41 protein-coding genes (1 of these 41 only partly in view) are annotated in these 42,133 nt (G+C 62.7%); 19 read left to right on the forward strand and 22 right to left on the reverse strand.

The annotated features are described in order from the left end of the window. From ABD842_RS17950 to ABD842_RS17965, 4 genes are all read right to left on the reverse strand, one after another. On the reverse strand, positions 1-422 hold the 5' portion of the coding sequence (locus ABD842_RS17950) for a tetratricopeptide repeat protein (RefSeq protein WP_345116968.1). It extends 1,099 nt beyond the left edge of the window; 422 of the gene's 1,521 nt are visible here — the first part of the coding sequence; it begins with the start codon at positions 420-422; its stop codon lies off the left edge, out of view. Positions 423-540: 118 nt separating this feature from the next. Beyond that, entirely contained in the window at positions 541-1,293 is a 753-nt protein-coding gene (locus ABD842_RS17955) for a zinc ribbon domain-containing protein (protein ID WP_345116970.1), read from the reverse strand. Beyond that, positions 1,283-2,383: a Nif3-like dinuclear metal center hexameric protein gene (locus tag ABD842_RS17960; RefSeq protein ID WP_345116972.1), complete on the reverse strand. Its 1,101-nt coding sequence runs from the start codon at positions 2,381-2,383 to the stop codon at positions 1,283-1,285. The genes ABD842_RS17955 and ABD842_RS17960 overlap by 11 nt, the downstream gene beginning before the upstream one ends. A gap of 111 nt (positions 2,384-2,494) precedes the next feature. Next, complete coding sequence (locus ABD842_RS17965; RefSeq protein WP_345116974.1) at positions 2,495-3,184, reverse strand: uracil-DNA glycosylase family protein; 690 nt, start codon at positions 3,182-3,184, stop codon at positions 2,495-2,497. A gap of 149 nt (positions 3,185-3,333) precedes the next feature. Here ABD842_RS17965 and lpxK point away from each other — a divergent pair, with 149 nt between their 5' ends. The 4 genes from lpxK to ABD842_RS17985 all read left to right on the forward strand — a co-directional run bounded on the left by lpxK (position 3,334) and on the right by ABD842_RS17985 (position 7,577). Beyond that, positions 3,334-4,392, forward strand: coding sequence for a tetraacyldisaccharide 4'-kinase (gene lpxK / locus ABD842_RS17970; RefSeq protein WP_345116976.1), 1,059 nt, complete (start codon positions 3,334-3,336; stop codon positions 4,390-4,392). After that, positions 4,385-6,355, forward strand: a complete 1,971-nt coding sequence (locus ABD842_RS17975; protein WP_345116978.1) for a putative porin — start codon at positions 4,385-4,387, stop codon at positions 6,353-6,355. The genes lpxK and ABD842_RS17975 overlap by 8 nt, the downstream gene beginning before the upstream one ends. Before the next feature lie 41 nt (positions 6,356-6,396). Beyond that, positions 6,397-7,026 carry a MiaE family protein gene (locus ABD842_RS17980; RefSeq protein WP_345116980.1) on the forward strand — a complete coding sequence of 210 codons (630 nt, stop codon included), beginning with the start codon at positions 6,397-6,399 and terminating at the stop codon, positions 7,024-7,026. 116 nt (positions 7,027-7,142) lie between these two features. Continuing rightward, complete coding sequence (locus ABD842_RS17985; protein ID WP_345116982.1) at positions 7,143-7,577, forward strand: hypothetical protein; 435 nt, start codon at positions 7,143-7,145, stop codon at positions 7,575-7,577. A 91-nt stretch (positions 7,578-7,668) separates the two neighbouring features. Here ABD842_RS17985 and ABD842_RS17990 read toward each other — a convergent pair whose 3' ends face one another. The 3 genes from ABD842_RS17990 to ABD842_RS18000 form a co-directional block, all read right to left on the reverse strand. After that, a complete protein-coding gene (locus tag ABD842_RS17990) occupies positions 7,669-9,525 on the reverse strand; it encodes a glycoside hydrolase family 2 protein (protein WP_345116984.1) in 1,857 nt (618 codons plus the stop codon). Positions 9,526-9,725: 200 nt separating this feature from the next. Further along, positions 9,726-10,499 carry a hypothetical protein gene (locus tag ABD842_RS17995; protein WP_345116986.1) on the reverse strand — a complete coding sequence of 258 codons (774 nt, stop codon included), beginning with the start codon at positions 10,497-10,499 and terminating at the stop codon, positions 9,726-9,728. A 107-nt stretch (positions 10,500-10,606) separates the two neighbouring features. Continuing rightward, positions 10,607-11,884 carry an asparagine synthetase B gene (locus ABD842_RS18000; RefSeq protein WP_345117049.1) on the reverse strand — a complete coding sequence of 426 codons (1,278 nt, stop codon included), beginning with the start codon at positions 11,882-11,884 and terminating at the stop codon, positions 10,607-10,609. A 232-nt stretch (positions 11,885-12,116) separates the two neighbouring features. On the opposite strand from ABD842_RS18000, the gene ABD842_RS18005 reads away from it, so the two are divergent. The 3 genes from ABD842_RS18005 (at position 12,117) to ABD842_RS18015 (ending at position 14,979) form a co-directional block, all read left to right on the forward strand. Next, the gene (locus tag ABD842_RS18005; RefSeq protein ID WP_345116988.1) at positions 12,117-13,355 is read left to right on the forward strand and encodes an ABC transporter permease; all 1,239 of its coding nucleotides are present in this window, start codon (positions 12,117-12,119) and stop codon (positions 13,353-13,355) included. A 189-nt stretch (positions 13,356-13,544) separates the two neighbouring features. Further along, entirely contained in the window at positions 13,545-14,045 is a 501-nt protein-coding gene (locus ABD842_RS18010; RefSeq protein WP_345116990.1) for a hypothetical protein, read from the forward strand. A 694-nt stretch (positions 14,046-14,739) separates the two neighbouring features. Further along, positions 14,740-14,979, forward strand: a complete 240-nt coding sequence (locus ABD842_RS18015; RefSeq protein WP_345116992.1) for a hypothetical protein — start codon at positions 14,740-14,742, stop codon at positions 14,977-14,979. Between the two features lie 72 nt (positions 14,980-15,051). On the opposite strand, the gene mtaB is transcribed toward ABD842_RS18015, so the two are convergent. The 4 genes from mtaB to ABD842_RS18035 form a co-directional block, all read right to left on the reverse strand. Beyond that, positions 15,052-16,392 (reverse strand): tRNA (N(6)-L-threonylcarbamoyladenosine(37)-C(2))-methylthiotransferase MtaB, encoded by a 1,341-nt coding sequence (mtaB, locus tag ABD842_RS18020; RefSeq protein WP_345116994.1) that lies wholly within the window; start codon positions 16,390-16,392, stop codon positions 15,052-15,054. A gap of 429 nt (positions 16,393-16,821) precedes the next feature. After that, a complete protein-coding gene (locus ABD842_RS18025; protein ID WP_345116996.1) occupies positions 16,822-17,091 on the reverse strand; it encodes a hypothetical protein in 270 nt (89 codons plus the stop codon). A gap of 82 nt (positions 17,092-17,173) precedes the next feature. Further along, on the reverse strand, positions 17,174-17,545 hold the full coding sequence (locus ABD842_RS18030) for a hypothetical protein (RefSeq protein ID WP_345116998.1): 372 nt from the start codon (positions 17,543-17,545) through the stop codon (positions 17,174-17,176). Between the two features lie 126 nt (positions 17,546-17,671). Next, positions 17,672-19,510, reverse strand: coding sequence for an LTA synthase family protein (locus tag ABD842_RS18035; RefSeq protein WP_345117000.1), 1,839 nt, complete (start codon positions 19,508-19,510; stop codon positions 17,672-17,674). A 264-nt stretch (positions 19,511-19,774) separates the two neighbouring features. On the opposite strand from ABD842_RS18035, the gene ABD842_RS18040 reads away from it, so the two are divergent. Next, positions 19,775-21,964, forward strand: coding sequence for a glutamine synthetase III family protein (locus ABD842_RS18040; protein WP_345117002.1), 2,190 nt, complete (start codon positions 19,775-19,777; stop codon positions 21,962-21,964). 240 nt (positions 21,965-22,204) lie between these two features. Continuing rightward, positions 22,205-22,918 carry a hypothetical protein gene (locus ABD842_RS18045; protein WP_345117004.1) on the forward strand — a complete coding sequence of 238 codons (714 nt, stop codon included), beginning with the start codon at positions 22,205-22,207 and terminating at the stop codon, positions 22,916-22,918. Between the two features lie 151 nt (positions 22,919-23,069). Here ABD842_RS18045 and ABD842_RS18050 read toward each other — a convergent pair whose 3' ends face one another. Continuing rightward, the gene (locus tag ABD842_RS18050) at positions 23,070-23,213 is read right to left on the reverse strand and encodes a hypothetical protein (RefSeq protein ID WP_345117006.1); all 144 of its coding nucleotides are present in this window, start codon (positions 23,211-23,213) and stop codon (positions 23,070-23,072) included. A gap of 256 nt (positions 23,214-23,469) precedes the next feature. Continuing rightward, positions 23,470-23,967 (reverse strand): hypothetical protein, encoded by a 498-nt coding sequence (locus ABD842_RS18055; protein ID WP_345117008.1) that lies wholly within the window; start codon positions 23,965-23,967, stop codon positions 23,470-23,472. 144 nt (positions 23,968-24,111) lie between these two features. On the opposite strand from ABD842_RS18055, the gene ABD842_RS18060 reads away from it, so the two are divergent. Further along, positions 24,112-25,086, forward strand: coding sequence for an NAD(P)H-quinone oxidoreductase (locus ABD842_RS18060; protein WP_345117010.1), 975 nt, complete (start codon positions 24,112-24,114; stop codon positions 25,084-25,086). Between the two features lie 309 nt (positions 25,087-25,395). Here the strand turns inward: ABD842_RS18060 and ABD842_RS18065 are convergent, their stop codons facing one another. Together ABD842_RS18065 and ABD842_RS18070 are read right to left on the reverse strand one after the other, a co-directional pair. Then, entirely contained in the window at positions 25,396-26,013 is a 618-nt protein-coding gene (locus tag ABD842_RS18065) for a thioredoxin family protein (protein ID WP_345117012.1), read from the reverse strand. 39 nt (positions 26,014-26,052) lie between these two features. Beyond that, positions 26,053-26,535 (reverse strand): TlpA disulfide reductase family protein, encoded by a 483-nt coding sequence (locus ABD842_RS18070; protein ID WP_345117014.1) that lies wholly within the window; start codon positions 26,533-26,535, stop codon positions 26,053-26,055. 237 nt (positions 26,536-26,772) lie between these two features. Between ABD842_RS18070 and ispG the strand changes: the two genes are divergently transcribed. Both ispG and ABD842_RS18080 read left to right on the forward strand, forming a co-directional pair. Further along, entirely contained in the window at positions 26,773-28,866 is a 2,094-nt protein-coding gene (gene ispG / locus ABD842_RS18075) for a (E)-4-hydroxy-3-methylbut-2-enyl-diphosphate synthase (RefSeq protein ID WP_345117016.1), read from the forward strand. A gap of 21 nt (positions 28,867-28,887) precedes the next feature. After that, complete coding sequence (locus ABD842_RS18080) at positions 28,888-29,220, forward strand: hypothetical protein (protein ID WP_345117018.1); 333 nt, start codon at positions 28,888-28,890, stop codon at positions 29,218-29,220. 177 nt (positions 29,221-29,397) lie between these two features. Here ABD842_RS18080 and ABD842_RS18085 read toward each other — a convergent pair whose 3' ends face one another. Both ABD842_RS18085 and ABD842_RS18090 read right to left on the reverse strand, forming a co-directional pair. After that, positions 29,398-29,583 (reverse strand): type II toxin-antitoxin system HicA family toxin, encoded by a 186-nt coding sequence (locus ABD842_RS18085; RefSeq protein ID WP_345117020.1) that lies wholly within the window; start codon positions 29,581-29,583, stop codon positions 29,398-29,400. Next, positions 29,580-29,798 carry a type II toxin-antitoxin system HicB family antitoxin gene (locus tag ABD842_RS18090; RefSeq protein WP_345117021.1) on the reverse strand — a complete coding sequence of 73 codons (219 nt, stop codon included), beginning with the start codon at positions 29,796-29,798 and terminating at the stop codon, positions 29,580-29,582. Before ABD842_RS18090 ends, ABD842_RS18085 begins: the two co-directional genes overlap by 4 nt. Before the next feature lie 116 nt (positions 29,799-29,914). Here ABD842_RS18090 and ABD842_RS18095 point away from each other — a divergent pair, with 116 nt between their 5' ends. The 3 genes from ABD842_RS18095 to ABD842_RS18105 all read left to right on the forward strand — a co-directional run bounded on the left by ABD842_RS18095 (position 29,915) and on the right by ABD842_RS18105 (position 32,007). Further along, a complete protein-coding gene (locus ABD842_RS18095; RefSeq protein ID WP_345117025.1) occupies positions 29,915-30,583 on the forward strand; it encodes a Rossmann-fold NAD(P)-binding domain-containing protein in 669 nt (222 codons plus the stop codon). Positions 30,584-30,767: 184 nt separating this feature from the next. After that, positions 30,768-31,445 carry an HAD family hydrolase gene (locus ABD842_RS18100; RefSeq protein ID WP_345117027.1) on the forward strand — a complete coding sequence of 226 codons (678 nt, stop codon included), beginning with the start codon at positions 30,768-30,770 and terminating at the stop codon, positions 31,443-31,445. 19 nt (positions 31,446-31,464) lie between these two features. Beyond that, positions 31,465-32,007 (forward strand): hypothetical protein, encoded by a 543-nt coding sequence (locus ABD842_RS18105; RefSeq protein WP_345117029.1) that lies wholly within the window; start codon positions 31,465-31,467, stop codon positions 32,005-32,007. 5 nt (positions 32,008-32,012) lie between these two features. On the opposite strand, the gene ABD842_RS18110 is transcribed toward ABD842_RS18105, so the two are convergent. Then, positions 32,013-32,468: a nuclear transport factor 2 family protein gene (locus ABD842_RS18110; RefSeq protein WP_345117031.1), complete on the reverse strand. Its 456-nt coding sequence runs from the start codon at positions 32,466-32,468 to the stop codon at positions 32,013-32,015. 188 nt (positions 32,469-32,656) lie between these two features. Here ABD842_RS18110 and ABD842_RS18115 point away from each other — a divergent pair, with 188 nt between their 5' ends. The 3 genes from ABD842_RS18115 to ABD842_RS18125 all read left to right on the forward strand — a co-directional run bounded on the left by ABD842_RS18115 (position 32,657) and on the right by ABD842_RS18125 (position 35,184). Continuing rightward, on the forward strand, positions 32,657-34,423 hold the full coding sequence (locus ABD842_RS18115; RefSeq protein WP_345117033.1) for an AMP-dependent synthetase/ligase: 1,767 nt from the start codon (positions 32,657-32,659) through the stop codon (positions 34,421-34,423). 91 nt (positions 34,424-34,514) lie between these two features. After that, the gene (locus ABD842_RS18120; protein ID WP_345072959.1) at positions 34,515-34,688 is read left to right on the forward strand and encodes a DUF6728 family protein; all 174 of its coding nucleotides are present in this window, start codon (positions 34,515-34,517) and stop codon (positions 34,686-34,688) included. Between the two features lie 142 nt (positions 34,689-34,830). Then, a complete protein-coding gene (locus tag ABD842_RS18125; RefSeq protein WP_345117035.1) occupies positions 34,831-35,184 on the forward strand; it encodes an MmcQ/YjbR family DNA-binding protein in 354 nt (117 codons plus the stop codon). A 225-nt stretch (positions 35,185-35,409) separates the two neighbouring features. Here ABD842_RS18125 and ABD842_RS18130 read toward each other — a convergent pair whose 3' ends face one another. The 3 genes from ABD842_RS18130 to ABD842_RS18140 form a co-directional block, all read right to left on the reverse strand. Next, complete coding sequence (locus ABD842_RS18130) at positions 35,410-38,367, reverse strand: leucine--tRNA ligase (RefSeq protein ID WP_345117037.1); 2,958 nt, start codon at positions 38,365-38,367, stop codon at positions 35,410-35,412. A gap of 340 nt (positions 38,368-38,707) precedes the next feature. Further along, positions 38,708-39,403 carry a spheroidene monooxygenase gene (locus ABD842_RS18135; RefSeq protein ID WP_345117039.1) on the reverse strand — a complete coding sequence of 232 codons (696 nt, stop codon included), beginning with the start codon at positions 39,401-39,403 and terminating at the stop codon, positions 38,708-38,710. Between the two features lie 186 nt (positions 39,404-39,589). Further along, positions 39,590-40,102 carry a pyridoxamine 5'-phosphate oxidase family protein gene (locus ABD842_RS18140; RefSeq protein ID WP_345117041.1) on the reverse strand — a complete coding sequence of 171 codons (513 nt, stop codon included), beginning with the start codon at positions 40,100-40,102 and terminating at the stop codon, positions 39,590-39,592. A gap of 142 nt (positions 40,103-40,244) precedes the next feature. Between ABD842_RS18140 and ABD842_RS18145 the strand changes: the two genes are divergently transcribed. Then, on the forward strand, positions 40,245-40,847 hold the full coding sequence (locus ABD842_RS18145; protein WP_345117043.1) for an acyl carrier protein phosphodiesterase: 603 nt from the start codon (positions 40,245-40,247) through the stop codon (positions 40,845-40,847). 36 nt (positions 40,848-40,883) lie between these two features. Here the strand turns inward: ABD842_RS18145 and ABD842_RS18150 are convergent, their stop codons facing one another. Then, entirely contained in the window at positions 40,884-41,825 is a 942-nt protein-coding gene (locus ABD842_RS18150; RefSeq protein WP_345117045.1) for a hypothetical protein, read from the reverse strand. Positions 41,826-42,133 lie beyond the last annotated feature (308 nt).

Raw genomic sequence — 42,133 nt, forward strand, 5'->3', positions numbered from 1 at the left:
GCTACCTGCGCAGCGGCCTGGTGCAGGCGGATTTCGGCCCGGGCGTAGTCGCGCAGGGCCCCGCGCTCCGCCGAGGCTTCCAGCGCTTCCAGGCGCCGGCTCTGGGCCGCGGCCACGGCGGCGTAGCGGCGGGCATCCTGCGAAATCATCAGCTCGGTAAAGTCGATGCAGTCGGCGACCAGCAGGGTGCCCGCCGCGTGCGGGGCGCGCTGCAGCTCCGGCTGCAACAGCCGTCGGGCCGATTCAGTGCGCAGCTTAAACAGCTCACCGTAAGCCTGCCGCGCAGCAGCAGATAGAGTGCTGGTTGAAATAACGGGCGGCGCACTGGCGGGTCGCGGCGGACGGGCGGAATCCTGGGGCGGCCGGGCGGAGCGGGCCACGGCCGGGGGCAGGACGCCCGCCAGCAGGCCGGTGAAAATCACCGCCCGGCCCAGTTGTGCCCATGTGCTTGCCCGTCCGTTTTTCACCCTGGATTTTCCATAAAAAAAGGAACGGCGCGGGGCCGTTCCTTCTTCTTATTCAGTTATCACCCGGGGGTGACTAAGCGACTACTTTCACGTCTACGTCGGCCAGCACGCGGCCGCAGTGCTCACACACGATGATTTTCTTGTGCGAGATGATGTCGGCCTGCCGCTGGGGCGGCACGGTGTTGAAGCAGCCGCCGCAGGCATCGCGCTTCACGGTCACCACGGCCAGGCCGTTGCGCACGTTGCCGCGGATGCGGGTGTAGGCCGTCAGCAGCCGGGCTTCGATCGGCTTTACGGCCTTGTCGCGCTCGTCTACCAGCTTCTTCTCATCGGCTTCACTTTCGCCCACGATGGTCTGCAGCTCGGTGTTCTTGTTGGTAAGATCTTTTTTGCGCTCATCCAGTCGCTGCTTGGTACCGGCGATGTCGTTGTTTTTCAACTCAATCTGGTACTGCGCTTCCTTCATTTTCTTTTCCGAAATCTGGATTTCGAGGCGCTGCAGCTCGATTTCCTTGGCAATAGCCTCGTACTCGCGGTTGTTGCGCACGTTCTGCTGCTGCTCCTCATACTTCTTGATGAGGCCGTCGGCGTCCTTGGCGTTCTGCTTGCGCTGCTTGATCTGGTCGTTGAGCGACTGAATTTCTTCGTCAAACTTGCTCACGCGCACCTCGTAGCCCGCAATTTCGTCCTCCAGGTCACGAACCTCTTCGGGCAAGTCACCGCGCACGCGCCGGATTTCGTCGAGCTGCGAATCGATGCGCTGCAGGTTCAGAAGAGCTTCCAGCTTGCTGGCAACGGGGGTTTCCGCGGAGGGGTTAGAAATCATATCGGACAGGGTTGGTGAAAGTCTGAGCAATTAAGACCGCAAAAGTACTCCCAAAGTTGGCGCCAAGCAAATCCTGGAACAGCTCGCCGGTGAATTGCTCACTTTCAAAGTGGCCCACGTCGCAGAGCATCAGCCGGCCCTCGGCCCCGAAGTATTCGTGGTATTTCAGGTCGCCGGTCACGAAGGCATCGGCCCCGGCGGCGCGGGCGTGGCCCAGCAGAAAGCTGCCCGCCCCGCCGCAGATGGCCACGGTGCGGATGGGCTGATCGAACTCGGTATGCTTGACGACCGGCACCAGCAGGGCCGTGCGCAGCCGCCGGCGGAACTCGGCGGGGCTCAGCGCCTCCGCCAGCTCGCCCACCATGCCGGAGCCCACGCCCTGGTGCACGTTTTCCAGCCGGATCAGCTCGTAGGCTACTTCCTCGTAAGGGTGCGCCTGCCGAAGCGCGCTCAGTGCCTTGCTCTGCAAATGCAACGGTAGCAGCACTTCCAGGCGCTGCTCGGCAGTGGTTTCGGGCCGGCCCACCGCGCCCTGAAACGGGGTGGTGCCCGCGCCCGGGGTAAAGGTGCCCACGCCGTCGGAGCGGAAGCTGCAGTCGGAATAGTCGCCGATCTGGCCGGCGCCGGCGGCGTACAGCGCCTGCAGCACGGCCTGGGTATGGGCGGCGGGCACGTAGGTGATGAGCTTGGCCAGCAGACCGGGTTTGGGGTCCAGCGTGCGCAGGTTGCGCAGGCCCAGCTTGTCGGCCAGCTTGCGGTTTACGCCGTGGCGCACGTTGTCGAGGTTGGTGTGGGCGGCGTAGATGGCCACGTCGTTTTTGATGGCCTTGATCAGGGTCTGCTCCACCTCGTTGGCCCCGGTGAGGCGCTTGAGCGGCTTGAACACCACCGGATGGTGGGCCACCACCACGTTGCAGCCGCGCCGGATGGCCTCGTCGACGACGGCCGGGGTGCAGTCCAGGGCAATGAGGACGCCGGTGATTTCGGCTTGCGGGTCGCCGCACTGCAGGCCGGCATTGTCGTAGGATTCCTGGTAGGCGAGGGGGGCGGCCTGTTCGAGGACGCGGGCAAGGTCAGCAACGGTAGGCATGCGGCAGAAGAGTAGGTAGTCGGCCAAAAGTAACGATGCCGGCGTGCCCGCCGGCCCAAAAGCTCCCGCTCCGCCGGCGAGTAGCGCCGGGGCATAGCGGGTCACAGCGCGCTACGCCGCCGTCCGGGCCGCCTGCAATACCGCCGCGTAGCGCGCCACGTGGGCGGGCAGGTCGCGGCGTCGGTACTGCATCAGGTAGCGGGGGTGGTCGAGGATGTGGATCTGGTCGAAGAGCTGCAGCTCTTTATTAAAGCGGGTCAGGAACTCCCCGTTGCGGCGGCCCAGGCACACGGCCACGTGCCGGTGCAGCCCGACTTCGAGCACCTGCTTTTGCAGCGAGAGGTGAATAGCGGGCGTCAGGGCTTTGGTCAGGGCCGGGGCGTCGTAGTAGTTGTAGTTGCGCTCCTGGCGCAGCAGCACCAGCGGGTAGAGGGAGCCGAGAAAGAAATCCTGGTAGAACGCGGCCGGCCCGCCCAGGGCGGCAATGACCTCATAGATGAACTGGCTGGAAATTTCCCGGTGCCGGGGCAGCCCGCTGGCAATGCCGCAGCTGTCGGCCAGCGCGACGGGGTCGGTAAAGGCCACGCCGGTGCGGCCGTTGCCCAGGCGGCCGGGGTTGATGCCCAGCAGCGCCACCCGGGGCTGGGGGCCGGAGTAGTAGCGGTGGGCAAACTCGGTGAGCAAGGCCCGCGGTCCGGGTTCCCGGTACGGACTCCGGGCCACCACCGCGTCGGGCAGGGGCGCGGCCGGCAAGGGGAATTCGGTGAGGAAGCGCAGCAGACGGTCGGCAAAAGGAGACATGGCAGGGCAGTAGGGGCTCCGGACATACGCAGCCCGGGCGCGGGAGGCCGGCCGGGCCCCCGCGCCGAATCGGGTTTCGGGCCGCGGCCGATTGTTCGCCACTGCCGTAAGGCGTACTTTTGCGGGGGCGCGTTTTGCGCCGCCGTTTCATGCCCCAGCCCCTTGCCTTTCTGCTGCTGCCCTTTGCCTGGCTCTACGCCGCGGTGCTGCGCGTGCGCAACTGGCTCTACGACAGCGGGTTGCGGGAGTCGACGGCGTACCCGGTGCCGGTTATCAGCGTGGGCAACCTGCGGGTCGGGGGCACGGGCAAAACGCCCCACGTGGCCTGGCTGGTACGGCAGCTGCAGCTAGCCGGCGAAAAGCCGGCCGTGCTGAGCCGGGGCTACGGCCGCCGCACCCGCGGCTACCGGCTGGCCGATGCTGCTGCCACCGCCGCCACCATCGGCGACGAGCCCCTGCAGCACTACCAGGACTTTGGCGGCCGGGTGCCGGTGGCCGTGTGCGAAGACCGGCGCACGGGTATTGCTACGCTGCTGCACACCCAGCCGACGCTGACGGCCATCGTGCTCGACGACGCCTACCAGCACCGGCGGGTGCGGCCCGCGCTTACTGTCTTGCTCACCGAGCAGCAGCGCCCGTTTTATCAGGACTGCGTGCTGCCCGCCGGCCGCCTGCGTGAAAGCCGTAGCGGGGCGCGGCGCGCCGACGTGGTTATCGTGACCAAGTGCGCCGCCGACCTCTCGGCGCAGCAGCAGGCGCAGCTGGCCGCCCAGGTCCGGCGCTACGCCCGGCCGGGGGTGCCGGTGCTGTTTTCGACCTATGACTACGGCGCGCCCGTAGCCGTGGGCGCCGCTGCCGCTGCTCCGGTCGGCCCGGATATTCTGCTGCTGACCGGCATTGCCCAGCCCGGCCCCCTGCGCGAGTACCTGGCCGGCGCCGGCTACCGAATCGGCTACCACGCCGCCTTTGCCGACCACCACGCCTTCACCGCGGCCGACATTGCGGCGGTAGCGGGGCAATTAGAGCCCGGGCAAAGCGTTTTTACGACTCAAAAGGACGCGGTACGCCTGCTGGAACCCGCCTTGCGGGAAGCCCTGGCCGGCCTGCCCGTTTTCTACATTCCCATTGAAGTCCGGTTTCTGGCCGACGGCGCCGCTCGTCTGCACTGCCTGCTCCCGCCTTTATTTCAGCCCCAAGCTGTTGTCTGATCTGCCGTTGTTTGTGAATCTGCGCCGTTTTCTGCCCGTCCGTCCGTGCCTGCTGGTGCTGGCGCTGCTGGGGCTGCTGCCCCTGCGCCTGCGGGCCCAGATTATCGACGACTCCACCCGGGTGCTCTACGGGGCCAAAACCACCCGGGTGCTCTACGAGGCCGATATCCTGCGCGAGCAGTACGAGGGCCGCGTTATCGACACCACGCTGACCAACATCCAGCAGCAGCGCACCTGGTTTCACGACTCCACCTACCAGCAGGACCTGGGCAACGTGGGCACGGCCTCGCGCCGCCTGCTGTGGCACACCAACACCGAGCTCGGCGCCCGCCTGGGCCGCACCGTGTTCGACAAGTACACCCGCCCGGCCGCTGCCCTTCCCTTTTACGATACCAAGTCGCCCTACACCTTCTTCCGCTACAACCAAAGCAGCGCCGGGGAGCAGGTATTTGAGCTGTCCTACAGCCGCAGCATCGGCAAGCGCATCAATCTGGGCGCCGTGTTCGAGCGGTTCGGGTCCAACAAGATTCTCAATACCAACGGCCGCGAGGGGCTGGTGGAGCACAACAACGTACGGGTTTTTCTGCGCTACCAAAGCCAGGACGACCGGTACCACGCCCTGGCCAGCTTCGGTACCAGCCGGCACCGGGCCGCTGAGCAGGGCGGCATTCTGCCCAATGCCCTGCTCGACAGCCTGCCGAAAGACCTCTTTGGCTACGATCGGGAGAATGTCCGCCTCACCCTGGCCATCAACCGCGACGACCGCGACCAGGGCCGGCTGGTGCACACCTACCGCCTGCTGGGCCGGGGCCTGACGGTGTACCACGTGTTGGACTACAGCCGGCAGCTCAACAAATTCACCGACACCTTCGCCAACGGCACCGGCGACGCGCTGTTTTATCCGCCGTTTCCGCTGCAGAGCACGACCGGCACCGACGACCGGGCCGAGCTGCGCCAGCTGGAGAATACGGCCGGCCTGCTGGGCCGCACCGACGCGGTGGAGTACCGCCTTTACGCCCGCTACCGCCAGTCGACGCTGGCCACCCGCACCCGCGTGGGCGACCCGGGCGTGCTGCGCTCGGCCTTCCGGCGCAGCCAGTTCACCACCCTGCCCGACAGCACGTTCGGGCAGCTGTTCGTGGGCGGCACGGCGTCCTTCCGCTACCGCAGCCTGCTGGACGTGCAGACGGCGGGGGAGCTGAAGCCCTCGGCCAGCCTGAGCCAGACCGAGTACTGGCTGCGGGCCACCGCCCGCCTGGGTCCGCTCACGGGGGAGCTGCTCAACTCCTCGTACGCGCCCACGCTCACCCAGCAGCAGTTCAGCGGCAACCACTACCAGTGGCCCACGTCGGCCTACCGCACGGATTTCAACAATACCAACGTCCAGCAGCTCACCGCCCGCCTCGACCAGAAGCTTGGTGCCCAGCGCTTCGGGCTCTCGGGCAGCGTGGTCAACATCGTGAACCTGGTGTACTTCGACCAGACGGCCCGCCCCGCCCAGCTCCCGGATGCCAAGCAGCTGCTCATCGGCACGCTGCGGCACCGCTTCCAGCTCGGCCACCTCTTCACCGACAACGAGGCCACCTACACCTACAGCGCCGACGAGCGGGGCGTGCGGCTTCCCCGCCTGGTCACCAACAGCAAGGTGTACTACCAAAGCTACATCTTCAAAAAAGCCTTGTTCAGCCAAGTGGGCGTGGAGCTCTACTACCAGTCGCAGTTCCGGGGCTACGCCTACAGCCCCAGCACCCAGCAGTTTTACCTGCAGGATGCCTTCACCATCCGCAGCTATCCGCTGGCCGACGTGTACCTGAACACGGACATCAAAACCGTGTCGCTGTTTCTGAAAATGGCCTACGTCAACCAGTTTCTGGGCGGGCAGGACGGCTATTTTGCCTCACCCTATTACACCGGCCTGCCGCGCCGCTTCCAGTTCGGCATCCGGTGGCAGTTTTTCGATTAACGCCCCGCCGCCCCCCCGTGCGGTCCGCCTACGCTTCGCCTATGGAACCCCAGCCCGCTTTCAACTCCTCCGAGCCCAAGGAGAAGACCATCCTCAAGCTCAAGCTCAACACCGACCCGCGATGGGTGGATATTGCCAGCAAAAACATCGAGGACATCCTCGTCGACCACGCCTACTGCGAGCAGAAGGCGGCCAGCACCGGCATTTCCCTCATCGTGAAGTACCCCGACAAAACCCGCCTCGTGGATGAGCTGACGGCGTTGGTCGCCGAGGAGTGGGCCCACTTCGAGCGGGTGCTGCTCGAGCTGCGCAAGCGCGGCTACGAGCTGGGCCCCCAGCGCCGCGACGAGTACGTGGTGCAGCTGCTGACCCACGTGCGCCGCGGCGACCACCGCGACCGGCAGCTGATGGATATGCTGCTGGTATCGGCCCTGATTGAGGCGCGCAGCTGCGAGCGGTTCAAGCTGCTCTGGCAGCACATTCCCGACCCCGACCTGAGCAAGTTCTACTACGAGCTGATGGTGTCGGAAGCCGCGCATTTCGTGGCCTACGTAGACCTGGCCAAGGAGTACCGCGCCCCCCAGGAAGTGGAGGCCCGCCTGCAGGAGCTGCTCAAGATTGAGGGTGAAATCATTACCAGCCTACCCGTGCGCGACGACCGGATGCACTAAAAACGCACTTCCTATATATAGATTAACCAAGAATGAATTGGCTGCCTGGTATGGTAGCTCAACTAAATCATAGTACTTTTCCGATTATGAAAGCAGTATACCTATTCCTGGTTGGTATGTCGCTGGCCTCACTGGCCTGCGGGCAGAGCCCGGCCCCGGCCGCAAAGGTTGATTTTTGCGGGCAGCAGTTCGAGGTGCCGGCCGGGGCCGCGCTGGTTTCCCCCTATGAGGTGAAGGGCAGCGACTTCGACATCCTGCTGGTGTACCTCAACTACAATGCCCTGCGTACCGGGCCGGCCGAGTACGCCCAGAATCGCCGCAAAAAGCTGAAAGGCGAGCCGCTGCAGGAAATAAATTGCTTTATTCAGGATGCGCCGGCCAAGGCCTACAAGTTTGGCTACCGCACCGAATCCGGCATGGCCTACGAGCTCATTGCCTACGGCGTCACCAAAGGCCAGCCGGTTATGATCCAGCTCACTACCGACATTGACCCCTACAAAAGCGCCGAAATCCCGGCCTTTGCCCGGCAGTTCGTGCATCTGGAGAAGTAAGCAAGACGGCCGCTAAGCGCTGCAGTTAGTGAATAAAAGAAGCCCGTCTGATACGTCAGGCGGGCTTCTTTTAAGTACGGTCAACTAACCTTTACCTGGCGGGTTCGCCGGGCGGCGCCGTGCGCGAGTTCAGCACGCCGGCCGGTACCGACAGCTCGCCGGTGTACGGGTCGATGATGCCGTTGCGCTCATCCTCGATGTTGGTGGCCTGGGTGTACACGTCGCCGGCAATGGGGCGGCTGCGCAGCTCCCGCTTGAACTGGCGGATGCTCTCGTTGCGCTCTTCCCCGGCCTGGGGGCCGCCGTAGTCGGCAAAGCCGAAGCCGCCCCACTCGCTGACAATCAAGGGTTTCTGCCGGCGGTAGAAAAAGGCGTCGCCCACGATGAGGGGAAAGGCAGCGGTACCGATCATCTCGCCCCGCACGAGGCGGTCGAGCAGCTCCTGCCAGCGGGGCAGGTCGGGCGTGTAGAGGTGGGCCGTGAGCAGATCCGACTTCAGCCGTCCCTCCTGCGAGATGTGGTGCCAGCCGTCGTTGTCGACCACCAGAAACTGCGGGTGCTCGATGAGCATGTAGTGGTAGGTGTCGGTGATGTAGCGGCGGGTGTCGGGGTTGGTGGCAATGTCTTGGCAGCCCCAGTCCTCGTTGTAGAGGCTCCAGATAACCACCGAGGGGTGCGACTCAATCAGGGTCAGCATGCGCAGCAGCTCCTCGCGGTGGTTCTGGCGGCTGCGGGCGCTGGAGGTGTGGGGGCTGGGCACTTCCACCCACAGCATAAGGCCCAGCTCGTCGGCCAGGTTGTAGATGCGCGGGTCGATGCCGGCAATGTGGACGCGCACCAGGTTGCAGCCCAGCTTCAGCATGGCGTGCATGTGGCGCTGCATTTCCTCGTAGGTGGCCGTGCCGGGCTGGTAGAGAATGCCGTCGAGGTAGGTGGGCTCGTTGTTCAGGTACACGTGCCGGCCCCGGGACTCGATCTTACGCAGGCCGAAGTGGGTTTCGATCTGGGCCGCGTAGCCGTCGGAGTCGATAAGCTCGGCCACCAGCTGGTAGAGGTTGGGCGCTTCCGGCGACCAGAGCCGGGCCCCGGGCATCTCCAGCACCACGCGCTGCTGCTTCTGGCCGGCTTCGAGCCGCAGCGGGAAGTCGGAGGTGAACAGGGGCGCGCGGTTTTTGGCCCCGTTGCGCTCAAACACGCGCAGGCGCAGGGTGTAGTGGCCGGGGTCGTGCACGCGGGCGGTCAGGTTGAAGCGCACGAGCTGGTCTTCCACCACGCTGTCGACGGCCAGGCGGGAGCGGAGGCGGTTGCGCTCCACCATCTCGAGCCACACGCTGCGCACGGCCCCGGTGTAGGTCTGGTACCAGATGCCGCCGCGCTTGTAGATGTGGGATTCCTGCTTGCCGCGGGTGGTTTCGGCGTCCATCGTGTCGGCAATGCGCACGGTGAGGCGGTTCACGAGGTGCAGGTTTTCCTCGCGCAGCTCGTAGGAAAACGAGGTGTACTCGCCGTAGTGCACGTCTTCGCCCTCGATGGTGCGCAGCTGCCGGCCGTTGAGCCAGACCCGGGTTTCGTAGCCGCAGGCCCCGAACGTGAGCTGAAACATGGAGCGGGTGAGGGGCTCCTCAATTTCGGGCAGGGTAAATTCCCGCTCGTACCAAGCCACCACCTTGTCCTGCCACACCGTCGGCTGCGCCTGGCCCTTGGCCAGGGCCAGGTGGGCCTCAATGGAACCCGGCCACTGGGCCACGTGGTCGTAGTCGTGGCCCAGGTGCCAGCCGTCGCGCAGGCCGCTGTCGTCGGGGTCGAGGCCGAACTTCCACTCCCCATCGAGCAGAAAATGGTTGTTGAGCCGCAGCACGGCCCGCGGCAGCGGGTTGATGGCCTCTTCCAGGGCCGGTGACTCTTCCAGACTGCCCGAGAGGCTGTAGTTGGTGTGCTCCGAATTCATACGACGAATTTTGGTGAAACGAAGGGCCGCGTGGGAAGGCGTCCTGCTGGCCTAAGATACCCCTCTATACGGTTTTTTGGTGCATTCCGGGTTAGTTTGGCTGAACTGGGCGCCCCCGGCGGTACCCGCCAAGCAACAGCCCCACCGGCCGTGAGCAACCGATGGGGCCTGCAGAAAAGGGCCGTGGAGGCCAGCCGGAGTTAAAAGCGCACTGTAAACGTGCCGTTGGTGACCGTGACGTACCGGGCTGGGTAGGCGACGACGTCAGTGCCCGCAAAGCCAAAGCTGCCGCTTATCGTGCCATTGGCCACGCTGTAGCTGGTAATGATGAGCGTGCCGCTGCCATCGGCCACAAACTTACCCGTCTGAATGCCCCCGTCGAGGCGCCGCAGCTGGCCGATTTCGTAGGTTCCGCCCAACTGGTAGGTGCCGTTGCCCCCAAAGCTGCGATACAAGGTCAAGCTCAGCTGGTCCCGCTTCGCGCCGCTGACGGCTTCGCCCGTGAGGGAAAGGGTGGATGCCGCCCCGTCGACCTGCCCACTCAGCACCGTAGTGGAATAAGACACGCCGTCGGCAATCCAGCTCATGGTACCGCTTTTGATGCGGCCATCGGAGGTGGCCACCACGGTGCCGGCCACCGTGGCAGGGCCCGCCAGCACGGAAATCTTCCGGGTGGCCGGCTCCAGATAGCCGGCGGCCGCTGTAAAGCTCAGCGTGTAACTGTCGGGAGCCAGATTAGGCAGCGAAAAAGCCCCGGTGGCGGCATTGGGCGTAGCCAGAAACGTGAGGCCGCCGGGGCTGGTAGCGGTAACGGTAGCAATGGCCCCGGCCGGGCTGATCGAGCCTTCTATTGCCCCGGTAATCGGGCCGGTGGGCGTCGGGTCGTCTTTGGTTTTGTGGCAGGAGGTGGTAGCAAATAACCCGGCTAAGACAATAAGAGCCAGCAGGCCCCAGGTACGGATAACGTAGGTCATTGGGTAAGGAGAAGAGGAAAAGTAGGGGGTAACGAAGAAGAGCCGGTCCCTGGCCGCTCCGGGCAGGCATAAAGTTAAGTCGCAAATGCGGGTTGACGCCAGCCCACTCAGGTCTTCTGCTTCTTCTTCTTGGCGGCCGGAAACAGGATGTTGTTCAGAATCAGGCGGTAGCCGGGCGAGTTGGGGTGCAGCGACAAGTCGGTGGGCTCTTCCTCCACCAGGTGCTGGTAGTCTTCGGGGTCGTGGCCGCTGTAGAACGTCCAGGTGCCTTTGCCCAGCGTGCCGTGCATGTAGCGCACCTCGCCCGAAGCCTTGTTGTCGCCCATCACCACCACGTCGGGCTTGATCAGGGGCTTGCGGAAGGACGTCGTCTGGCCCATGAAGCCCTTGACCGTCTTCTCGTGGTTTTGGGTGAGCATGGTCGGCACCGGGTCGTACTTGGCCGAGAAGGTGAAGAGCTGGAAGTAGTCGTTGCCCTCGTACACACCCCGCTCGCCGGGCTGCATGTCGATGTCGGAATACTCGTACTGGTAGGGGTCGCGCACGAGCTGGAAGTCCTTGAAGGCCAGGGTGCGGTTGTAGTTGAGCTTGGACTGGGCCTGCGGGTCGGCCGGGTCGCCGTCGTACATGCTTTCCACCATATCCACGCCCAGGCCGGCCAGGGCAATGTCGTAGGAGTCGGTGGCCGAGCACATGGCGAACATAAAGCCGCCGCCGGCAATGAACTCCTGCATCTTGACCGTCACGGCGCCCTTCATCTGGCTGACCTTGGCGAAGCTGTTGCGCTTGGCGGCGGCTTCGGCATCGTGCTGCTGCTGCTGGTACCAGGGCCGGTTGCGGTAAGAAGCGTAGAACTTGCCGTACTCGCCGGTGAAGTCCTCGTGGTGCAGGTGCAGCCAGTCGTACTTGGGCAGCTCGCCGTGCAGCACCTCGTCGTCGTAGATGGAGGTGTAGGGAATCTCGGCGTAGGCCAGCACCATCGTCACCGCATCGTCCCAGGGCTGCTTGCCCTTGGGGGTATAGACGGCAATTTTCGGCGCCTTCTCCAGCTTCATGATGTCCATGTTGGCGTTGGGGTCGGCAATCTGCGAGAGGATGCTGGTGTACTGGGCTTCGGAAATCACCTGGTAGGTGATGCCGCGCACAGCCAGCTCATTTTCCAGCCCGGGCACCACCTCCGAGGCAAAGGAGCCGCCGCGGTAGTTGAGCAGCCAGTCCACTTCCACCTGCTTGCCCAGCAGCCAGTAGGCAATGCCGTAGGCTTTCAGGCACTCCTTCTGGGCGTTGTCCATCGGGATGAACACGTGGTTGGCCCACGCGGCGGCCGGCGGGCCGAGCCAGGCGGCCAGCAGCAATAAAAAAGGCAGAATTCGCTTCAGGGCCATCAGGTGCTGCGGAATAACGAAGGGAAGATACGACAACCGTACACTGAACAGACGATTAGAATTCCGTAGGCGTTGCCGGGCGGGGCAGAGGCACCCGAACAAATGTAGCAAAACCGGGCGGGAGTTTATCGGAAACCGCCTACCTTGCGGGGCCGGCCGCTGATGCCAAATCGGCCTTTTCGCCGTTTGCAGCCGGTTTTGATCCTCGCTCACGGGTTAATCTGCCGCCACCATGCACCTGCTGGAAAACATCAAGGAAGCCTTTCGCTCCATTCACAGCAACCTGCTGCGCACCGTGCTCACGGCTCTCATCGTCAGCATCGGCATCATGTCGCTGGTCGGGATCCTGACTGCCATCGACGCCATCAAGTACTCGCTGAACGAGACTTTCGCCAGCCTGGGCGCCAACTCCTTCGAAATCAAGGCCAAGGGCTACACCAACCGGCAGCGGCGCGGGGGCGTGCAGGGCAAGGTCTACCCGGCCATTACCTACCTGCAGGCCACCCAGTACAAAGCGCAGATCGGCGACCAGGCGCAGGTGGGCGTGTCGGCCTTTATTTCCGGGGCTACCGAGGTGAAGGGCAACGGGCTGAAAACCAATCCCAACAACAACGTGGTGGCCGGCGACGAAAACTACCTGCAGATTCAGAACTACAACCTGGGCACCGGCCGGGCCTTTTCGCCGGCCGAGCTGGCCAGCGGCGCCAACGTGGCCATTATCGGGACCGAGGTCAAGGACAAGCTGTTTCCCAACCAGAGCCCGATGGATAAGTACGTCTATTTCCTGGGGCGGCGCTTTCAGGTGGTGGGCACGCTGGAAAAGAGCGGCAGCACCATGGGCGGCGGCGGGGCCGACCGGCTGGTGCTGATTCCGCTGGAAACCGGCAACCAGATGCCCCGGCAGCGCGCCCTGACCTACGACATCAAAACCGCCACCACTTCCCCCGACAACCTGACCTACCTCACCGGCGAGGCCACCGGCGTGATGCGCGCCGTGCGCCACGATGCCCTGAGCCAGGCTGATTCCTTCGAGGTGGAAGGCAGCGACTCGCTGGCCAACACCCTCGACGGCCTGTCGGGCAACATGCGCATGTACGGCTCCATCGTGGGGCTCGTGACCCTGCTCGGGGCCAGCATTGCCCTGATGAACATCATGCTGGTGTCGGTGACGGAGCGCACCCGCGAAATTGGCATCCGCAAGGCCCTGGGCGCGACGTCCAAGCAGATCCGGCAGCAGTTTCTGATTGAGGCCATTGTGATCTGCATGCTGGGCGGCATGCTGGGCGTGCTGCTGGGCGTGGCCATGGGCAACGGGGTGATGCTGCTCGTGGGCGGCAGCGGCTTCATTGTGCCCTGGCTGTGGATGTCGGCCGGCCTGCTGATCTGCGTGACCGTCGGGCTGGCCTCGGGCTACTACCCGGCCAGCAAGGCCGCCGCCCTCGACCCGATTGAGAGCCTGCGCTACGAGTAGGAGAGGGGCCGTTTGGTGAGTCGGGCGCATGAAACGCCGGATGAAAATCGGACTGGTGCTGGGGCTGCTGGGTGCTCCGGCAGCCGGGGCACATGGGCAGGCGGCGGGCAGCCGCGCCCAAGTGTCAGATGTGGCAACCACCGGGGAAGGCTCCAGATTTCAGATACCCCAGGCCGGCCCAACGCGGCGGTGGCCCGGCGCATCAACCGGCAGCTGCGCCGCTACATCACCAGTGAATTCAGCACGGTTGATTCGACGGCCAGCCCGCACCGGCAGCTGTACCAGGCCGCCCGCCAGTGCTGCTACGACGAGGAGCAGCAACTGTGGAGAGCAGGTGTGGATGGCCCTACCGGCACTGAATACAGCGTGCTCCTGAATCGGGGGGGGGGCTTGTCGATAGCGTTTCAGAACGAGTATCAGGGACTTCCGGAGCCGGCTACTCACCACCTCACGCTCGATTTGCGCACCGGCCGCCGACTTTCGTTAGCCGACCTCGGGGCCGACCCGCCCGCACAGCTGCGGCAGCGGCTTGGGGCCGCAGTTAGCCGCCGCCTGCGCGATGAGTTGGCTCACGTCGCGGCCCGCTACGGGGACCCGACGGTTATTGGGCACGTCGCCGAGCTATACCGGGCTCCGCAACTGGAACGCCACGCCCGCCCGGGGCCTGGCCACCGATATGGGCGAGAGTAGCGCTGAAGGGGCCGATTTGCTGGAATTCGCCCTCACCTCCGATGCCTTGCTGTTGTTCAACCCAATAGGGATGAGTCGGTATGACTTTGAGTTTCTTCCCGACGAAACCTACACGTTTCCTTTTGAGCGAATCCAACTGCAACCCCGTTGGCAACAGTTGCAGCAGCAGCGCCTCGCTGTGCCACGGGCCAAGAGGCAACCCAACTGAAGCCAGGATAAAAGAGAAATAACGATGCTTATTCATTTGGTGTTATATTGCGCCCCGTTAAGATCTTTAACTTTTGAATAAACAATGGAAACTACGGTAGGGCAACGGTTTACTCAATTGATTGCTCATTTGGGTATATCAAAAAATGCCTTTGCTGCTTCTCTGGAGAAGACGGCCACGGTAATACAACACCTGGTGGATGAGCGTAATAAGCCCGGGTTTGACCTTTTGTGTAAGGTGTTTGAGGTATACCCAAATGTATCAAAAGATTGGCTTCTGGAAGGCCAGGGTGGGATGCTGACGGAGGCTGCCAAAGTGGCTTCCAAGCCGGCCCCAGCTCCTGCCGGCGCGGCCACCCCAACAGGTGAAGAAAAAATAATTGCGCCTGCTCCTCCTCTGGCCGCGGAGTCCGGGGTAAGATCAGCGGTAACCGTGACGGCTCCCGCAGCTCCTTTTGCACCTGCTTTGCCTGCTGCTCCGGAAATAGTGCCCGCTTCTGACGCCCTGGCTTCAGGCCCAACTGGCGCTGTTGCTGCCGCTCCGGCGGCTCCGGCGGCAGTAGCGCCGGCCAGCAGCTTTGGACCCGAGAGCCTGCAAACGGCCCTGTATGCCCAGCAGCTGGCCCACCAGCTTACGGTCGCCGAAATGCGCAACCAGCACCTGCTGGAGCAGCAGCGGCTGATGCAGCAAATGCTGGATTTGATGCAGCGGCAATTGCCGAGGTAAAGGACAAGCGCAGCTAAAACAAAAGGGCAAACACTGTGACGTGTTTGCCCTTTTGTTTTAGCTGGTTCTAGGCTAGTGGTGCAGAGCCATAATGCCCATTTCCTCCGCCTCCATCAGGTTCTGCGGATTCACTGCCGTTAGCCGCAGGGTTTTCATCTCGCCGACCAGCAACGGGTCGTATTTGGCCGCTACGCGAATGTAGTTGGGCGTGAAGCCTTCCATCTGCCCGTGCGTGACGTCGTCTTCGAACAGCACCTGCGTTTCCTGCCCCACGTGCTGCTCGTAGAAAAAGCGCTTCTTCTTTTCCGACAGGCCGCGCAGCTGGGTGGTGCGCTCGTGGCGGTGGCGGTCCTGCACGCGGCCGGGCAGCGTGGGCGCCAGCGTGTTTTCGCGCTCCGAATACGGGAACACGTGCAGGTAGCTCACGTCCAGCGCCGTCAGAAACTGGTAGGTTTCCAGAAAATCCGCCTCGGTTTCGCCGGGAAAGCCCACGATGACGTCGACGCCGATGCAGGCGTGGGGCATCACCTGCTTGATCAGCGCCACCCGCTCGGCATAGAGCTGGCGGCGGTAGCGGCGGCGCATCAGCCCCAGAATCTTGTCGGAGCCGGACTGGAGCGGAATGTGGAAGTGGGGCATAAAGCGCTGGGAGCCGGCCACGAAGCGGATGATGTCGTCGGTGAGCAGGTTGGGCTCGCAGCTGCTGATGCGGAAGCGGTGAATGCCCGCCACCGCATCGAGGGCCCGGACCAGGTCGTAGAAATCCTCTTTGCGCTCCCGCCCGGGACCCTGCAGGCCGAAGTCGCCGAGGTTGACGCCGGTCAGCACAATTTCCTTCACGCCAGTGGCAGCCAGCTCCTGCACCCGCGCTACCACGCTCGACACGGAGTCGGACCGGCTTTTGCCGCGGGCCAGCGGAATGGTGCAAAACGAGCAGGTGTAGTCGCAGCCGTCCTGCACCTTGAGGAAGGTGCGGGTCCGGTCGCCGTAGCTGTGGGCGGCGTGAAACTCGGTGGCTGCCGAAATCGGGGAGGCGTACACCTGCCCCGGCTGCCCGGCCGCGGGCTTCTCGAACCCGGCCAGGATATCGACGAGCTGAAATTTCTCGGCCGCGCCCAGCACCGCGTGCACGCCGGGAATCTCCGCAATTTCCCGGGGCTTGAGCTGGGCGTAGCACCCGACAATCGTTACGAAAGCCTCCGGATTGTGCTTGAGGGCTTCTTTTACCACCTTGCGGCACTTACGGTCGGCGTGGTCGGTGACGGAGCAGGTGTTGATGACGTAGATGTCGGCGGCCTCCTCGAAAGCCACTTTGCGGAAGCCGCGCTCCTCAAACTGCCGGCCGATGGCCGAGGTTTCGGAGAAGTTGAGCTTGCAGCCCAGCGTGTAAAAGGCAACTTTTTTGGTTTCCATAAGAGAAACTGATAACAGCTAAAAACCTGCTCCACTGTCTTTAAGCAGGGTTTTTACAGAGATGTCGTCAGGATTAGCTTGTTGGCGACAATGAAAACACCACCCAAGACAAGTACAAAACAGGGCAGCCAGATGCTTGCGCCGGGGCAAAGTTAACCCAACTCAGGCAGAGCAACCCAGAATGGACCGGTGTAGCTGCCGGCAGACCGGGGCCAGAGGACTGAATTCGTACCCGGCACCGGCGCAGGGGGCGGCCTGAGTTCTGGACTGCCGGGCGCCCGGGGAGTAGCCGACTGCCGGAGCCCGCGGTTGTGAACTCAGCCTGGCGGCAAGAGGCTGGGCTAGGCCTTGCCCAAGGTCAGTGTAGTGGAACGCCGAACCTGGAGGCGCCCCGGGGCAGGAAGAACCGCGGCGGTTCTGTTAGGGCTGCTATAGTTTTCCGCTGACAATCCTTTTGGCCGCATCGTAAATCACGTTCCTTTCGCTGCTGCCCAGAATCCGTTCGATGCGCTCAAACTCTTCTCTCATCTTGCCCACATCATCGAAATCCTGTTTAAAATCGGCAGCTGCCGCAGTCGTTATGATTTCCAGCGTGGCCCGGGTGGAATCCTCGTTTACCGACGACCGTAGCGCAACAATGTGCGCCAGGTTGATTTTGACCGATTCATTGTGTTGGATCGAATAACTTAAGAACTCCATGCGATAAGGATGACGGGTGAAAGGCGTTTCAATATAACGCCTTTCCCGGTGAACGAAAGCGGGTATTTCGTCTAGGCTACCTTTACCTGACCGGGCTCGCCAGCCGGGTGCGTACCAGCGTCATCAAACCGGGCAGATCGGCCTGATTAAGCTCGGGCGCGGTGATAAACGGGGCCAGCTCGCCGGAAGGCAGCCGCCGGAACACGGCCGGCAGCGGCACCTCGCGCCAGGCCGGAAATTCGGCCCGGAACTCGTCGCGGTGCAGAAACCGGGCCTCAATGGGCAGGGCCTCGATGAAGGATTTCCACTCGGGCCGCATGCTCACGCCGTAGGTAAGCGCGCACAGCGAGCAGGGGTAGGTGCCGGGCGAGAGGGTCTTGTGGACCAGATCCAGCAGCCCGTTCAGCAGCCCGCCGTTGGCGTTGTACACGAATAAGAGGACAGTTTCAGGCATAAGGAGCAGGCAGACCGGAATCAGGACAGCAGGGCAGGGGAAGATTCTATTCTGTGGGTAGTACGAGCTAACCGTAACTTGGTGGCAATAGCAGCCCGGCAGCTGTCCGATTGCCGGCACCCTGGCCTACTTCCGCAGGAAGTCCCCGAACGAGGCCTGCTCGTAGGCCTGCCCCTGGCGCAGCAGGGCGGTATCCCCGGTCATCACGCGGCGGGCCACGTTGTCGTAGGTGATGCCGCCGTGGCGGGTTACGAAGCCGAAGCCGTCGGTGAAGGCGTAGAACGCGAAGGGCCGCCGGGCGGGCCGCAGCAGGTCGTAGCTCCACTGGTAGGCCGCCGTGGGCAGCTGCAGCTGGGCCAGCAGCGTGGCGGCCACATCGGTCTGCGAGCCGAAGGTGTCCAGCACCCGCCCCCGGGCTTCGGGGCGCAGGGCGCCGCCGGCCAGAATCAGGGGAATATGAAACTTGCCGGCGCTTTCGTTGGCATCGTCGCCGGGCAGCGGATGACCGTGGTCGGCGACGAGCACCAGCAGGGTATTCTCCCACCAGGGCTGCTGCCGGGCGCGGTGCAGAAAACGGCCCAGCGCCCAGTCGGCGTAGTACACCGAGTTGCGGAAAAGCGCCGCTTCGTCGGTGCCGGGGAAGCGGCGCGGAATCGGCACGTCGAACGGCTCGTGGCTGCTCAGGGTGAAAGCCGTGACGAAAAAGGGCTGCGCCTGGGTTTGCAAATCGCCCAGAATCCGGTCGAACAGCACGTGGTCGTGGGCCCCCCACTTCGAGCTCTGCTGGCTTATGGGAAAGTCGGACCGCTCGGTAAACCGGTCGTAGCCGGCCGTGACGAGGTAGCTTTTCATGTTGGCAAAAGCCAGCTCCCCGCCATAATAGTAGTGCGACGCGTAGCCCGCCCGCTTCAGGTCCTGGCACAGGTGGGGCAGGCGCTCGGTTTTGCGCGGATACTTGATAATGCTGGTCGAGGGCTGGTTGGGGTAGCCGCTGAGCAGCGACACCAGGCCCTTCTGGCTCCGGTCGCCGGCGGCGTAGAGGTTGGTAAACAGCACGCCGGTGCGGGCCAGGCTGTCGAGGTTGGGCGTCACGTTCTTTTCGCCGCCCGTACCGGCCACGAACTTGGCCGTGAAGCTTTCCAGAATGATAAACACCACGTTCGGGCGCTTGATGCGCAGCAGGCGGGTAGCGGCCGTATCGGCCCCGGGGGCGTAGAGCTGCCGCACGGTGCGGGCGGCCACCGAGTCGGGCATGAACTGGTACTGGTTGGGGCCGCCGCTCTGCAGGAAAAGCGAGTTTACCACGTTCCAGGGTACATTGACGGCCGCGTGATTGGCAAACGGGCGGGCGGAAAAGTACACGTCGCTCTGGTTGACCGGAATCTGCTGCACGCCGCCGCGCAGGGGCACGGCCAGCAGGCCCAGGTAGAGCAGCCCCACCAGCGCGGCCCGGCCCCGCCCGAAGCCCGGCGGCAACAGCGGCAGCCGGCCGCAGAGCCGGGCATAAAGCCCCCAGCCAAAAACCAGTAGCCCGGTCAGCAGGCCCGCCAGCAGCAGCAGCGGGGCGCTGCCGGCCGAGGCAGCCATTTCGGCCGGCGAATCCAGGTACTGCAGCGGGGTAGAATCGAGCCGGAAGCCCCAGGCCCGGTACAGCTCCAGGTCGGCCACGGTGAAAAAAGTCACGACGATGCCGATGACGGCCGAGTAGAGGCGCAGGAGCCGGTCGAGGGGAAAGCGGCCGGCAAGCAGGCTGCCCCCCGTCAGCAGCAGGTAGGGCACCAGGCTCAGGTACGCCGCTGCCGAGGCATCCAGGCGCAGGCCGTAGCCGAACACCCGCAGCAGCTCACCGTCGGCAAGTGCGGCCGCTTTGGGGAAATGATACACCAGAAAGACGGCTTTTGCCGCCACAAAAAAGACCAGCCAGAACAGAAAATAGCGCAGCTGGAAAGCAAAGCGGTTTCTCACCCGGCAAAGGTAACCGCAGATTTCAACCGGCGGAACCCCAACCCGCGTTTCGGGGCTCCGCCCCGGCGTCGCCGGGCCAAGCTGGCCCTGGGCGGCCTTAACTTGCTTATCACCCCGAAGGCTGTGTGCAGAAGGGTGTATGGCGACAAAAAGAAACAGATTTCGGGCAAATGCCCTTCGCCTGCAGGGTGGGTTTGGAAAGTAACAGTGGTTAAACGTACTTTTGCCTTGTCAAATACCACCGTATCTCGTTTCAACTTCTCAATGGCTATACTGCGCTTCAAAGCACTTGAACTCGTCGACCAGCGCAAGCCGGTGACCGTACCTTCTACCGGGGAGCGTCGCTCCGACAGCTTCGGTAAAAACGTATTCAACCTGGAGGCCATGCGGGCCAACATGCCGGGGGAGTACTTCAAGAAGCTTCAATCAGCCATCAAACAAGGCACGCCGGTCGAACGGTCGGTGGCCGATGCGGTGGCCTCGGCCATGAAAACCTGGGCCATGGCCAAGGGCGCCACCCACTACACCCACTGGTTTCAGCCCCTGACCGGCTCCACGGCCGAAAAGCACGACTCCTTCTTCGACCTGAACTCCGACGGCCGGCCGATTGAGAACTTCAAGGGCTCGGCGCTGGTGCAGCAGGAGCCCGATGCCTCGTCATTCCCGAACGGCGGCATCCGCAATACCTTCGAGGCCCGCGGCTACACGGCCTGGGACCCGACTTCACCCGCCTTTATCATCGAGACGGCCGGCGCTTCCACGCTCTGCATCCCGACCATCTTCGTGGCCTACACCGGCGAGGCGCTCGACTACAAGGCCCCGCTGCTGAAGTCGCTGGCGGCGCTGGAAAAGGCGGCCCTGGATGTGTGCCAGTACTTCGACAAGGACGTGAACCGCGTGTCGACCACGCTGGGCATCGAGCAGGAATACTTCGTGGTCGATAAGGCCCTGTTTGACGCCCGCCCCGACCTGGTGATGACCGGCCGCACCCTGTTTGGCCACGCCCCGGCCAAGGGCCAGCAGCTGGAAGACCACTACTTCGGCTCCATCCCCAGCCGGGTGCACGCCTTCATGCTCGACTTCGAAGAAGAGTCGAACCGCCTGGGTATTCCGCTGCGCACCCGCCACAACGAGGTGGCCCCCAACCAGTACGAGTGCGCCCCGACCTTTGAGGATGCCAACCTGGCCGTCGACCACAACCAGCTGCTGATGGACATCATGGACCGGGTGGCCGAGAAGCACAACTTCAAAGTGCTGCTGCACGAGAAGCCCTACGCCGGCGTCAACGGCTCGGGCAAGCATAACAACTGGGCCATGAGCACCGATACCGGGGTGAACCTGCTGGCCCCCGGCCGCCGCCCCAAGGAAAACCTGCAGTTCCTGGCTTTCTTCATCTCGACCATTACGGCCGTGCACCGCTACGGGGACTTGCTGCGCGCCAGCATCGCCTCGGCTTCCAACGACCACCGCCTCGGCGCCAACGAAGCCCCGCCGGCCATCATGTCGGTGTTTGTGGGCTCCCAGCTCGACAGCGTGCTCAATGAGCTGGAGCGCACTGCCAAGCTGCCCCTCGACAAGGGCGACAACATCTACCTCAAGCTCGGCATCGACAAGATTCCGGCGATTCTGCTCGACAACACCGACCGCAACCGCACCTCGCCCTTCGCCTTCACCGGCAACAAGTTCGAGTTCCGGGCCGTGGGCTCGTCGGCCAACTGCTCCTCGTCGATGACGGTGCTCAACACCATCGTGGCCGAGCAGCTCATCGAGTTCAAGGCGTCGGTCGATGAGCTCATTGAGCAGGGCAAAAAGAAGGAAGTGGCCATCGTGGAAGTGCTGCGCGAGTACGTCATTGCTTCCAAACACATCCGCTTCGAAGGCAACGGCTATTCTGACGAGTGGAAGGACGAGGCGGCCCAGCGCGGCCTGAGCAACATTCCGACCACCCCGCAGGCCCTGGATGCTCTCATCCGCGACGATGCCGCCGAGCTGTTTGCCCGCCACAACATCTTCTCGCACGTGGAGCTGCACGCCCGCCACGAGATTCTGCTGGAGGACTACATCAAGAAGATCCAGATTGAGAGCCGCACGATGGGCGACCTGGCCATCAACCACATCATCCCGACGGCCGTGGCCTACCAGACCAAGCTCATCACCAACGTGCGCGGCCTGCGCGAGCTGGGCCTCGACGACGAGCATTCCCAGGTAACGGTGGACACCATCAAAGCCATTTCGCGCCACATCAGCACCATCAAAACCCAGGTCGACGAGATGGTGAATGCCCGTAAGGTGGCCAACAAGACGGAAGACACCCGGGACCGCGCCATTGCGTACTGCGACACGGTCAAATCACATTTCGACCCCATCCGCCGCTCCGTCGACAAGCTGGAGCTTATGGTGGCCGATGAGGACTGGCCTCTGGTAAAGTACCGCGAACTGATGTTCCGGCACTAAGCCTGACAAGTCAGAATCGGGCCGGAGTTGGGTGGGAATTTGATCCGGCCCCGATTTCATTAAGAGCCGTTCCGGGTGGGGCGGCTTTTTTTGGGCCCGACTCCGTTAAATTGTTGCGCGCTGATAATCAAGGCGCAGGCGCCAAAATACGGGCCCGGGGGCGAGCGGTATATTAGACGTTTAGGATACTGGCCCGCTTTTTGGAAATCCGGGTAGCGTACCCTCTTACTTCCCAAAATCATGAAGCGTCCTCTACTCCCGGCTTTGGTGCTGCTGTTGGGCCTCGGCCTGACTTCGTCCTGCACCGTCAACTATTATGGTCTTGACCAGAACCAGACGTATCGGCGCGGCTCGCACGTCCAGCGCCGGCCTTCCTATCCGCCCACGTACGGGGGCAGCTACGGCGGCGTCAGAACGCCGGCGGGCAGCGGTACCGGCGGCATCAAAACGCCCCCGGCGGGCGGCACCGGCGGGACAAAGACGCCGCCAACCTGGGAAGCCGGCGGCGTCAAGCAGCCCGCGCGGATGGAATCCGTTGGCATCAAGACCCCGAGACGGGAAGTAGAAGTGGAAGCCGACCCGATCAAAACTCCCCCGAAGGACTGGCAGACCGGAGGCATCAAGCCGCCACCTCCAGCTAGCGGTGGTACGAGCCTCACGCCGCCCCGGAAAGCGGAAGAAGAGCCGATTAAAACTCCTCCGAGCGACTGGCAGACGGGGGGAATAAAGTCGCCCGTTCACCCGGGGGCCGAGCAGACCGCCATTAAGCTGCCCACGCGGGAAGTAGAAGCCGAACCGATCAAACCCCCTGCGACTGACTGGCAGACGGGCGGGGTGAAGTCGCCGGTGGTTGCAGCCGGCAGCGAGGGCCCGGCCCTTACGCCTACCGCCGAAGCGGAACAGGAGAAGCCGCTCCGCGAAAAGGCAATGAGTGAGGACAAGTCGCCCAACTGAAAATCCGCTGATTCAAGGTTCCGCGCAATAAGCTCCCCGCGCCAGTCAGGCAGCATTGCCTAAGTGCCCCGGCAAGTATTTTCCGCTACCCAACAAAGAAGGCCGGCTATTGTAGCCGGCCTTCTTTGTTGGCAGAGAAAGGGAAGCAGGCCTACTTGAGTACCAGGCGCCGGGCAACGTTGCAGCCATCGGCACCTTCCATGATGAGCAGGTAGGAGCTAACCGGCAAGGACACCAGGGGGCCAACGGTACTGAGCGGCTTGCGGTAGACGATGCGGCCCGTGCCGTCCGGCATGCTCAGGTGCAGTCCAGTACGGGGGACGATGCGGGCAGCCGCGGGGCTACGGCCTGGTGCTGCACGTCGGGGCAGAGCTGCAGATCCTCATGACCGGCCGGCCGGGCCGTAATTGGGGCGGCCGCCAGGAAAAGCAGCAGGAGGAGAGAGAGGCCAGGTTACCCTTTCCAGACAAAGGCATGCTAGCCACAGGTAAGGCGAAGTTGCAGCAGAAAATTAATACGACTACCCAATACAAGCGGTAAGACGCCTGCAGCTACTCCTGTAGTAGTTTTTTTTCAGATGTACTTGTATCATCTGCCAACTCGGCTTTGGTGCCGGCGTCGGGGTTGATACGCTTCCAGGTAGCCCATTTCAACTCGTCGAGCCGGGTCAGGGTGTCGGCAACGGTGGCATTGGCTTTGATTTTGTCGAAAAAGCCGGTCTTGACGCCTACTTTGATCAGCTGCTCCAGCACAAAGGGCAGGATCCAGCCTACAACGCTGGTGGCCAGCACGCCGCGCAGTCCGATGCGCAGCAGCAGCCGGGTCGCCATCCGCTCGAGCAGCAGGGCTTTGGCCGCGGGCAGGGCTTTGTCCAGCAAAAAGTCGCTGACCAGCTGAACGTTGCCTTTCTGTACTTCGGCCCGTAGCACGTCCTGCACCGCGTCCAGCGCCTTGCGGGCTACCTGCTGAAACAGGCGGCCGGTTTGCCAGGCCCGCAGGCTGGTGGCTTTGGCCACGTCAAAAATAGGGCGGAAGGTGAGCTTTTTCATGGGGTAGGGCGGTCAGGGGTAGCGCAGCACGGCCGGCTACGGAGGCATAGGTACGCAGGGCAAAGCCACCAGGGTACTCGGGCGGGCAGCGTTGCCGGCGCAAACAACGTAAAGCAACCGTAATCCGTCGCTAACCCCAGCCCGATGAACGCCATAATTATTACCGGGCCCGGTGGCCCCGAAGTGCTGCAGCAACAGACGCGGCCCCTGCCCGAGCCCGCGGCCCACGAAGTGCTGATCCGGGTGGAGGCCGCCGGCGTCAACCGGCCCGACGTGCTGCTGCGCCAGGGCAAATACGCCGGCAGCGGCGACGTGGCCGGCTCCGTGCCGGGCCTGGAAGTAGCCGGCCGCATCGAGAAATGCGGGGCGGCCGTGGTCCGCTGGCAGGTGGGGGCGGCCGTGTGCGCGCTGCTGGCCGCCGGCGGCTATGCCGAGTATGCCGTGGTGGATGCCTGCCACTGTCTGCCCGTGCCCGCGGGCTGGACCATGACGGAAGCGGCATCGTTGCCGGAAACGGTGTTTACGGTGTGGCACAACGTGTTTCAGCGCGGGCAGCTGCAGCCCGGCGAAACGCTGCTGGTGCACGGCGGCAGCAGCGGCATCGGCATCACGGCCCTGCAGCTGGCCCACGCGCTGGGCAGCCCCGTGTTCGTGACCGTGGGCAGCGCCGAAAAAGCCCGGGCCTGCGAGCAGCTGGGCGCCGCCGGGGCCATCAACTACAAGACCACCGACTTCGAAGCCGTAGTGCAGGCCGCCGGGGGCGCCGACGTAATCCTGGATATGGTTGGCGGCGAGTACACGCCCAAAAACCTGCGCCTGCTCAAAGACGACGGCCGGCTGGTGTTCATCAATGCCATGCAGGGCGGCAAAGCGGAGGTGAATGCCCTGGACATCATGCGGCGCCGGCTGACCATCAGCGGCAGCACGCTGCGGCCGCGCTCCGCCGACTTCAAGGCGGCGCTGGCCGCGGAAGTGGAGCGCGGCGTGTGGCCCCTGCTGGCGGCGGGGCAGTTCCGGCCCGTTATCCACCGCACGTTTGCCCTGGCCGACGCGGCGGCGGCGCACCGGCTGCTGGAAAGCAGCACCCACATCGGGAAGATTGTGCTAACGGTAAGCTGATTTTAGTTGCGTAATACTATCGGGGGCCGGCGGCATTCCCGTCGTTTTGGTGAATACAGCACCAAAAGATATAAACCCAACAGTGGCAGAAGCTTTGGCGGGCCGGTACCTTTGAAATAAACCAAAGCAGTCCGGCGCTGGGTGGGACTATTGCCGGGCTGGTTTTCAGAAAAGGCGTTCTTGAGAGGGGCGCCTTTTTCTGTTTCCGGGTATTTCCCTCTACAGCAGCAGAACGGTCGGCCGGTAGCAGGTAATTTCCCGCTACCGGCCGACCGTTCTGCTGCCGCTACAGCGGCGGGCAGTGGCGGGCTACGCCTTCTTCCACTTGATGGTGCACCCGATGGCCTTGGTGGAGCTGATAGCGGCGGGCTTGCCGGTCAGAATGTCGGTCATGGCCTGCTCCACATACCTGGTTTTCACCAGCTTGGCGTCTTCGGAATTGTCGTCGATGGCCCCGATGTAGCTTACCACAAAGTCCGGCCCCTGCCTGGTCACCACGTACAGGTGGGGCGTGCGGGTGGCCCCGAAGGTTTTGGCCACCTGCTGGGTTTCGTCCTGCAGGTAGGCAAACGGGTACTTCTTGCTGGCGGCCCGGGCTTGCATCTCGGCGAAGGAGTCGCCGGGCACGGTGGCCTCGTCGTTGGGGTTGATGGCCACCACGGGGTAGCCCTGGGGCGCGTATTTCTGGTGCAGGGCAATGATGCGGCTTTCGTAGGCCTTGGCGTAGGGGCAGGTGTTGCAGGTAAAGACCACGATGTAGCCTTTGGCGGCCTGGTTACCGGCCAACGACACCAGGCGGCCATCCACGTTTTTGAGCCGGAAGTCCGCGACTTTGTCGCCGACCTGGTAACCGGGCGAGGCGGGGCCGAAGTTGCTGAGCAGCACCAGCGCCAGGCTGGTGGTGAGCAGGGAAAACAGCTTTTTCATGAGCGAGCCAGGGGTAAAGTGAAAAAAGGAAGGGAAAGGCTAGGGAAGGAACTTCTGCAGCTGGGCCGTCAGCTCGGCCTGGGTGAATTCCTGCTCGAAGGCGGCGCGTTTCTGCTTGTTATAGATTAGCGTGAAGGGCAGCGCGCCCGACCACTTGCCGTCCACCTTATCCAGCCAGGCGTTGGGGGCGGTTTCGTTGAGCAGCACCACTTCCGACTTCAGCCCGCGCCGGAGCACGAAGGGCTTGACTTTTTTGTCGAGCTGGGAGGCGTAGTCCAGGCTGACGAGCAGCACTTTTACCTTTTTGCCAGCGTAGGTCGTGCTCAGCTGGTCGAAATAAGGCAGCTCCTTGACGCAGGGCGCGCACCAGGTCGCCCAGAAGTTGACCACGTAAGTCGTGTCATTCTGCCGGCTCAGGCGCTTTTGCAGTTCGGGCAGCTTGATGACGGTGACCTGCTGGGCGTGGGCGGCAGTAGCCCAAAGCAGGAGGGCAGCGGCGGCAAGAAATTTTGGTCGGGTCATGTTTATTGAAAGGCTGTTACTGCAAAGACCGCTCTAGCGGGCGGAAGTTGCGGCAGTGGAGCCGCCTGCTGGCGTCGCGGCGTTGCGGAGGTTACTGGGCCTGGCTGGCCAACCGCAAATCGTTTGCTGCTCAGCCGCAACCAGGCGGCTCTACGGCATACTACCACAGTTGAGCCAACTGGGCAAGTCCAAACCTGCTTACCTTTGTTACTCCTTCTGAAACTCCTCCTTCGGGTTATGAACAAAACGTATTGCCCCAGCCTCACCGAGTATAAGCGCCGCCTGAGCCGGGAAGTGAAAATCGGTGACCTGCCCATGGGCGGCCTCAACCCGATCCGGGTGCAGAGCATGACCACCGTCGACACCATGGACACGCTGGGCTCGGTGGAGCAGACCCTGCGCATGGTAGAGGCCGGCTGCGAGTACGTGCGCATCACCGCGCCCAGCGTGAAGGAAGCCCAGAACCTGCTCGAAATCAAGAAGGAGCTGCGCCGGCGCGGCTGCTCGGTGCCCCTCATTGCCGACATTCACTTCACGCCCAACGCCGCCGAGCTGGCCGCCCGCATCGTGGAGAAAGTGCGCGTAAACCCCGGCAACTACGCCGACAAGAAGAAGTTCGACGTCATCGAGTACACCGACGCCAGCTACGCGGCCGAGGTAGACCGCATCCGGGAGCGGTTCCGGCCGCTGGTCCAGATCTGCAGGCAGTACGGCACGGCCATGCGCATCGGCACGAACCACGGCTCGTTGTCGGACCGGATTCTGAGCCGCTACGGGGATACGCCGCTGGGCATGGTGGAGTCGGCGCTGGAGTTTCTGCGGCTGTGCGAGGAGGAAAACTACTACGACGTGGTGCTGAGCATGAAGGCCAGCAATACCCAGGTGATGGTGCAGGCTTACCGGCTGCTGGTGCAGAAGCTCGACGAGGAAGGCCTGCAGCCGTATCCCCTGCACCTGGGCGTAACCGAAGCCGGCGAGGCCGAGGACGGCCGCATCAAGAGCGCCGTGGGCATCGGCACGCTGCTCGAAGACGGCCTCGGCGACACCGTGCGCGTGAGCCTCACCGAAGCCCCCGAAGCCGAAGCCCCGGTAGCCAAAGCCCTGATTGACCGCTACACCAACCGTGCGGCACAGGCCAAGCCGATTCGCCCGCTGGGCGCCGATTTGGCGTTGCCACTTGCCCCGGCGGGCGAGTCGTTCAACGAGAGTGGTCCGACGACTCAAAGTCGTCGGACCACTTCGGCCGCGCCGGCGGACACTTCGGCGGCGGTACCCATCGACCCGTTTCAGTACCACCGCCGCATCACCCGCGAGGTGCTGAACCTGGGCGGGCAGAACGTGCCCCGGGTGATGGTGGATATTTCCCGCCTGGCCTCGGTGGAGTATGCCGACCTGCGCGCCGTGGGCCACTTGTACTCGGCCTTCCTCGACAAGTTTCAGATGAACGACCTGGGCGCCGACTACCTCTACAGCGGCCAGCGCCCGGTGCCCTTTATGCTGCCCAACGGCCTGAAGGAAGTAGTGGACTACGCCGCCTGGCTCGACGCCGGCCGCCGTGCCGACCACTTCCCCGTCCTCACCCAGGCCGAGTACGCCGGCGCTGGAGCTAAGCACGCAGAGCTGAACTTCGTGTTCCACAACCTGGCCTCGCTCACCGCCCCGGCCCTCGACCAGCTCCGCCAGGACGCCACGGCCGTCATTATCCTCTACACCGACAATGCCCACGCCATGCCCGAAATCCGGCGGGCGTTTTTCGAGCTGCTGAATAACGGCATCACCAATCCGGTCATCATCAACCGGCAGTATCCGGCCCTTACACCCGAACAAACCCAGCTCTACGCCGCCACCGACGTGGGCGGCCTGCTGCTCGACGGCCTCGGCGACGGCGTGGTGCTGAGCACCGAGCTGCTGCCCGAGCGTGAAAAAGCGGAGTGGCTCCAGAATATCGACCAGCTCAACCAGCTCAGTTTCGGTATCCTGCAGGCGGCCCGCACCCGCATGTCCAAGACCGAGTACATCAGCTGCCCGAGCTGCGGCCGGACCCTGTTCGACCTGCAGGAAACCACGGCCATGATCCGCAAGCGCACCGACCACCTGAAGGGCGTCAAAATCGGCATCATGGGCTGCATCGTGAACGGCCCCGGCGAAATGGCCGACGCCGACTACGGCTACGTGGGCGTGGGCAAAGGCAAGATTGCCCTCTACCGCGGCCAGGAAGTCATCAAAAAGTCGGTGCCCGAAGCCCAGGCCGTCGACCAGCTCATCGACCTCATGCGCGAGGATGGCCGCTGGGTGGAAAAGGAGCTGGTGGAAGAGCCGGTGGTGGGGTAGCTGCCTAACTCTATCCTACTCATGAGCGTCGAAATCCAACTATTCGCAGCCGAAATTACCTTGGGCACTATCGACGCACAGATTATCGACGCTTCGATGGGAGTACTTGGCGGCAAGCTGAAACCTTCCGAGGTGTATTACACTTACTTTCAGGCTTTCTTTCGAGCGCACGGTAAAAAAACCGACTGGCAGGGGCTGGAAGCACTTGGTTTGAAAACTACTGCGCTGCTGACTGGCGAGTTAAGGGCAGTGGGGGGAATATGTATTACTGATGTTGAGGGCTTAGGCGAGATTGAGGTTGAAGTTTGTGGCATTGATTGCCTGATAATGAATGAGCTGTTCCCTGAAGCTTAAAATACAATTCCGTCCTACTCATCAGTCTCCCTCTAAAGACTAACCCAATACTACCCGGAGCAACCACCAGCCCCAGCGGGGCGGCACATCGGTAGTACCCGTTGCAGAATAAATACCCGAAGCCCCAAATCTGGGTGTCGCCCCGCTGGGCCTAAGGCCGGTTCGGCCCCGCACCCTTCACGGCTTCGGAATTCCCAGCTGCTTGCAAATCTCCTTGCACAGCTCCTCGTCGATGTCGCCGTGGCGCGGGACGCTGGTGCGCTTGCCGGTTTGCTCGTTCTTATAAATATCGTGGCGGCTGCCGTGGCGGTGCAGCGGGCAGCCGTGTGCTTCCAGGTGCTTCACGAACCTGCCGCGCTTCATGCGGCCTGCTCCACAAATTCCAGCTCCTCCTGGGCAATGATGTCGGTCGGATCGACGGCATCTTCCCGCATGTCTTCCAGGTACAATGCCAGCGCATCACGGATATTGTCTTTCACCTCCGCAATGGTGCGGCCCTGCGTAAGCACCCCCGGGAGCTCCTTGAACTGCCCGATCAAATGCGTTTTGCCCTGGCGGATGATGAGGGTGAGTTTCATGGCTGGTGGAAAATCGTGGTTCTGCGAAGATAACGAAGAAATGCCCGCTCGGGTGCCAGGCAGCTATTGCGCCCTATCATTTACAGTATTTTCCCGCCTCACCCGTCTGCCTGTCCATGAAGATCAAAGCAATCCTGACCGGGGCCACCGGCATGGTGGGCGAGGGCGTGCTGCTCGAATGCCTGCACAACCCCGCCGTGGCGCAGGTGCTCAGCATCAGCCGGCGGCCCAGCGGCATCACCCACCCCAAGCTGCGCGAAATCATCCACGCCGACTTCCACGACCTGACGCCCATCCAGGACCAGCTCACGGGCTACAACGCCTGCTTTTTCTGCCTGGGCGTGTCGTCGGTGGGCCTGAAGGAGCCCGCGTACCGCCGCCTCACTCATGATTTGACCCTGCACTTCGCCCAGACCCTGCGGCCCCGCAACCCCGGCCTCACGTTCTGCTACATGTCGGGGGCGGGCACTGATGGTACGCTGCAAAGCGGGCAGATGTGGGCCCGGGTGAAGGGCGAAACCGAAAATGCGCTGCTGGGGCTGGGTTTCAGGCAGGCCTACATGTTCCGGCCCGGCTTCCTGCGGGCCACGTCGGGCCAGCGGCACGTATTGTCGTACTACAAATACTTTGGCTGGCTCTACCCGGTGCTGCGGACGCTGACGCCCAGGTACGTTTCCACGCTGGCCGAGCTGGGGCAGGCCATGATTCAGGTAACCCGGCGCGGCTACGCCAAGCCGGTGCTGGAAGTGCCCGACATCGTGGCCGTGGCGAAAGGGAAGCCGTAGCAGCAGGGGCAGAAAATCGTTGCCGTGCCGAGATTCCGCGGCCCGCCCGGAAGGACGTTCTGTTTCCAACTGCGACGCTGCGCGCGCCTCCCCGGTCCCTAACCTAAGGCGCCGCATGCCCGGCATGACGATCTTTTTTCCTGTTCTGCCCAGCAGGCCGGGCCCCGGCGGCAATCCGCTACCTTTGCCCGAAATCCACTCCGCCCGCATGATCCGCACTGTCATCTTCGACATGGACGGCGTGCTCGTCGACACCGAGCCGCTCCACCACGACGCTTTCTTCCGCCACTTCGCCGAGCTGGGTATTGCCATGACCCGGGAGGAATACGCCACCTTCCTGGGCTCCTCCACCCGCAACGTCTACCAGCGGCTCAAGGCGCAGTTCGGCCTGACGGAGGAGGTGGAAACGCTCATCAACCGCAAGCGGGAGCTATTTGGCACGTCCTTCGACGCCTCCACCGGGCTGGACCTGCTGCCCGGGGCCCGGGCGCTGATTGAGGAGCTGCACGCGGCCGGCGTGCCGCTGCAGCTGGCTTCCTCGGCCTCCAAGCAAACCATTGCCCGGGTGTTTACCCGCTTCGGGCTCTACCCGTACTTCGATAACCTGGTCAGCGGTGAGGACTTTCCGCGCTCCAAGCCCGACCCCGCCATTTTCCTGCACGCGGCCACGCTGGCCGGTATGCCACCCGCCGAATGCCTGGTCATCGAGGATTCGGCCAACGGCGTGACGGCCGCCAAAGCCGCGGGCATGGTCTGCGTGGGCTACCGCAGCGAGCATTCCGAAGGCCAGGACCTGCACCACGCCGACCAGGTCGTGGCCCACCTCGGGCAGCTCAGTGCGGCCACGCTGCTATCGTTCTAAACTTTCCTTCTTCCAATTCGTGACAACACCGATAAGGATTGTAGCGGCTTTGCTCGGGGCCGGCGCCCTCACCGGCACCGGCCGGGCGCAGGCCCAACCGTCAGTGCAAACCCAGTTCGTGGCCAAAGCCGGCTGGCTCTACGGTAGCGCGCCGGCCCCGGCCATTGGGCTCGATTCCGTAGCCGCGGCGGGCCGGCAAAACAGTCCGACCCAGTACGTGGTGCTCCACGGGTACCGGGTGGCGCTGCGGGCTTCCGGCGAAGTCATTGTTTTTCGCCCGGCGCAGGCCACGCAGAACCAGCACGCCTACCCCGGGCAGGACGGCGGCTGGCCGGTGCAGCCGCTGGCTTACGCCCAGGGCCGGCTGCTGTTCCTGGCCACATCCGATGGCTACCTCAAGCCCCGCAAGCTCAGGCTGGTGGAGCTGGATCTGGCCAAAAACTCCTGCCAGCAGCTCAGCGAGGCCCGGCACATCGAGGCGGTTCGGTATTCGGAAGACCGGATGGTAGTGTACTACACCAAAAACGGGGCCGCCACCCAGTGGAAACGGCCGCCGGAATAGGGCTGCTACCGGCAGCCATCCTGGCGCCGCGTGTCGATGACGTGCACGATGCGCCAGCCCGCGGCCAGCTTCACCAGCTGAAACGAGTTGTAGCCGCAGTGGCTGAACTTCGGCCCCACGTAAAACCGGTAGGGCGTCCAGACGCTGGCCAGGTTGGCATCCACCAGCACCCGCTCGAAGCGGATCCGCTCATCGTACACTTCCTTATGCGGCGTGCCCACGGCTTGCAGAAACTCGTTCGGGTTTTCCAGGCCCACGCGCGTCGTACCCTCTTTGGTCGTGATGGTCTGCAATACCACGCCGGGGGCCAGCGTGCCGCGCACCATAGTGCTGTCGCCCTGCCGCATGCCGGTGAAGAACGTGGTGATGGTGGCTTTGACGGCGGCGGTTTCGGCGGGGCCGGTCTGGGCGAAAGCCGCCGGGGCGGCCAGCAGGAGGGCGACGAGGAAAAGAGGTTTCATGCGCAGGGAGTTGAGGCGGGGCAAGGACGCGCGGCCGGCGGTTTGGTTGCCAGCGCCGTAAAAGGCGGCGTTGCCGGCCGCCGGTAAAATTATGTTCTTCTGCCGTGGTCCCCGCGCCGGCGCGCTCCTTGCGCGCTACTTTTGGGGCCGCGCCTCTTTCATTGCTGCCGTTTTTTGGTTTTCTGCTCATGTCCATCCGCCGCACCTTCGACCTGCTTGCCCACCTAGCCGCCACCACGCCCCGGGCCGATTGCCTGGTGGAGAAAAAAGCCGGCACCTGGCAGCCGCTGAGCGCGGCCCGGGTGCAGCAGCTGAGCGACCACGCCAGCCTGGGACTGTGCCAGCTCGGCCTCGGCCCCGGCGACAAGGTGGCCATCATCTCGGCCAACCGCCCCGAGTGGGTGGTGGCCGACTTCGGCATCGCCCAGCTCGGGGCCGTGAGCGTGCCCATGTACCCGACCATCACGGTGGAAGACTACCGCCATATTTTCCAGGATGCCGGCGTGCGGGTGGTGCTGGTGGAAAACGAAAAGCTGCTGGCCCGGGTGCAGGAAGCCATAGCCGGCCTGCCGGCCGGCCCCGAGCACGTCATCACCTTCGACGAGGTGGCCGGCCACCGCTCCTTCACCGAGCTGCTGGCCCTGGGCCAGGCCGCCGACCCGGCCGGCCTGGCCCCGCTGAAAGCCGCCGTGCAGCCCGACGACCTGCTCACGCTCATCTATACCTCGGGCACCACCGGGCGGCCCAAGGGCGTGATGCTCAGCCACCGCAACATTCTCTTCAACTGCGAAAACCTCACCGACCACCTGCCGCTGCCGGCCGGCAGCAAGGCGCTGAGCTTTCTGCCCCTGAGCCATATTTTCGAGCGCACGGCCACGTATCTGTACCTGCTGCTGGGCTTCAGCGTCTGGTATGCCGAAAGCGTGGAGCTCATTGCCGACAACCTGCGCGAGGTGCAGCCCCAGGTGTTCACCACCGTGCCGCGCCTGCTCGAAAAGATCTACGACAAGATCGTGGCCAAGGGCCAGGAGCTGACCGGCGCGAAGAAAAAGCTGTTTTTCTGGGCCCTGGACCTGGGCCTGCGGTACGACACCCAGCAGGATCAGGGCGGGTGGTACAATGCGCAGCTGGCGCTGGCCAACCGGCTCGTGTTCAGCAAGTGGCGCGCGGCGATGGGTGGGCAGGTGCGCTACATTGTGAGCGGGGGCGGGGCCCTGCAGCCCCGGCTGGCGCGGGTGTTCTGGGCCGCCGACATCCGGGTGATGGAGGGCTACGGCATGACCGAAACCTCGCCCGTAATTGCCGCCAGTCAGCCCGTGCCCGCCGGCAACCTGATCGGGGCCGTGGGGCCGGTGCTGCCGGGCGTAGAAGTGAAAATTGCCGCCGACGGCGAAATCCTGACCCGCTCGCCCTCCGTGATGCAGGGCTACTACCGCCGCCCCGACCTGACGGCCGAAACCATCGACGCCGACGGCTGGCTGCACACCGGCGACATCGGCGAGCTGGTGCAGGGCCGCTTCCTCAAAATCACGGACCGCAAAAAGGAGATGTTCAAAACCTCCAACGGCAAGTACGTAGCCCCGCAGCCCCTCGAATCGCGCCTGTCGGAGTCGCCGCTGGTGGAGCAGGTGATGGTGGTGGGCGAGGGCGAGAAGTTTGCGGCGGCGCTGCTGGTGCCGGCCTTCGGGGAGCTGCGGGCCTGGGCCGGCCGCCAGAATCTGCCCACCGACCTCTCCGATGCCGCGCTGGCCGCCCACGCCCAGGTGCAGCAGCTCTACGAGCAGCTGGTGCAGCAAACCAACGCCGCCTTCGCCCAGTGGGAGCAGATCAAGAAAGTGGCCCTGCTGCCCACGCTGTGGAGCGTGGAATCGGGCGAGCTGACCCCCACGCTGAAGGTGAAGCGCAAGATTATCAGCCAGAACAATCAGCAGCGCATTGAATCATTGTTCCGGTAGGCCGGGGTAAAAACCACCGCAATATCTGGCCGCCGGCAAATCTTTCCGCGGCGGCAGCTGTTACTTTTACGTACCATCACCTCCTGCTATCATGCGTAAAGGCCTCTTCGATTTCGGTCCCGCTCTCGGTTATTTCTTCCGCAAAAACGACCCCAACCGCCAGACTAACTTCAATCTGCGCAGCATGCACTTCATCAATAAGCTGAGCATGGCCATGTTCCTGGTCGGCCTGTGCGTGGTGCTTTACCGCCTGTTTACGCGGTAATTACTGCGGTCAAAACAACAGCGAACCGTCATGCTGAGCGAAGTCGAAGCATCTCGCGTGCTGACATCAGGTTAGTAATCTGACGATACCACGCGAGATGCTTCGGCAGGCTCAGCATGACGGTCTTTATATTGCGCCCGCTATGAACATCGAAGACTTCCGCGACTACTGCCTGCTCAAGCCCGGCGTGACCGAGGAAACGCCCTTTGACCCCGAAACGCTGGTGTTCAAGGCCGGCGGCAAAGTCTTCGCCCTCACCGACATCGACACCTTCGGCAGCATCAACCTGAAGTGCGACCCGGAACGGGCCGCCGAGCTGCGCGACGAATACGACTACGTGCTGCCCGGCTTCCACATGAACAAGAAGCACTGGAACACGGTCCGCATCGGTACCGGCGCCACCGACCGCCAGCTCCGGGAGTGGACCGATCATTCCTACGACCTGATCATTGCGTCGCTACCCAAAGCCAAACGCGCCGAGCTGCCGGCCGGTTAGGTAAACTGCTCCCAAAAAATCGTCTGTCATCCTGAGTGCAGCGAAGCGGAGTGAAGGACCTTATCACGTTAGAACGGGTCGTTGTTTCGCCTGTCGTGCTAACGTGATAAGGTCCTTCGCTTTGCGTACGCCAGATGAAGGATGACAGATGTGATGGGTAGCTGCAAATGAAGAAGGCCCGCCGGAACTATCCGGCGGGCCTTCTTCATAAAGTGGCAGGTTACTCTACACCACCACGTTCACCATGCGGCCGGGCACGACGATGAACTTTTTAGCTTCCTTGCCCTCGGCAAACCGCGCCAGAAAATCGGAGGCGCGGACGGCGGCTTCGATGTCGGCGGCGGTGGCGGTGGCGGCGAACTGCAGGGTTTCGCGCACCTTGCCGTTGATGGCCACGGGGTAGTTCACGGTGTCTTCCACCAGATATTCCTCGCGGAACTCGGGGTAGGCGGCCTGGCTGATGCTGCCGGCCGCGTGGCCCAACTCCACCCACAGCTCCTCGGCCAGGTGGGGTGCGTAGGGCGAAAGCAGCACCACCAGCGGCTCCAGCACGGCGCGCTTGTGGCAGTCGAGGGCCGTGAGCTCGTTCACCGTAATCATCAGGGCGCTGACGGTGGTGTTGAAGCTGAACTTCTCGATGTCCTCCTCGACTTTGCGGATGGCCTTGTGCAGGGCCTTCAGCTCGGCGGGGGCCGCGGCTTCGTCGGTCACGGCGAAGTCGCCGTCCTGGGGATGGTAGAGGCGCCAGAGCTTCTTGAGGAAGCCCGCCACGCCGCTCATGCCGTTGGTATTCCAGGGCTTGTACTGCTCCAGCGGCCCGAGGAACATTTCGTACAGCCGCAGCGCATCGGCCCCGTACCGCTCAATCAGCACGTCCGGGCTCACCACGTTGTACTTCGACTTCGACATCTTCTCGACCTCCACGCCACAGATAAAAGTGCCGTCTAACTCAGCAATGAATACCGCATTCTTAAAGTCACTGCGCCATTCACGAACTGCATCTACGTTGAGAATATCGTTATCAACTATGTTTACATCAACGTGAATAGAATTTGGTTTATCTCCAAACCTATCTGTGAATTGTAAATTCAGATGCTCGTTTTCATAGTTAAACTTATCCTCAACTAATTTGACAGTGGACCAAAAATGTTCTTTTTCATCCTCGTCCAAAGTGTTATTCCAAACACGCTCATACAATTTATGTGACACGAAAATGGAAGGTATTAACGCATAAGTAGGCCCCTCATGACCTTCAAATTCATACAATGACACTTCAGGAGTAAAACGATAAATAAGACTTGAGCGGCCCAGAATCATCCCCTGATTAATGAGCTTCTGGAAGGGCTCATTGGCCGTCACCAGGCCCAGATCTTTCAGGAACAGGTGCCAGAAGCGGGAGTAGAGCAGGTGGCCGGTAGCGTGCTCGGCGCCACCGAGATATAAGTCGACATTCTGCCAGTACTGCTCGGCTTCCTCGCCCACGAAACGCTCGGCGTTGTGCGGGTCCATGTAGCGCAGGTAGTACCAGCTGGAGCCGGCCCAGCCGGGCATGGTGCTCAGCTCGTAGTCGTAGAGGCCCTTGTACTTCCAGTCCTTGGCGCGGCCCAGGGGCGGCTCGCCGGTTTCGGTAGGCTTGTATTCGTCGATTTCGGGCAGCACCAGCGGCAGGTCGGCTTCGGCCACGCCATAGGCCACACCTTCCTTGTAGTAAATCGGAATCGGCTCGCCCCAGTAGCGCTGGCGGCCGAAGATGGCGTCGCGGATCCGGAAGTTGGTTTTGCCCTTGCCGATGCCGTTGGCTTCGAGGTGCTGAATCAGCTTGTGGGTGGCTTCCTTGTAGGTGAGGCCGTTGATCAGCTCGGAGTTGATGTAGCGGCCTTCCTTGGTTGGGTCGGCCTGCTCGTCGATCTGCTGGGCATCGGTAACCGGGATGATGGGCAGGTCAAAATGCTTGGCAAACACATAGTCGCGCTGGTCGCCGCTGGGTACGGCCATCACCGCGCCGGTGCCGTAGCCGGCCAGCACGTAGTCGGCAATCCAGATCTGCACCGGCTCGCCGCTGAGCGGGTTGATACCGAAGGAGCCGGTGAAAGCGCCCGACACGGTTTTGGTGTCGGCCATCCGGTCGCGCTCCGAGCGGCGCTTGGTGGCGTCGATGTAGTCCTGAACGGTGGCCTGCTGCCCGGGCGTGGTCAGCTCGGCCACCAGCTCGTGCTCGGGGGCCAGCACCAGAAACGTCGCGCCGTAAATCGTGTCCACGCGGGTGGTGTAGACCTTGATCTGGGCCTGCTCGTGGTCCTGTACCGGGAAGGTGACCTCCGCTCCAATGCTCTTGCCGATCCAGTTGCGCTGCATTTCCTTTACCGCGTCGGGCCAGTCGAGGGTATCGAGGCCTTGCAGGAGGCGGTCGGCGTAGGCGGTGATGCGCAGGTTCCACTGGGGCATCAGGCGGCGCTCCACGGGGAAGCCGCCCCGCTCGGAGAGGCCGTCCTTTACTTCGTCGTTGCTTAACACCGTGCCCAGGCCGGGGCACCAGTTCACGTAGGTGTCCTGCTGGTAGGCCAGGCGGTAGGGGTGCACGGCCTGCAGGCGCTGCTTCTCGCTGAACAGCTTCCACTGCCCGTTGGTGAAGCTGTGGCGCTCCTCTTCGTCGCCGGCGGCGCGGATACCGTCGCTGCCGTTTTCGGCGAACTTATCGAGCAGGGTTTTCAGCGGCTCGGCCTTGTTCGTGTCCAGGTTGTACCAGGAGTTGAACAGCTTGAGGAAAATCCACTGCGTCCACTTGTAGTAGGCCGGGTCGGAGGTGCGCACCTCGCGGCTCCAGTCGTAGCTGAAACCCAGGGAGCTGAGCTGGCGGATGTAGGTGCCGATGTTCTGCTCGGTGGTGAGGGCCGGGTGCTGGCCGGTCTGGATAGCGTACTGCTCGGCGGGCAGCCCAAAGGAGTCGAAGCCCATGGGATGCAGCACGTTGAAGCCCCGCAGCCGCTTGTAGCGCGACACGATATCGGAGGCAATGTAGCCCAGCGGGTGCCCTACGTGCAGCCCCGCCCCGGAAGGGTACGGGAACATGTCGAGCACGTAGTACTTGGGCTTCTCCGAGCGGTTATCGGCCTTGAAGGTGCTATTGGTTTTCCAGTGGGCCTGCCACTTCTTCTCGATTTCCTGGGGACTATAGCCGGGCATGGGCGTGGGCTTAGGGGTTGCTGCTGAACCCGCGAAATTAAGCGGAAATGCCGGGAAAGGGGTAATGTCAGCAGTAGAAAGCGCAACGGCGCGTTCTGCTTCCCAACTGATGAGAGGCCGGGGGGAAACAGCAGAATAAAAATCGTTGTCATGCTGCGCTTGCCGAAGCATCCTGTGTGGCATCGTTGGATTCCAATCCGAGCGTCAGCACGCGAGATGCTCCGGCAAGCGCAGCATGACGTTCTGGCTAAACCACGCTCCGGTCAATCACCCTAACCCCGGTCTGCTTGATGCGCAGAGTCAGCTGCGGACGGGAGCTGGCTTTTTAGCTTTTTTACTTCTAAACCAACCCTGCCAGCGGGTTCCGGCCTTCGAGCGTGCCTTCACTGCTCAGCACCCGAAACCGCGCGAACATCTCCTCACTATACCATTTCTCCTGGCGGGTGAGGCGGATAACTTCCTTGTGCTTCTCACTGCGGTACGCGTAGTCCTGCATGGCCTGGGCTGATTCCCAGAGGCTGAATGTGGCCTGCCGCACCACCGGCAGCTCCCCCAGGCCGATAGCCGCCCGCACGCCCGGTGCGTGGGCCACGGTGGCGCTGGTAGGAGCCACGTAGCGCCAGAAACGGGGGGCTTTCAGCCAGTGAATGGAGGCGCGGGTCAGCACGGCCACCGGGCCATCGGCCGCGGGAGCTTCCGTGGGGTACTCAAACGGGTTGGTCCCATCCCACAGTCCGTGCGACTTCAGCGGAGCCAGTTGGGCCGTCCAGGTTTCCTGGGCCCGGCGCTGGTATTCCTGCCACAGCGAATGAGTGGCAAAGAACGCCGCCGCCGCCGCCTCCGACTCCCACACGGCCATCAGGCCGTAGCGGCTCAGGTTGGGCAGGGCCCCGAAGCCGCCGGCCCCGCTGCCCAGCAGCTTCTGAAACCGCAGACCCGGCACCTTTTGGAGGGGCCGCTGGGCCGTGCCCATCTGGGCTAGTCCCCAGCGGATGTTGCCGGGCCGCAGGGTGATGAGGGAGAGAGTGGTCAGCAAGGAAGAAGGAATTGGGTGGTGCCACGACTTTTTGGTCGTGGTACCACTATCGTTGAACGGAATCCACGCATCGGCACCAATAGTGGTACCACGACTTTTTTGGTCGGGGCACCACCCAGCCGCGCCAAAACAACAAAAAAGGGCCGGAATTGCTTCCGGCCCTTTTCACTGAGTGCAAACCAACGCTTACTTCACGTCCACTTTGGCGTGCTCGTTCACATCGTCGGAAGTAGCCCGCTCGCCGGTCACAACGGCTTTGGCGTAGGCTACGGCCCGGCTCAACAAGCCGCTGGGGGTGTCCCAGTACTCGCCTTTCTCGATTTCGACCTTGAGAATCATGATGTTCGGATCGTCCTTGCCCTTGGCAAACCAGGCCCGCAGCGGCTCGCTCCAGAGCTGGTCGATTTCGGCCTGGTCGCGGTAGGCGTTGGCCCGGCCCGAGACGGACACGTACACGTTGTCGTCGGGCTGGCCGTAGCTCAGGTTCACGTGGCTGTCTTTTTTGACTTCGTACACCTTGGCCGAATCCTTATCGGTCAGGAACACCAGGGCGTTGGTGCCGTCGGGCGTCTGGGTGTACATGGGGCGGCTGCGCAGGCTGCCGTCCGTGTCCTGGGTGGTGAGCATGGCAATGCGCACGTCCTTGATTTTTTCGAGCAGCTTCGACAGGTCGTTGGTGACGGGTGATTTATCAGCCATAACGGGGGTGTTTTGGAGGAAGGAAAAGATTGGTCGGCCCGCGGAGGATGCCGCGGGCTGGTTACCTGTACGGCCCCGCGCCCCGCCGGGTTAGCCCAGCCAGTGGCCCGCCGCCCCGATTTTGCCGTACTTCCCGCTACCGATGAACTTCCTCGCCCACCTGCTGCTCTCCGGCTCACCGGCCACGACCCCCGATTACGAGGATATCGTCGTCGGCAACTTCGCCGCCGAGGCCGTGCGGGGCCGGGCCGCCCTGGCGGCGTATCCGCCCGCCGTGCAGCGGGGCATCCGCCTGCACCGCTTCATCGATTCCTTCACCGATACCCACCCCATAGTGCGCCGCAGCACCGCCCGCCTGCGCGAAGCCGGCCTGGGCAAGTGGGCCGGCGTGGTGACCGACATGGGCTACGACCACCTGCTGGCCCGCGACTTCACCGGTTTTCACCCCGCCGAGCCGCTATCGGCTTTTGCCCAACGCCAGTACGCCTTGCTGCAGGCCCGCCGCCACGAGCTGCCGGAGCGCCTGCAACACATGCTTCAGTACATGCGCCGCGACGACTGGCTCAGCGGCTACGCCCAGCCCGAAGGCTTACAACGAGCGTTATTAGGATTGAGCCGCCGCGTGCCCAGCGGGGATATTCTGGCGACTGGTGCGGCGGCGTTTCTGGCGGCGGTGGCGGCGTACGAGGCGGATTTCCAGGAGTTCTGGCCGGAGCTGCGGGCGGGGGTGGAAGAATTTGTGTAGCCGGTTGGGATATCCTGGCTGGGGCTCTCTGCTTTTTTATAGGCCTAGCAAGTCCTTAAGCCACGCTGAAAGGGGCGGATACAGCAGCACGCCGGGTATGGTGACTACCATGAATCTCGTGTACCACTTGTATACCTCCAAATATGGTTTGTTCCTTCCCACGCCAATTACCGTCTTGGGGTGGAAGATACCTGCCATTAATAAAGCCACGCCTACAAGAGTGTATCGAATTGCATTTTTGTTGATTCGGGTTTTCTCAACTACGTTTTCAGGCACATAGTTGGTGGTGTACTTGAGCATCAACTCCATTGCCTTTGCTTCGTTGTTCTTATTAACGCCTGTCTTGATAATCTGATTGATATCCTTTGTGTACTCCGCTTTGAAGTCAGGCTTTACTTTCTCAACGATACTTGCGCCAGAGAAACTAAGTAAAGTAACACCTATACACCCAATGATGTAAGCCCAGGTCTTCCATATTCTATTGGGTCTTGTTGGCTGGTACTTTTCGACCCATTCTTCGACTTTGTACAGAATATCTTCCTGGATGCTGTTATCGGCGCTATTTACCTTTAATCGAAAGTCACTGCCGTAATTCTTGCCAAGCTGCAGCGTGAACTGGTCACGATAGTCACCTACTGAAAGAGCGATTTCAACAGGGAATAAGTTTTTTAGCCTTGCATCTTTCAGAATGCCTTTGACGGTGGTATCGTGCAGCGTTGATTTATCGCTCAACAGGAGGGATACTTTAGCAGGAACTACTTTTGTTTGGTTTCGTGAAAGCTCCTGCGCTGTTTCTAAAGTGAAGGCAGGATAGTCTTTGAGTATCTGTGCCGTCTTTTCTTCATAGTATCTTTCGTGTAATTCCCGAAACTTGGCATCGGCAAATGCGAGAATTACATCAAGTTCCTCTAATTCTTTTGTCCCAATAAACCAAGGCCCCTTCAGGTCACGGTCACCCGGAATGTGTAGTTGTCCCATCAAATAGGCAGATGCATTGTTGAATTTGAAACCGGAAGTTATGAAAAAGTCCTAGCCCCTAATAGGGCTGCTGTATGCAGCCCTATTAGGGGGGAGTAAATATAGAGCTATAGCGGATTCGTGAACAGTTCATCCCTATTTGGCGGATGGCCGTAGCCAGTAAGATGAGACCGTATTCGCTTGATTTACGCACCCGGGTAGCGGCGGCATGCCAGGAGCCGGGTGCCCGGAAAGTAGCCGTGGCGCGGCGCTTCGGCGTGAGCCGCTCGTTTGTCAAAGACCTGCTGCGCCAGCAGGCCGCCACCGGC

Origin of the sequence: Hymenobacter algoricola (genome assembly GCF_039539525.1) — a bacterium.
Classification (GTDB): domain Bacteria; phylum Bacteroidota; class Bacteroidia; order Cytophagales; family Hymenobacteraceae; genus Hymenobacter; species Hymenobacter algoricola.

Bases quoted from the DNA above. Each gene is read 5' to 3' on its own strand.
- ABD842_RS18000 (WP_345117049.1), bottom strand. From the start codon at position 11,884: ATGGCCCTGAAGCGAATTCTGCCTTTTTTATTGCTGCTGGCCGCCTGG.
- lpxK (WP_345116976.1), top strand. From the start codon at position 3,334: ATGCCCCAGCCCCTTGCCTTTCTGCTGCTGCCCTTTGCCTGGCTCTAC.
- ABD842_RS18150 (WP_345117045.1), bottom strand. From the start codon at position 41,825: ATGGGACAACTACACATTCCGGGTGACCGTGACCTGAAGGGGCCTTGG.
- ABD842_RS17965 (WP_345116974.1), bottom strand. From the start codon at position 3,184: ATGTCTCCTTTTGCCGACCGTCTGCTGCGCTTCCTCACCGAATTCCCC.
- ABD842_RS17990 (WP_345116984.1), bottom strand. From the start codon at position 9,525: ATGAATTCGGAGCACACCAACTACAGCCTCTCGGGCAGTCTGGAAGAG.
- ABD842_RS17980 (WP_345116980.1), top strand. From the start codon at position 6,397: ATGGAACCCCAGCCCGCTTTCAACTCCTCCGAGCCCAAGGAGAAGACC.
- ABD842_RS18065 (WP_345117012.1), bottom strand. From the start codon at position 26,013: ATGAAAAAGCTGTTTTCCCTGCTCACCACCAGCCTGGCGCTGGTGCTG.
- ABD842_RS18060 (WP_345117010.1), top strand. From the start codon at position 24,112: ATGAACGCCATAATTATTACCGGGCCCGGTGGCCCCGAAGTGCTGCAG.
- ABD842_RS17995 (WP_345116986.1), bottom strand. From the start codon at position 10,499: ATGACCTACGTTATCCGTACCTGGGGCCTGCTGGCTCTTATTGTCTTA.
- ABD842_RS18120 (WP_345072959.1), top strand. From the start codon at position 34,515: ATGCGTAAAGGCCTCTTCGATTTCGGTCCCGCTCTCGGTTATTTCTTC.
- ABD842_RS18145 (WP_345117043.1), top strand. From the start codon at position 40,245: ATGAACTTCCTCGCCCACCTGCTGCTCTCCGGCTCACCGGCCACGACC.
- ABD842_RS17960 (WP_345116972.1), bottom strand. From the start codon at position 2,383: ATGCCTACCGTTGCTGACCTTGCCCGCGTCCTCGAACAGGCCGCCCCC.
- ABD842_RS18085 (WP_345117020.1), bottom strand. From the start codon at position 29,583: ATGAAGCGCGGCAGGTTCGTGAAGCACCTGGAAGCACACGGCTGCCCG.
- mtaB (WP_345116994.1), bottom strand. From the start codon at position 16,392: ATGGAAACCAAAAAAGTTGCCTTTTACACGCTGGGCTGCAAGCTCAAC.
- ABD842_RS18070 (WP_345117014.1), bottom strand. From the start codon at position 26,535: ATGACCCGACCAAAATTTCTTGCCGCCGCTGCCCTCCTGCTTTGGGCT.
- ABD842_RS17955 (WP_345116970.1), bottom strand. From the start codon at position 1,293: ATGATTTCTAACCCCTCCGCGGAAACCCCCGTTGCCAGCAAGCTGGAA.
- ABD842_RS18025 (WP_345116996.1), bottom strand. From the start codon at position 17,091: ATGGAGTTCTTAAGTTATTCGATCCAACACAATGAATCGGTCAAAATC.
- ABD842_RS18095 (WP_345117025.1), top strand. From the start codon at position 29,915: ATGAAGATCAAAGCAATCCTGACCGGGGCCACCGGCATGGTGGGCGAG.
- ABD842_RS18140 (WP_345117041.1), bottom strand. From the start codon at position 40,102: ATGGCTGATAAATCACCCGTCACCAACGACCTGTCGAAGCTGCTCGAA.
- ABD842_RS17985 (WP_345116982.1), top strand. From the start codon at position 7,143: ATGTCGCTGGCCTCACTGGCCTGCGGGCAGAGCCCGGCCCCGGCCGCA.
- ABD842_RS18050 (WP_345117006.1), bottom strand. From the start codon at position 23,213: ATGCCGGACGGCACGGGCCGCATCGTCTACCGCAAGCCGCTCAGTACC.
- ABD842_RS18040 (WP_345117002.1), top strand. From the start codon at position 19,775: ATGGCTATACTGCGCTTCAAAGCACTTGAACTCGTCGACCAGCGCAAG.
- ispG (WP_345117016.1), top strand. From the start codon at position 26,773: ATGAACAAAACGTATTGCCCCAGCCTCACCGAGTATAAGCGCCGCCTG.
- ABD842_RS18125 (WP_345117035.1), top strand. From the start codon at position 34,831: ATGAACATCGAAGACTTCCGCGACTACTGCCTGCTCAAGCCCGGCGTG.
- ABD842_RS18090 (WP_345117021.1), bottom strand. From the start codon at position 29,798: ATGAAACTCACCCTCATCATCCGCCAGGGCAAAACGCATTTGATCGGG.
- ABD842_RS18030 (WP_345116998.1), bottom strand. From the start codon at position 17,545: ATGCCTGAAACTGTCCTCTTATTCGTGTACAACGCCAACGGCGGGCTG.
- ABD842_RS18045 (WP_345117004.1), top strand. From the start codon at position 22,205: ATGAAGCGTCCTCTACTCCCGGCTTTGGTGCTGCTGTTGGGCCTCGGC.
- ABD842_RS18055 (WP_345117008.1), bottom strand. From the start codon at position 23,967: ATGAAAAAGCTCACCTTCCGCCCTATTTTTGACGTGGCCAAAGCCACC.
- ABD842_RS18005 (WP_345116988.1), top strand. From the start codon at position 12,117: ATGCACCTGCTGGAAAACATCAAGGAAGCCTTTCGCTCCATTCACAGC.
- ABD842_RS18130 (WP_345117037.1), bottom strand. From the start codon at position 38,367: ATGCCCGGCTATAGTCCCCAGGAAATCGAGAAGAAGTGGCAGGCCCAC.
- ABD842_RS18110 (WP_345117031.1), bottom strand. From the start codon at position 32,468: ATGAAACCTCTTTTCCTCGTCGCCCTCCTGCTGGCCGCCCCGGCGGCT.
- ABD842_RS18115 (WP_345117033.1), top strand. From the start codon at position 32,657: ATGTCCATCCGCCGCACCTTCGACCTGCTTGCCCACCTAGCCGCCACC.
- ABD842_RS18080 (WP_345117018.1), top strand. From the start codon at position 28,888: ATGAGCGTCGAAATCCAACTATTCGCAGCCGAAATTACCTTGGGCACT.